38 protein-coding genes and 1 tRNA gene (1 of these 39 cut by a window edge) are annotated in these 43,344 nt (G+C 68.0%); 18 read left to right on the top strand and 21 right to left on the bottom strand.

Features of this window, described 5'->3' with window-relative positions:
* The 3 genes from B141_RS0115960 to B141_RS0115950 form a co-directional block, all read right to left on the bottom strand.
* On the bottom strand, positions 1-416 hold a 416-nt coding region (locus B141_RS0115960; RefSeq protein ID WP_026257268.1), incomplete at its 3' end, for a GTP-binding protein.
* A 165-nt stretch (positions 417-581) separates the two neighbouring features.
* Entirely contained in the window at positions 582-1,493 is a 912-nt protein-coding gene (locus tag B141_RS0115955) for an aminoglycoside phosphotransferase family protein (protein ID WP_020576177.1), read from the bottom strand.
* Positions 1,494-1,614: 121 nt separating this feature from the next.
* A complete protein-coding gene (locus B141_RS0115950; protein ID WP_020576176.1) occupies positions 1,615-2,142 on the bottom strand; it encodes a DinB family protein in 528 nt (175 codons plus the stop codon).
* A gap of 119 nt (positions 2,143-2,261) precedes the next feature.
* Between B141_RS0115950 and B141_RS0115945 the strand changes: the two genes are divergently transcribed.
* Complete coding sequence (locus tag B141_RS0115945; protein ID WP_020576175.1) at positions 2,262-3,128, top strand: phosphotransferase family protein; 867 nt, start codon at positions 2,262-2,264, stop codon at positions 3,126-3,128.
* A gap of 19 nt (positions 3,129-3,147) precedes the next feature.
* Here the strand turns inward: B141_RS0115945 and B141_RS40905 are convergent, their stop codons facing one another.
* Positions 3,148-4,167, bottom strand: coding sequence for an MASE1 domain-containing protein (locus B141_RS40905; protein WP_237742709.1), 1,020 nt, complete (start codon positions 4,165-4,167; stop codon positions 3,148-3,150).
* A 223-nt stretch (positions 4,168-4,390) separates the two neighbouring features.
* On the opposite strand from B141_RS40905, the gene B141_RS0115935 reads away from it, so the two are divergent.
* Positions 4,391-5,728 carry an ammonium transporter gene (locus B141_RS0115935; protein WP_020576173.1) on the top strand — a complete coding sequence of 446 codons (1,338 nt, stop codon included), beginning with the start codon at positions 4,391-4,393 and terminating at the stop codon, positions 5,726-5,728.
* Between the two features lie 653 nt (positions 5,729-6,381).
* Here the strand turns inward: B141_RS0115935 and B141_RS0115930 are convergent.
* From B141_RS0115930 to B141_RS0115915, 4 genes are all read right to left on the bottom strand, one after another.
* Positions 6,382-6,714, bottom strand: a complete 333-nt coding sequence (locus B141_RS0115930) for a YnfA family protein (RefSeq protein ID WP_020576172.1) — start codon at positions 6,712-6,714, stop codon at positions 6,382-6,384.
* A 55-nt stretch (positions 6,715-6,769) separates the two neighbouring features.
* The gene (locus tag B141_RS0115925) at positions 6,770-7,729 is read right to left on the bottom strand and encodes a sugar ABC transporter substrate-binding protein (protein WP_020576171.1); all 960 of its coding nucleotides are present in this window, start codon (positions 7,727-7,729) and stop codon (positions 6,770-6,772) included.
* A 63-nt stretch (positions 7,730-7,792) separates the two neighbouring features.
* On the bottom strand, positions 7,793-8,788 hold the full coding sequence (locus B141_RS0115920; protein ID WP_020576170.1) for an ABC transporter permease: 996 nt from the start codon (positions 8,786-8,788) through the stop codon (positions 7,793-7,795).
* A complete protein-coding gene (locus B141_RS0115915; RefSeq protein ID WP_020576169.1) occupies positions 8,785-9,564 on the bottom strand; it encodes an ATP-binding cassette domain-containing protein in 780 nt (259 codons plus the stop codon). Before B141_RS0115915 ends, B141_RS0115920 begins: the two co-directional genes overlap by 4 nt.
* 473 nt (positions 9,565-10,037) lie before the next feature.
* Here B141_RS0115915 and B141_RS0115910 point away from each other — a divergent pair, with 473 nt between their 5' ends.
* Positions 10,038-10,730: a nucleoside/nucleotide kinase family protein gene (locus tag B141_RS0115910; RefSeq protein WP_020576168.1), complete on the top strand. Its 693-nt coding sequence runs from the start codon at positions 10,038-10,040 to the stop codon at positions 10,728-10,730.
* Between the two features lie 50 nt (positions 10,731-10,780).
* On the opposite strand, the gene B141_RS0115905 is transcribed toward B141_RS0115910, so the two are convergent.
* The 7 genes from B141_RS0115905 to B141_RS40900 all read right to left on the bottom strand — a co-directional run bounded on the left by B141_RS0115905 (position 10,781) and on the right by B141_RS40900 (position 21,494).
* On the bottom strand, positions 10,781-11,908 hold the full coding sequence (locus tag B141_RS0115905; protein ID WP_020576167.1) for a uroporphyrinogen-III synthase: 1,128 nt from the start codon (positions 11,906-11,908) through the stop codon (positions 10,781-10,783).
* 35 nt (positions 11,909-11,943) lie between these two features.
* Complete coding sequence (gene nirD, locus B141_RS0115900; RefSeq protein WP_020576166.1) at positions 11,944-12,294, bottom strand: nitrite reductase small subunit NirD; 351 nt, start codon at positions 12,292-12,294, stop codon at positions 11,944-11,946.
* Positions 12,291-14,834, bottom strand: coding sequence for a nitrite reductase large subunit NirB (gene nirB, locus B141_RS0115895; RefSeq protein WP_020576165.1), 2,544 nt, complete (start codon positions 14,832-14,834; stop codon positions 12,291-12,293). The genes nirD and nirB overlap by 4 nt, the downstream gene beginning before the upstream one ends.
* On the bottom strand, positions 14,831-16,279 hold the full coding sequence (locus B141_RS0115890; RefSeq protein WP_026257264.1) for an FAD-dependent oxidoreductase: 1,449 nt from the start codon (positions 16,277-16,279) through the stop codon (positions 14,831-14,833). The genes nirB and B141_RS0115890 overlap by 4 nt, the downstream gene beginning before the upstream one ends.
* Positions 16,276-18,420: a molybdopterin-dependent oxidoreductase gene (locus tag B141_RS0115885; protein ID WP_020576163.1), complete on the bottom strand. Its 2,145-nt coding sequence runs from the start codon at positions 18,418-18,420 to the stop codon at positions 16,276-16,278. The genes B141_RS0115890 and B141_RS0115885 overlap by 4 nt, the downstream gene beginning before the upstream one ends.
* 183 nt (positions 18,421-18,603) lie before the next feature.
* Positions 18,604-19,983, bottom strand: a complete 1,380-nt coding sequence (locus tag B141_RS0115880) for a NarK family nitrate/nitrite MFS transporter (protein ID WP_020576162.1) — start codon at positions 19,981-19,983, stop codon at positions 18,604-18,606.
* Positions 19,984-20,210: 227 nt separating this feature from the next.
* Positions 20,211-21,494 carry an FAD-dependent monooxygenase gene (locus B141_RS40900; RefSeq protein ID WP_020576161.1) on the bottom strand — a complete coding sequence of 428 codons (1,284 nt, stop codon included), beginning with the start codon at positions 21,492-21,494 and terminating at the stop codon, positions 20,211-20,213.
* A gap of 95 nt (positions 21,495-21,589) precedes the next feature.
* Here B141_RS40900 and B141_RS40895 point away from each other — a divergent pair, with 95 nt between their 5' ends.
* From B141_RS40895 to fumC, 5 genes are all read left to right on the top strand, one after another.
* Positions 21,590-22,240, top strand: a complete 651-nt coding sequence (locus tag B141_RS40895) for a TetR/AcrR family transcriptional regulator (protein ID WP_020576160.1) — start codon at positions 21,590-21,592, stop codon at positions 22,238-22,240.
* Positions 22,241-22,248: 8 nt separating this feature from the next.
* Positions 22,249-22,578 (top strand): SSI family serine proteinase inhibitor, encoded by a 330-nt coding sequence (locus B141_RS0115865; protein ID WP_020576159.1) that lies wholly within the window; start codon positions 22,249-22,251, stop codon positions 22,576-22,578.
* A 303-nt stretch (positions 22,579-22,881) separates the two neighbouring features.
* Positions 22,882-24,177, top strand: a complete 1,296-nt coding sequence (locus tag B141_RS0115860; RefSeq protein WP_020576158.1) for an HNH endonuclease signature motif containing protein — start codon at positions 22,882-22,884, stop codon at positions 24,175-24,177.
* A gap of 254 nt (positions 24,178-24,431) precedes the next feature.
* Entirely contained in the window at positions 24,432-26,168 is a 1,737-nt protein-coding gene (locus tag B141_RS0115855) for an NAD-dependent malic enzyme (RefSeq protein ID WP_020576157.1), read from the top strand.
* A 2-nt stretch (positions 26,169-26,170) separates the two neighbouring features.
* Positions 26,171-27,643, top strand: a complete 1,473-nt coding sequence (fumC, locus tag B141_RS0115850; RefSeq protein ID WP_020576156.1) for a class II fumarate hydratase — start codon at positions 26,171-26,173, stop codon at positions 27,641-27,643.
* Positions 27,644-27,676: 33 nt separating this feature from the next.
* Here fumC and B141_RS0115845 read toward each other — a convergent pair whose 3' ends face one another.
* Entirely contained in the window at positions 27,677-29,047 is a 1,371-nt protein-coding gene (locus B141_RS0115845) for a cystathionine beta-synthase (protein ID WP_020576155.1), read from the bottom strand.
* A gap of 218 nt (positions 29,048-29,265) precedes the next feature.
* Here B141_RS0115845 and B141_RS0115840 point away from each other — a divergent pair, with 218 nt between their 5' ends.
* From B141_RS0115840 to B141_RS0115795, 9 genes are all read left to right on the top strand, one after another.
* A complete protein-coding gene (locus tag B141_RS0115840; protein WP_020576154.1) occupies positions 29,266-30,276 on the top strand; it encodes an SGNH/GDSL hydrolase family protein in 1,011 nt (336 codons plus the stop codon).
* A gap of 151 nt (positions 30,277-30,427) precedes the next feature.
* Positions 30,428-30,886, top strand: coding sequence for a nitroreductase family deazaflavin-dependent oxidoreductase (locus B141_RS0115835; protein WP_202805794.1), 459 nt, complete (start codon positions 30,428-30,430; stop codon positions 30,884-30,886).
* A 1,267-nt stretch (positions 30,887-32,153) separates the two neighbouring features.
* A complete protein-coding gene (locus B141_RS0115825) occupies positions 32,154-33,920 on the top strand; it encodes an ABC transporter transmembrane domain-containing protein (RefSeq protein ID WP_051114091.1) in 1,767 nt (588 codons plus the stop codon).
* On the top strand, positions 33,917-35,698 hold the full coding sequence (locus B141_RS0115820) for an ABC transporter ATP-binding protein (protein ID WP_020576150.1): 1,782 nt from the start codon (positions 33,917-33,919) through the stop codon (positions 35,696-35,698). The genes B141_RS0115825 and B141_RS0115820 overlap by 4 nt, the downstream gene beginning before the upstream one ends.
* Before the next feature lie 255 nt (positions 35,699-35,953).
* On the top strand, positions 35,954-37,033 hold the full coding sequence (locus B141_RS0115815; protein WP_040421421.1) for a radical SAM protein: 1,080 nt from the start codon (positions 35,954-35,956) through the stop codon (positions 37,031-37,033).
* Between the two features lie 213 nt (positions 37,034-37,246).
* A complete protein-coding gene (locus B141_RS0115810; protein ID WP_020576148.1) occupies positions 37,247-38,470 on the top strand; it encodes an acetyl-CoA C-acetyltransferase in 1,224 nt (407 codons plus the stop codon).
* A 32-nt stretch (positions 38,471-38,502) separates the two neighbouring features.
* Positions 38,503-38,979, top strand: coding sequence for a PPOX class F420-dependent oxidoreductase (locus B141_RS0115805; RefSeq protein WP_020576147.1), 477 nt, complete (start codon positions 38,503-38,505; stop codon positions 38,977-38,979).
* A 148-nt stretch (positions 38,980-39,127) separates the two neighbouring features.
* Positions 39,128-39,358 (top strand): DUF4287 domain-containing protein, encoded by a 231-nt coding sequence (locus B141_RS0115800; protein WP_020576146.1) that lies wholly within the window; start codon positions 39,128-39,130, stop codon positions 39,356-39,358.
* Positions 39,359-39,405: 47 nt separating this feature from the next.
* Positions 39,406-39,816: a PPOX class F420-dependent oxidoreductase gene (locus tag B141_RS0115795; protein ID WP_020576145.1), complete on the top strand. Its 411-nt coding sequence runs from the start codon at positions 39,406-39,408 to the stop codon at positions 39,814-39,816.
* A gap of 154 nt (positions 39,817-39,970) precedes the next feature.
* Here the strand turns inward: B141_RS0115795 and B141_RS0115790 are convergent, their stop codons facing one another.
* Positions 39,971-40,780 (bottom strand): Bax inhibitor-1/YccA family protein, encoded by an 810-nt coding sequence (locus tag B141_RS0115790; RefSeq protein ID WP_020576144.1) that lies wholly within the window; start codon positions 40,778-40,780, stop codon positions 39,971-39,973.
* Between the two features lie 425 nt (positions 40,781-41,205).
* Here B141_RS0115790 and B141_RS0115785 point away from each other — a divergent pair, with 425 nt between their 5' ends.
* Positions 41,206-41,712, top strand: coding sequence for a GNAT family N-acetyltransferase (locus B141_RS0115785; RefSeq protein WP_026257262.1), 507 nt, complete (start codon positions 41,206-41,208; stop codon positions 41,710-41,712).
* Positions 41,713-41,843: 131 nt separating this feature from the next.
* Here the strand turns inward: B141_RS0115785 and B141_RS0115780 are convergent, their stop codons facing one another.
* The 4 genes from B141_RS0115780 to B141_RS0115765 all read right to left on the bottom strand — a co-directional run.
* On the bottom strand, positions 41,844-42,260 hold the full coding sequence (locus tag B141_RS0115780; protein ID WP_020576142.1) for a type II toxin-antitoxin system VapC family toxin: 417 nt from the start codon (positions 42,258-42,260) through the stop codon (positions 41,844-41,846).
* Positions 42,250-42,519, bottom strand: coding sequence for a type II toxin-antitoxin system Phd/YefM family antitoxin (locus B141_RS0115775; protein WP_020576141.1), 270 nt, complete (start codon positions 42,517-42,519; stop codon positions 42,250-42,252). Before B141_RS0115775 ends, B141_RS0115780 begins: the two co-directional genes overlap by 11 nt.
* Before the next feature lie 95 nt (positions 42,520-42,614).
* A tRNA-Leu gene (locus tag B141_RS0115770) sits at positions 42,615-42,696 on the bottom strand.
* Between the two features lie 58 nt (positions 42,697-42,754).
* Positions 42,755-43,344 carry the 3' portion of an SAM-dependent methyltransferase gene (locus B141_RS0115765; RefSeq protein ID WP_237742708.1) on the bottom strand. Its footprint extends 688 nt past the window's final position, so only the last 590 of its 1,278 coding nucleotides appear in the window; its start codon lies beyond the right edge, outside the window — the gene reads right to left on this strand; it ends in the stop codon at positions 42,755-42,757.

Genomic DNA, 43,344 nt, shown 5'->3' with positions numbered 1-43,344 from the left:
CGCTCATCATCCGCGCCGCCGCGGTCGATCTTGTTCACGAAGATCAGTGTGGGGATGTTGAGCCGCTGGAGCGTGCGCATCAGGACGCGGGTCTGCGCCTGTACGCCTTCTACGGCGGAAATGACGAGGACGGCGCCGTCGAGCACGCTCAACACCCGCTCCACCTCGGCGATGAAGTCGGGGTGGCCGGGCGTGTCGATCAGGTTGACCGTGACGTCGTTGATGACGAACGACACCACGGCGGACTTGATCGTGATGCCGCGCTGGCGTTCCAGAGCGAGCGAATCGGTCTGGGTGCTGCCGTCGTCGACGCTGCCGATCTCGTCGATGACACCGGCCCCGAAGAGCAGCCGCTCGGTCAGGCTGGTCTTACCGGCGTCGACATGTGCCAAAATTCCAAGGTTCAAGCTCTGCACGAAGCGTCATGTCCTCATGGTGAGTGGTTCGGTAGGTGGACATGAACGCTTGGCGCATTTCCTTCTCCCTTGGTCGATGAGACTGCCGTCGCGAGTGAAGCAGAGAGCCAGGACGGGCCGCAATCGATTTAGACCGCTGTGGCCCGCCCTGGCTCGAGGTGTGAGTCAGCTGATGCGGTCGTGGTCAGACAGGACCTCGTCGATCACCCGGCGATGGCCGACAGTCTGCTCGTCGTTGGCGTCGGGGTCGCGGGACATGACGAGCATGGCCTTCCACAAAGCCCAACCGCGGGCCCGGGCCCAGGTGCCCGCGTCCTGGTCGACGGTCTTGCGGAACGCCTCTCGGCTCTCGCCGGAGAACATCGTCCACGCGATGACCAGGTCGCACGAAGGATCGCCGACACCCGAGGTGCCGAAGTCGATGACGGCGGCCAGCCTGCCATCCCCGACCAGAAGGTTCCCGATCGCGAGGTCGCCGTGGAACCACACCGGCGTGCCCTGCCAGTTGGCGCTGAGTGCGGCCTCCCATACAGCGGATGCCCGCTCGGTATCAATGTGACCATCCAGCAGCGCAAGGCAGTGCCGCGTCTCGTCGTCGTAGTGCTCCAGGGACGCGCCTCGGTAGGCGCTGTGCTTCCCCGCCAGCGGGCCGCCCGTTGGGTCAATGCCCTGCAGTGCAACGACGAACTCGCCCACCGAGGTCGCGAACTCGCGCAGGTCGTCGATGAGGTCCAGCCTCGCGGTGTCACCGTCCAGCCAGCGACGGACCGCCCAGCCGAACGGGTATCCCTCGCCGGGCACACCAATCGCCAAAGGCTCCGGAATGGGCACGGGCAACGAGGGCGCAAGCACCGGCAGCCACTCGTGTTCCTTGCCGACCGCAGGCGTGTAGCCCTCGGCGGTCGGAAGCCGTACGGACATCTCCTCACCGAGGCGGTACGTACGGTTGTCGTTCCCGTCCACCTCGACCGGCGTCACGGGCAGATCGGTCCACTGTGGGAACTGCGCTGCTATCAGGCGCCGCACGAGCGCCGCATGGATTCCGGCACGACCATCCGCATGCTGACTCTCGACCACGCCGAAACTATGGCGGCTGGTCCTCTCACCGCGCAAACCCATATCGAGGCAGGCGCGGGCCGCCCGCAGTCGCCTGGACTCCACGGACGCGGCGTCGCGATCTCACCGGACCGAGCCGTGATCAGCCTCCGGAAGCGGCGCGCAGCAGGCGGAGTTGGCCGATCTCGGCGGCATTCTTCATCAGCTCGGCATTCACCCAGCCGACCATGTGGGCCACCGTGTGCTCGGGGTCTTTCGGCCACGGGAACGGCGCGGTGGCATCCAGATCGGCCTCGGTGAGGCGAGCCAGCACTGCCAACCAGGACTCCCGAAGTCCACGTAGCCACTCGATCGCCGCTTCGCTGTCTCCTGGCCAGGTGATCTCGGTCCGTTCCCGCGGCGTACGGTCTTCGACATGGTCGATGGTCACGCTCCACCACCAGCCGATGTGCCAACTGAGCCAGCCGATCGTGGGAACAGGAATGGGGTCGGGCTCGGTCTCAGCCCAGTCCGGCACCCACTGACCTTCGGCGTCCGGTCGCAGCGTCCAGCAATGCGCCGCCGGCTCCCAGAGGAGGTCCTCGGGCACCAGGCGCTCCAGGTGGTAGTCGAACAACGCCCAGGTCAGCTCGAACTGCCAGCGCAGCAGGTCGCATCGGGATACGTGCACCGGCCGACCCTACACTCCGCGACATACGTCAGCGACGGACAGGAGTTGACGTACGTCGCGCCCCAGGAACCAACGCAAATCCGTGGAGATTGCGCACCGCGACCACATACGTTGCCCGCATGAGCCTGGATCTCAACGCACTTCTCGAGGCGGTCGCCGCGGAGGACCAGAAGGTTGACCTCTCCGGCGTCGTACTCCACTCCGGTTGGGAAAGCGTCGTGCTGGAAACCCGGGACGGTTGGATTCTGCGATTCCCCCGAGCGCACGTCGACTTCGAGCGGGAGGTCGCTGTCCTGCGCCGGCTCGCGGGCCGCCTGCCGGTGCCCATTCCCACCATCGAATGGACCGGGCGGCACCGGCCGTTCGCGGCGTACCGCAAGATCGACGGGTGGGAGTTCGATCGGGATGCCTACGCGCGAGCGCCCGAGCCCCAGCGTGATGCCCTCGCCGGCTCCCTCGCCGCCTTCCTGGCGGCCATGCACACGATCCTTACGCCCGCGGAGATCACCGAGTTGGCCATTCCGGTGCCAGACGACCTCGGGTCAGCGATCGCCCGACTCGCGGGAACCCTGGACGTCCTCCCACCAAACATCCGGGATGCGCTGGCGGACGTTCTGGATGAGGCGCGTGCGTTGTCGGCTGGGTACGACGGAGCCGAGGATCCGGTGTTGCTCCACAACGACTTCCACTTCGGAAACCTGGTGCTCGACGGGCCGGTCGGCGAACTCGCCGGTATCTGGGACTTCTCCTGCGTCCAGCTCGGCGACCCGAGTTCAGACCTGCGCTACCTCGCCACTGTGTCCGCCGATCTGCTCCGGCGGGTCGCCGGCGAGTACGAACGGCTGACCGGGCGCCGGGTCGATGCGCGGGCCGCGATCGTGGCCGCCCGGCTCGAGATCGCCTCGGACGCGATGGATCTCAACGAACCCGAGACGCTGGAGAAAGCCGTCAGAAAGTGGCGACACCGGGACGCCATGTCCAGTTAGTTGTGGTGATCCGGACCGGTTAGCTGTGGTGATGCGGCCCGTGCTTCGCAGAGTGCGTCGGATCGAGGAGCGAGGACGGCAGTCGGTCCCGGATTGACCGGGACTGTTCCAGCTTGGACACCGTGTCGGCAAGCCGCTTACATGCCTCCTCGATCTCGCGTTCGGCGTTGTTGCGTTCGGCCGTGATGACCGCAAGCACCAGGGCTGTGAGCGCTGTGGTCGCGTTGAACGCCTGCAGGGTCACCATGTCAGCGAACAGATTGTGGCCACTGAACGGCCCGGTCGCATGGGCGGCCGCGTAGATCGCGACGGACGACACGATCATCGCGCAGGGTGCGGCACCACCGAGCTGGAATCGCAGCGCCGCCCAGATAAGAAACGGAAAGACCAGGAACAAAAGGTCGAACGGTCCCCGGATCGCCAACTGCGCCGCGAAGAAGGTACCCACCACCAGGACTGTGGCCTCGGCCCACCGCCAGAACGGAACCCCGCGAGGCAACCGCACCTTGCGCAGGACGAGGAGCAACGGAGCGACCAGGAAGATCCCCATCGCGTCGCCCGTCCACCAGACGGACCAGGTGGGCCAGAATCCGATTCTCGGGATCGCCCCGGACACCAGCAACACTCCGCTGCCCACGGTCGCGCTGATCAACATCGCGGCAAAGCCACCGAGGAAGATCAGGGCGAGGGCATCGCGCAGCCGTACCAGGTCGACACGGAACCCGACCTTGCGGAGAAGCAGGTAGGCGCAAACCGGGGCAAGGGTGTTCCCAACGGAGATGACCAGCGCCGCCCACACTGTCGGGCCTGTCACGACGTTGACAAGGAACGCCGCGATCGTGATAGCGGGCCAGCTCCACAGCCCCAGCAGTAGAAGGCCGACCAGGGCGATACCCGTCGGTGGCCACAACGGGGTGACCTGACCGCGCACGATCTCTTGCAGCAGGCCTATTCGCGCGGTCACGTAATAGGCGGCGGCGAACACCACCATCCACGAGGTGGCACGAAGGTATCGCCGGATCCGGTGGTTGTGCACCACAGAAGTCGATGCTACGACGATTCCAGCGCATCGAGGACCCCCCAACTCGCGCCAGTAATATGTCACGACATCTGTCACGACAGCCTTCAGATGCGAATTACCGCGGCCGGGTCGGAAAGCTTTCCGTAGTGTGAGTGTCGTTGGGTTCACCCCGATTGCGAGGTAACGACCCCCAGCCCCGTGGCCGGAGATCAGATCATCATCCCGCACGAAGGTCGACGGCATGCTTCCCTATCCGCAGTGGCTGAGTCCCGGCGACAACGCATGGCAGCTGATCGCCGCGACCCTGGTCGGATTGATGAGCATCCCTGGCATCGCCCTCTTGTACGGCGGCCTTATCCAGCGTAAATGGGCTGTCAATACGATGCTGATGGCCTTCAGCGGCTTCTCGATCGTGCTCGTCGTCTGGGTGCTCTGGGTGTTCCGGATGGGTTTTGGCGAACCCCTCCGGTTAGGCCCCGGAATCCTCTCGTCTTTCGTCGGAACGCCGGGGCCGATTCTGAATCACGCCACCGAGCAGGCGGCCGCGCGGATACCGCTTCTCGAAAGCGTCCTCCCGGCGTTCCGGTTTCCGCAGTCGACCCTGATCTACTTCCAGTTCGTCTTCGCCGCGATCACACCGCTGCTGTTCCTCGGGAGCGTCCTCGGCCGGATGAGCTTCCGGGCGTGGCTGATCTTCGTTCCGTTGTGGTCGACCCTGGTGTACTCCGTCAACGCCTTCCTGCTCTGGGGTGGAGGCTGGTGGGCACAGCAAGGTGCCCTTGACTACAGCGGCGGCTACGTCATCCACCTGGCGGCCGGAACGACCGGATTCGTCGCCGCCGCGGTGATCGGACCACGACTCGCTCACGACCGTACGCACGGCGTACCCAACAACCTGCTGATGGTCGCGGCTGGTGCCGGGATCCTGTGGCTTGGCTGGAACGGCTTCAACGGCGGCGACCCATACGCTGCTGGCGCCAACGCCTCGACCGCGGTCCTCAACACCAACCTGGCAACGGCCACCGCGCTGCTCACCTGGCTGGTCTTGGACATGCTGGCCGGAGCGCACCGTAAACCGACGTTCCTTGGCGCGGTCAACGGGATGATCACTGGTCTGGTGTCGATCACGCCCGCCGCGGGGTACGTCAACGGAGTCGGTGCCCTGCTCATTGGGCTGATCGCCTCGGTCGTCGTGTGGCTGTCCTGGAACAAGCTGGCCAGACTCACGGTATTCCGCCGGGTCGACGACGTGATGGGTGTCTTCCACACCCACGGTGTCGCCGGACTGACCGGCGGCCTACTCGTCGGATTCTTCGCCGATCCCAGCATCGTGGTCTATCCCAGCGACGGCCATGGCCCCGGTTTCTCGGCCGTGGGTCTCTTCTACGGGCATCCCATGCAGCTCCTCATCCAGGCCGGCGCGGCGCTGACCGTCATCGCCTGGGACGCCCTCCTCACGCTCCTCATCCTGACGGTGCTCGGGCGAGTCATGCGGCTCCGGCTGCCCGAAGAGGCCCTACTGACCGGCGATCTCGCGGTCCACGACGAGGAGGGCTATCCGACCGAGCCACGCCCCTGATGGCAAGGGCATGTCCCCCTCACCGCGGCGGGCCAGTTTGGTCCTACCTACGGGGCTTCTTGCGGCCAAGCCAGCTCGGTGGTGGGTTCGCCGGGGGTAGAAGCCTGGTGAACCCTCCGGGAGCCTCGTGATGGCCAGGCCATTTCAGATTGTGAAGACTTTGGGTGCTATGACCCCCTTAAGTTTTCACGATCTTGCTGAGGTGCTTCGGGTGCGGGGCCAGTTCGGGCTCTCGTTGCCGCGAGTCGTCGCCAAGCAAGGCAAACTGAGGGTGCTTCCTGGGGGGATGCCGCGTGAGGTGGCGGGCGTCTCGAATGGCGTACACCCGGTTGTATCGGATAGTGAGAAGCCAGGCTTTTGTCTCACATTGTGTACACCCGTTGGCGGACCTCACGCGGCAATTCCCCACCTCACTAGGCGAATTTGCCTTGCCTGGTGGGCATATGCCGCGCCTCGTACCGGAGAAGGTGTACACAATGTGAGACACGGCCCGCGCCATCTCACATCGCGGGCGGACCTGAAGGTGTCGCGGCGCGAAACCTTGAGTAGATGCCCAGTTCCCGCGCAAAAGTGGGCGTCTACTCAAGGTTCGGCGAGCACGGGTGCCGTGCCTGGGCCACCACATCGTCGCCAGGTCCCACGTCGACCTCCACTCAGCCTCGCGGCGCGTACATGATCAGCGCGACCCCCACGAGGCAGACCAGCGCGCCAGCCACATCCCAGCGGTCGGGACGGAACCCGTCCACGAGGACGCCCCACAGCAGGGAACCGGCGACGAAGATCCCGCCGTATGCCGCGAGAATCCGCCCGAAGCTCGGATCAGGTTGGAAAGTCGCGACAAAACCGTAGGCACCGAGCGCGAGGACGCCACCGACGATCCACAGCACACCTCGGTGTTCCCGAATGCCCTGCCACACCAGCCAGGCGCCGCCGATCTCGGCGAGCGCGGCGACGACGAAGAGCAGGATGGAACGCGTGATGGTCATGACCACGCACGCTATCCCGCGTCGCCGCGCGCCAGCTAAGAGCCTGTTTCAGGCTCTAGGTGACGGCGTTGACGTTCTGACGGGTGATCAACCTGAACGGGATGTCAACCGTGGACGGCACCTTCTGGCCGTCAAGTATCTTCGCGACCGTGTCCACCAGCGCCCGCCCCTGCGCGCCGGCATCCTGGAAGACCGTCGCCGTCAGGTCGCCCCGACGTACGGCTGCCAGTCCCTGTGGTGAGCCGTCAACCCCCATGACCACCTTGAACTCCCCACGCCGGTTGGCCGCGTCGATGGCAGACAGAGCGCCGAGGGCCATTTCGTCGTTCTGGGCAACCAGAGCCTGGATCTGCCCGGTCTGATAACGGTGTAGCAGATTTTCGGTGATCGTCCGGCCCTCGGCTCGGGATCCATGCGCCTGCACCTCGGCCACCACGTGAATGTTCGGATGGCGCTTGAGGACAGCGTCAAAGCCGGCCTTACGGCGGTCGGTCGAGGCGCCGCCGTACTGCCCCACCAGGTAGATGACGTTGCCCCCGTCAGGGAGTTGCTTCGCGAGGTATTCGCCCTGGATCCGGCCGGCCGTGACATCGTTGGCGCCGACATAGGTGACGTAATGGCCACCGGTGCGGGTGAAGCCGCTGCTCAACCTGGTGTTGAGCAGGACCAGTGGGATCCCAGCCGCGTCGACCTTCCTGGCCGCGGTCTGGCTGGACTGCTCGTCCACCGGGATCATCGTGATCAGGTCAACCCCGCGGGTGATGAGGTTCTGCACCTGATCGAGTTCGGTGGCGACATCGTGGCGCGGATCAAGCAGGACAAGGTTGACGTGCTTGCGAGCCGCCTCGGCGTTCATCGCGCCTGCCAGCCGTACCAGGAACGGATACTGCAGGCTCAACATCGTGACGCCCACCGTCCGTGAACTCGCCCTCGCATGGGTGGCCGGACCGGGTTGGGCGGTATGGGCGGGCAGCGTGCAACTCCCGACCATGACCAGGGCCACGAGAAACGCCACGACGAGCGAGATCCACGAGCGCCGGCGTTTCAGGCAAGAGGTCGTCAACCTGGCTCGTTCCCCCTACCCCGACTTCCAGCGGTTGAGCAGGACGGCGAGGACGAGCACCAGCCCCTGCACCACCTGCTGGTAGTACGACGTGACGTCAAGCAGGTTCAAACCGTTCATGACCACGCCGAGGAGCATGACGCCGAGGACAGTTCCGCGCACGGATCCTGATCCTCCGAAGAAGCTGGTCCCGCCGATGACAACCGCGGAGATCGCTTCGAGCTCATAGCCGTTGCCCGCCATCGGATCCGCGCCGTTCACCCGCGCGGCCAGGACGACACCGGCAAGCCCTGCCAGTAGGCCACAGATCAGGTAGACGCCAAGCAACACCCGGTTGACAGAGACACCGACGGTACGCGCGGACTCGACGTTGCCACCCACGGCATAGACGTGCCGACCGAATGCGGTACGCCGAAGGACGAACTCCGCGACCAGCACGACGGCGACGAACATCACCACAAGAACGGGCACCGGACCGATCATCCCGGCACCCAGGACCTGGAACGGATTCGAAAGACCGGTGGTCGGCCCGCCGTCGCTGTAGATGAGCGCCAGCCCGCGCGCGATGGTGAGAACCGCCAGCGTGGCAAGGAACGGCAGCACACCGCCACGGATGATGAGTCCGGAGTTGACGAGCCCGACCAGCAGACCGACCGTGAGGCCGAGCGCGAGTGGTAAGAGTCCGCCCGCGCCAGCCGACTGCGCGAAGCTCGCCGACACGACGCCCGCGAGTCCGACGACCGCACCCACCGACAGGTCGATTCCGCCGGTCAGCATGACGAAGGTGAGGCCGATTGCCAGGAATCCTATGATCGAGGACTGCTCGATCACGTTGATCAGGTTGTCGACCGTGAGGAATCCGCTGGTCGTAGCCGAAAGAACGACAAAGCACACGACGAAGATCGCGACCAGGCCATAGTCACCGATGAGATTCTTGACCCGGCGCGATCGGCCGACCTCCTGGCCGATGTCACGTCCTTCGAGGAACGTACGCAGTGCGGCGTGTGTCATAGGTCACCACGCCGGACCATCGGATCCGGCAGACCACGGGCGATCAGGTTGCTGATCCTCGACTCCGAAAGCTCGCCTGAGCGGAACCTCCCGACCACCTGGCCCTGGCGCAACACGGTCAAACGATCCGCGACCGAAAAGACCTCGTCCATCCGATGACTGATGAGGATGACGGCGATCCCAAGATCACGCAGGCGCTCGGTCAACTCGAGCAGCTTCTCGACCTTGCCGATCGCCAGGTTCGCGGTGGGCTCATCCATGATCACGAGCTTCGCGTCGAACGCCAACGCGCGGCCGATGGCCACTGCCTGGCGCTGCCCGGCGGACAGCCGGCGTACCTTGAGTCCCGGATCGATGTCCACGTCGAGAGAGGCGAGGACCCGCCGCGTCTCGGTGTCCATGTAACGGTTGTCCAGGACGCGCAGAAGACCTCCCATTGTCTTCCTACGACGCTCGCGCCCCAAGAAGATGTTCGAACGGATATCGAGGTTCTCTGCCAGTGCGAAATCCTGATAAATCATCTCGATGCCGAGGTCCCGCGAATCTCGAGGACGAGAAAAGCTCACCTTTTCTCCGGCGACGGTAATTTCGCCGCGATCTGGTCGATAGACACCGGAGAGGATCTTCATCAACGTCGTCTTTCCGGCGCCGTTGTCGCCTACCAGGGCATGAGTTTCGCCCGGTCGCACGTCGAAGCTGACACCACGCAGCGCCCGGACTGCGCCGAAGCTCTTCCAAATATTGGAGAGCTCGACGAGCGTCGGGCGTGCGTACATCACAATCCTCCTGGGGCCATCACGCCATATGTCATCGTCAGCCCGGCCGGGCGTACATTCTGGTGACCACGCAGCCCCGAAGGCCAGCACAAGGGCGGCCCTGCGCACTCCACCTGCCGAGCACTCCGCCATGCACGAAGGCGAGGGAGTACGACGGCCAGTAGTCAGCCGTAATTCGCGAGGTTAACTCCGCTGCTACCCAACGGCAAGCGGCACAGTGTGGTTCCGGCCCCGCTCGGGCTTCGCCCGCGGGCCCACCCCACCCCAGCAGGGTGCACAGCATGCGCCCCTTTCTCACCGTCAATTCCAGCTTGCGGTGGCTTTGGGGGTCCCCCGTGCCCGGCGCCGGGCGGCGTCGGGCGGCGTCGGGCGGCGTCGGGCGGCGTCGGCCGGCGTCGGCGTGGATGGAACGATGGGGCACCCACACGTTTGCGACGAAACGATCCACCCGCCACTCCACCGGGAGGCAGCCGATGCACCTCGACCAACTGGTGGAACGTGCGGAAGCGCTGGTGAAGAACTCCCAACGCCGGATCCTCGGCATCACCGGCGCCCCCGCCGCGGGCAAGTCCACGCTGGCGGCGGCAGTCGCCAGCCGGCTCGGACCCCGCGCCCGCTATGTGCCGATGGACGGCTTCCATCTGGCCAACGTCGAACTCGAACGTCTCGGCCGGCGGGACCGTAAGGGCGCCGCGGACACTTTCGACGCCGCTGGATTTGTCGCCCTCCTCAGGCGTCTACGCGACCAGGGCGACGACGTCGTGTACGCGCCGTCATTCCAGCGGGAGATCGAGGAAGCGATCGCGGGCGCCATCCCGATCCCGCGCGAGGTGCCGCTCATCGTGACGGAGGGAAACTACCTTCTCGTCGACGCCGGTCCGTGGGCAGAAGTACGTGGTCTGCTCGACGAGGTGTGGTACGTCGATCCGCTGGAGCACCTCCGTCACGCCCGGCTGATCAGGCGGCACATGGAGTACGGCAAGTCGCCGGACGCCGCGCGGGCCTGGGCGCTGGGCACGGACCAGCGCAACGCCGACCTCATCGCCGCCACCCGCCCGCTCGCCGACCTGGTCATCTTGGAGGACGTCCAGCTTGACCGCGAAGCCGTGGCCGCCGCGCCTCCCGACGTACCCGCGCTCGACACCAGCGATGACCTGACGCCGTAGGACCTGGGCGCAACCGGGTCGACGCCGCCGCGGGCGTCGTACGAACGAGATCAGCCGGCGCCGGCCGTCTCGATGGCCAAGCGGTAGCCGCGCTTGGTGACCGTGCGGATGATCCGCGAGTCACCGAGCCCGGCTCGCAGCCGGGCGATCGCCATCTCGACGGCGTGCCCGTCGGCGCTGCGCGGCAGGGACCGCAACAGGTCGGCCCGCGAGATCACCCGGCCCGGGCGTTCGGCAAGCGTGCGCAGCAAGGTCATCGGCGCCGGGGCGAGGGTCCGCATGTCGCCGTCGACAACCACCGCGTGGCCACGGATCTCCAGGGTGTGCCCGGCCACCTCGACCATCCGGGTCCGGTGTTCGGGCAGCCGGTCCGCCAGCGCCCTGACGAGTCCGCCGAGCCGTGCGCGGGTGGGCTGCAGGCTGGCGACGCCGTACCTCTCCAGCGGACCCGCGGCGATCGGCCCGACGCACGCCGCGAGGACGTCCGCCCGGAACGCCGACAGCACCGCCTCCCGCTCGGCACCCGCGACCTCGAGCAGCGCCGCCGTCGCCGGGGCGCTGGTGAAGGTCACCGCGTCGACGTACCTCAGCTTGATCAGCTCGACCAGGCGGATGAGGGGACTGATGTCCTCAGGAAGCACCCAGCGATACACCGGCACCTCGATGACGTGCGCGCCCGCGGCCCGCAGTGCCGCCACGAAGTCGGGCAACGGCTCGCCGTGGAGCTGGACCGCCACCCGCTTCCCGCGTACGCCGGCCGCGAGGAGGTACTCCAGCACCTCGCTCGAGCACTCGGACGCGGGCGCCCACACCTCGGTGAGCCCGGCGGCCCGGATCGCGCCCTGAGCCTTGGGGCCGCGGGCGAGGAGCCGGGCGCTGGCCAGCGTCGACAGCAGCCGGTCAGCCAGGCCCGCGCTCTCCGCCGCCTCCAGCCAGCCGCGGAACCCGATGCCCGTCGTCGCGACGGCGATGTCGATCCCGCTGAGGCACGCCCTGGTCGCCTGCTGGAGGGCGTGGTCGTCGGACAGCGGGACGATCCGGATCGCCGGCGCCTCCACGACCCGGGCGCCGCGGCGTTCGAGGAGGGCGACCAACTCCTCCCGGCGGCGGGCCGCGGTCACGCCGACGGTGAAGCCGGTGAGCGAGCGGAGTTCCGTCGGGATTGTCTGCGGTCCCATGCTTCTTCGCACACCTTCAACCGGGTTCGGCGCCGTCACGACCGGTCCTCGACACCGACGCGGACGACACCGTCCACGCACGAGACCGGGTACGTCGGAACCGAAACACCAGGATCGGTCACGCACTGGCCGGTCCGCAGATCGAAGACCTGCTTGAACATCGGCGAAGCGACGGTCGGCGTCACACCCGAGCTACCGACGATGCCGCGCGAGAGCACGTACGCATCGGAGAACGGGTCGTGGTTGCCGACGGCATACACCTGCCCGTCATGGGTCCGGAACACCGCGACCTGGACCTCGCCGATCAGGGCCGCGACCCCGCGTTCGGGTAGCAGGTCGTCGTACCCGCAGACGGTCACCCATTCCTGGGTAAGGACAGCGGTCATCTGTCAACCTCCTGTTGCGTCCGAGTCGAAAGGGTCGGCCCGGAAACGAGAACCGGCGCGCCAGCGGGGATCTGCTGGCCGCGATTCGTGACGAACTGGATCGAGGGATCGGGAGTGCCCGGCGCGTTGACGAACGACACGAAGCGCCGAAGTTTGTCGGGGTCTTCGAGGGTGGCCCGCCATTCGTCGGCGTACGTGGCCACGTGGCGTTCCATGGCGGCGTCGAGATCCGCGCAGATTCCGAGCGAGTCATCGACGATCACCGAACGCAGGTAGTCCAGGCCGCCGTCCATGCCCTCGATCCACGCCGCGGTCCGCTGGAGCCGGTCAGCGGTACGGATGTAGAACATCAGGAACCGGTCGATGTAGCGCAGCAACGTGTCGGTGTCGATGTCGGTGGCGAACAGATCCGCGTGCCGCGGCCGGAAGCCACCGTTGCCGCCGACGAAGAGGTTCCAGCCATTCTCAGTGGCGATCACACCAACGTCCTTGCTGCGGGCCTCCGCGCACTCGCGGGCGCATCCCGACACCGCCGCCTTGATCTTGTGCGGGGACCGCAGGCCGCGGTAACGCAACTCCAGGGCGATGGCGAGCCCGACGGAGTCCTGGACGCCGTACCTACACCAGGTCGTGCCGACGCAGGACTTCACCGTCCGCAGGGCCTTGCCGTACGCGTGCCCCGACTCGAAGCCCGCGTCGACCAGCCGGCGCCAGATCAATGGAAGCTGCTCCACCCGCGCACCGAACAGGTCGATCCGCTGCCCGCCGGTGATCTTGGTGTAGAGGTTGAAGTCGCGGGCGACCTCGCCGATCACGATCAGTTTCTCGGGGGTGATCTCCCCGCCCGGAATCCGCGGCACCACGGAATACGTGCCGTTGCGCTGCAGGTTGGCCAGGAAGTGGTCGTTGGTGTCCTGCAGGGTGGCCTGCTCGCCCTCGAGGACGTGGCCGTTGCCGAGGCTTGCCAGGATGGACGCGATCGCCGGCTTGCACAGGTCACAGCCACGTCCGGTGCCGAGTTCGGTCACGATCTGGGAGAAGGTCCGCAGCTCGCGTACCCGGATGAGGTCGAACAACTCCTGCCGTGAATTGGCGAAGTGCTCACACACCGCCTTGGATTGTTCGACTCCCGCCTCGGCGAGCAGGGTCTTCAGCAGGGGTACGCAGGAGCCGCAACCCGTACCCGCCTTCGTACACGTCTTGATCGTGGGTACGTCGGCGCAGCCCTCACCAATGGCGGTGAGGATGTCGTCCTTGGTGACCGCATGGCAGGAGCACACCTGGGCGGTGCCGGGCAGGGTGCCCTGGATCTCACCCGAGCCGAGGAAGTCGGCCAGCTTGCCGGGCAAGGGGCCGTTGACACTGGCCCGCAGCGTGGCGTAGGCCGACGCGTCACCGACGAGGATGCCGCCGAGCAGGGTCTGGGCGTCGTCGGTGAGGGCGAGCTTGGCGTAGATGCCGTGCACCGGGTCGGAGTAGACGACGTCGAGCTCACCACTCGGATTGCCGAAGCTTGCCACGTCGACTCCGAGCAGCTTCAGCTTCGTCGAGGTGTCGGCACCGGTGAACGCCGCCGGGCTGTCAAGGAGACGTTGCGCCACCACCTCGGCCATTGAGTATCCCGGCGCGACGAGCCCATAGACCCGGCCGTCGATGCACGCGCACTCCCCGATCGCGTAGATCGCCTCATCAGACGTACGGCAGGACTCGTCGACCACCACGCCGCCGCGCTCGCCCACCTCCAGGCCGCAGTCCCGCGCCAGCTCGTCCCGCGCGCGGACCCCGGCCGCGAACACCACCACGTCCACGTCGATGGAGCTGCCGTCGGCGAACGCCATCGACCCGACGGAACCATCGGGACGGGGTTGGATCCGCTCGGTCCTGGCGTCGGTGTGGACGGTCAGGTCGAGCGCCTCGACGTGCCGGCGCAGCATCGCCCCGCCGGCCTCGTCCAACTGCACCGCCATCAGCCGCGGCGCGAACTCCACCACATGCGTCCGCAAACCCAACAGGCAAAGGGCGTTCGCGGCTTCCAGGCCAAGCAGACCGCCGCCGACGACGGCACCGACCTGCCGGCCGGCGCAGTGTTCCCGCAGGGCCACGAGGTCGTCGATCGTGCGGTAGACGAAGGTGCCGGGGAGGTCGTGTCCAGGCACCGGAGGGACGAACGCGTACGACCCCGTGGCCAGCACAAGCGCGTCGTACGGATGCTCCTCCGTCGCCGTGCGGACGACGCGGCGCTCCCGGTCGATGGAGACGGCAGGGGCTCCCAGCCGCAGGGTGATCGCCGGGTCGTGGTCGTAGAAACCCTCCGGGACAAGGGAAAGCTCCTCGGGAGTGGCGCCGGAGAAGAACGCCGAAAGCCCCACCCGGTCATAGGCCGGGCGCTGCTCCTCGGCGAGAACGGTGACCTGCCACTGACCCGCTTCGTCGCGAGCGCGGAGAGCCTCCACGAACCGTTGCCCGACCATGCCGTTGCCGATGACAACCAGCTTCCTTCGGGCGTTCCACGGGGTCGTGCCCCCGGACAAGCGAGTCATGCGACCACTTCCTCCGGCCTTGAGGTTGTGTCCAGGTCAGCGTCGGTCGCGAGGGTCGCCACGAAGCCTTCGATCGTGTCCCTGCAACCTCCGCAACCGGTGCCTGCCCGCGTCATTGCGGATACTTCGGTCACGGTTCGTGCGCCGCCGAGCCAGGCCCGGACGATCGCACCCGCGGTGACGCCGTTACACCGGCACACGGTGCTTTCGGCGGCGAGCGCGCCCGCGGATTCGGTCGGCGTTCCACCCGCCCGCCCGAACAACAACGAGCGCGGGTCGGCCGGCACGGCGGCGTCCCGGTCGAAGAGTTGGGTGACGGTTCCGACCGTCGGGTTGTCGCCCAGCAGGATCGCGCCCACCAGACGCTGGTCCCGGATGACGACCTTCTGGTACGTACGCCGGGCCGGGTCGGCGAAGACGACCACCTCCGCCGACTCGTCGTCCACGTGCGGATCACCCATCGCGGCCAGGTCGACGCCCGACGCCTTGAGCCGGGTGACCAGGCGCGAGCCGGCATAGGCGGCCCCGCCGCCGCAGATCACCTCCGCGGCCACCCGGGCCTGTTCCCACGCGGGCGCGACCAGGCCGTAGACCCGGCCCCGATGCTCCGCGCAGTCCCCGATCGCGTAGATCGACGGATCGGACGTCCGCATGCTGTCGTCCACGACGATGCCGCGGTTGACCTGCAAGCCGGCCTTGACAGCAAGGTCGATCTTCGGCCGGACCCCGCAGGCGATCACCAGCAGGTCGGCGGGAATCCGCGAGCCGTCCTCGAGGACCACCCCGCGTACCCGGTCTTCGCCGATCACGGCAGTCGTCACCGCGTCCAGCCGGACCCGTACACCGAACTCGGCCAGCGTCTGGATCAGGATCCGGCTCGCCTCGCCGTCGAGTTGGCGTTCCATCAGCTGCCCACGGGCGTGGACGACCTGGACCGACAGCCCGCGGGTGGCCAGGCCACGTGCGGCCTCCAGGCCCAGCAGGCCGCCACCCAGGACGACCACCTCGCGGGCGTCGCGGGCGTGGGCGAGGATCTGCCGGCAGTCAGCCAGCGTCCTGAAGGTCGCGGCCCCGTCGAGCAGCGTCTCCTCGTCCTGCCACAGACCGTCGATCGGGGGTACGACGCCCCGGCTTCCGTTGGCGAGGACGAGCGCGTCGTACCGCGTCCGGCTCCCGTCGCTGGCCTCGACCGTCCGGCTCACCGGATCGATCGACACGACCTCCACGTCGGTACGCAGATCCAGGGCGCCAGGTGGCTCGGCCAGCGCGAGATCGTCCTCGGCGATCTTCCCGGCGAGCAGGTCCGACAGGAGGATCCGGTTGTACGCGCGCCCCGGCTCGGCGCCGAACACCACGATCGGCCGGCGGGGCTCGCGAGCCCGCAGCTCCGCGGCGAACCGCGCCCCCGCCATGCCGTTCCCGACCACAACAACAGCAGCAGTCATGCGGCCCCCACCTCGGTCTCGGCTCCGGGCACCGCGGCCTTCTCCAGCCGGACCGCGCAGACCTTGAACTCCGGCATCCGCGACGTCGGATCCAACGCCGGATTGGTGAGGCTGTTGGCGCGCCCGGCGCCCGCCCAGTGGAACGGCATGAACACCGTGTCCACCCGGATCGTGTCGGTCACCCGGGCCGGCGCGGTCGCCGAACCCCGCCGGCTCGTCACGCGTACGTCGTCACCGTCGGCGATGCCGTGCCGCTCGGCCAGGTCGGGGTGCAGCTCGACGAACGGGTTGGGAGCCGCCTTGCGGAGCGCCGCGACCCGCCGGGTCTGCGCGCCGCTCTGGTACTGCGCGAGCACCCGGCCGGTGGTCAGGTAGACGGGGTACGCCGCGTCGATGTCCTCCACCGCGGGGCGGTAGTCGACGGGGACGAACCTCGCCTTCCCGTCAGGCGTGGCGAAGCGGTCGAGGAACATCCGCGGAGTGCCCGGATGGTCAGGGGTCGGGCAGGGCCAGAAGATCCCGTCCTCCGCCTCGATGCGGGCGTAGCTGATGCCGGCGTAGTCGGCGATCCCGCCGGCACTGGCCCGCCGTAGCTCGTTGAAGGTGGTCTCCGGGTCGGCGTCGATCAGGGTGCCGCGCCCGAGTCGCTCGGCGAGACCGGCAAGGATCTCCAGATCGGTCCGCACCTCACCTGGTGGCGGGCTGAGCCGCTGGCGGCGGATCACCCGCCCTTCGAGGTTGGTCATGGTGCCGTCCTCCTCCGCCCACTGCGCGGTGGGGAACACCACGTCGGCGAGTTCGGCGGTCTCCGACCGCACGAGGTCGGCCACGACGAGCAGGTCGAGGTCGCGCAGGCGCTGCTCGACGTGCGCGGCGGCTGGTGCGGAGACGACGGGGTTGGTCCCGAAGACCAGGAGCCCACGCGTACCACCGTCGCGGCCAAGCGAATCGAGGAGTTCGTACGCACTCGGCCCCGGGCCCGGGATGGTGTCGGGATCCACGCCCCACACCGCGGCCACGTGCGCCCGGGCGGCCGGATCGTCGATCTTGCGGTATCCCGGGAGCTGGTCGGCCTTCTGTCCGTGCTCGCGCCCACCCTGACCGTTGCCCTGCCCGGTCAGGCAGCCGTAGCCCGCGCCGGGCGTGCCGGGCAGACCGAGCGCCAGCGCCAGGTTGATGAACGCGCTCACGGTGTCGACGCCCTTCGCGTGCTGCTCGGCACCGCGGGCGGTGAGCACCATCGCCCGGTCCGCCTCGGCGAGCAACCGCACCGCCGCACGTTGCTGGCTGACGGGCACGCCGGTGAGCCGTTCGACGCGTTCGGGCCAGTACGCCATCACGAAGGGGCGTACGCCGTCGAACCCGGTGGTGCGTTCGGCGACGTAGTCGCGGTCGACGTACCCCTCCACGATCGCGATGTGCAGCAATCCCAGGGCGAGCGCGAGGTCCGTGCCGGGAGTGATCTGGAGGTGGAGGCTCGCCTGCCGGGCGGTGGCGGTGGCCCGCGGGTCGACGACGATCAGCGCGCCGCCCGCCTTCTGGGCGGTGAGGTACTGCAGGAACGGCGGCATTGTTTCGGCCACGTTGCTGCCGATGAGGAGCACCGCGTCGGCCTCGGCGATGTCGCTCGCCGGGAACGGCAGACCCCGGTCGAGGCCGAACGCCCTGATCCCGCCGGCCGCGGCCGACGACATACAGAACCGCCCGTTGTAGTCGATGGTGCGGGTACGCAGGACCACCCGGGCGAACTTCCCCAGTGCGTACGCCTTCTCGTTGGTGAGTCCGCCGCCGCCGAGGATCCCGACGGCATCCGCCCCGGACTCGGCCTGGAGCCGCCGGATCCTCGTGGCGACGAAGGAGAGTGCCTCGTCCCAGGACGCGGGTTCGAGTTCGTCGTCGCGGGACCAACGGATCAGGGGGGTCGTGAGGCGCTCACCAGAGGTCAGGAGGTCCGCTGAGGTCCAGCCTTTCTGGCACAGGCCTCCCCGGTTGCCACCACTGGCTCGGGGCGTCACTTCGACCCGAGCTGGCTCAGCTGGTCCTGGCTGGAGGCGCAGCCGCATTCCGCACTGCAAGGCGCAGTACGGGCAGTGCGTCTCCACCCCGGACATGTCGTCGAGCGTGCTGTCCAGCCGTTTCACTCCTGCTTCTCCTTCGTTTCCGAACTGCTAACGACCTCTCACTTCGTGACCCGATACGTGCTGCGGGTAGCGGCCCGTCGCAGCCGTCCGGCGCCGTCCGACGGGGGTCCGTCGGGCGGCGCCGTGGAGGGAGGCGAAGTCGCGGTCGGGGCCAGCCGAGTTTCTGGATCCGGGAAACCCGCCCTAGATCGTGGCGTTGGCCATGCTCGGCATCCGAGCCACCAGCAGCTGGCGGCGCAGATAGAACCACCAGGTCACAGCCACACACACCGCGTAGAACACGGCGTACGCGATGACCGCGGTGGCAACCGATCCGGTGGCGGCGAGGGAGCTGCCGTACGCCCGCGGGATGAGGAACCCGCCGAAGGCGCCGATCGCGGAGATGATGCCGATCGCTGCGCCCGCTTCGGTGAGGCTGATCGCCAGGGCGTTCTTGACGCCGGCCCGCTCCTCGCGCTCCCCCTGCGTACGGAAGATCGCGGGGATCATGCGGTACGTCGACCCGTTGCCCACACCGCTCGCGCCGAACAGCACCGCGAACGCCGCCATGAACAACGCCAGCGACTGCGAGGTGACCGCGACCAGCATCGTCATCATCCCGGCCACCATCACGACGAACACCCAGAGCGTCACCTTGGCGCCGCCGACCCGGTCGGCGAGCCAGCCGCCCACCGGACGGATCAGCGAGCCGAGCATCGCTCCGAGGAAGGCGTACTTCGTCGCCGAGGAGTCGGGGAACACCGTCTTGGCCAGCAGCGGGTAGGCCGCCGTGTAGCCGACGAATGACCCGAACGTACCGATGTACAGGAACGACATCACCCAGGTGTGCGACCGCTTCGCCGCGCCCAGCTGACCCTTGATGGGTGCCTTGGAGACCGTCAGGTTGTCCATGAACAACCAGGCGCAGATGGCCGCGGCCGCGATCAGCGGCAGCCACATCAGTCCGGCGTTCGCGAGGCTGAGCCCGCCACCCACCGCGATCGCCATCGGAACGCCGAACTGCACCACGCTCGTGCCGAGGTTGCCGCCCGCGGCGTTCAGACCGAGCCCGAGTCCCTTGCTGCGCTCGGGGAAGAAGAACGAGATGTTGGTCATCGACGACGCGAAGTTGCCGCCGCCGAACCCCGCCGCCGCGGCGACGAGGAGGAACACCCAGAACGGCGTGCTCGGGTTGCTGACCGCGATCGCGAGCAGCGTCGTCGGGATGGCCAGCAGCAGGGCGCTGACGACCGTCCAGTTACGACCGCCGAAGCGTGGCACCGCGAAGGTGTACGGCAGCCGGAGGGTCGAGCCCACCAGGTTCGGTACGGCCACCAGCCAGAACAGCTGGTCGACCGAGAACTCGAAGCCGGCGGCCGGCAGGCTCACCACCACGACGCTCCACAGCAGCCACACCGAGAAGCCGAGGTGTTCGGCGAAGATGGAGAAGATGAGGTTACGGGTCGCGACTCTGCGACCGGTGGTGTTCCAGAACGTCTCGTCCTCAGGATTCCAGTCGTCGATCCATCGACCCTTGGTCTTTCCTGCCGACGGTGGTGCAGAGGTAGTATCAACGCTCGTCACGGTGTCCTCCCGGCCCGTGGGCTCCTTCAGCCATAGCCCTGGTCGGGAGGCTAGAAATCGGCTGTTTCACCTCCGTGACCGATGACACAGGACCGGCGTAAAAGAGCTCGCACATCCGGCTGTCGCACCGGTGAGAATCCTGGTTGTGCGGATCCGCCCGCTTGGTGGCGGGGTTCAGGTAGTTGCGGCGGTTCGGCTTAATGCGGGGCTCAGCTTTGATGCAGGCTTCATGATTCCGAGGGTCGCCATGCCGTCGCGGCGGCGAATCCCTTCGCGGCGGAACTCGCGGGCACGAGCGAGATGAGCTTGTCGCGCACCGCCACCGCCCACGGGTGCCGCAACTGGGAGAACTGCCCCAGCCGGCGCGCCTGCCTCGCCAACCCGGTCGCACGCGCGTGGCGCAGCCGGTCGTAGGTGGGCAGGGCCGCTGGTACGCCCGCGGGCTCGGCGGACCGGACGGAGGTGGCCAACTCGACCGCGTCCTCGAGCGCCTGACAGGCGCCCTGCCCGAGATCCGGCGTCATCGCGTGTGCCGCGTCCCCGAGCAGGGCGAGCCGGCCCTCGACGAACGTACGCGGCAACGGCCAGAGAAACACCACGTCATTACGGAGCACCTGGTCGGGTGGGGTCGCCGCGATCAGCGCCGGCACGGGGTCGTGCCAGCCGGCGAACAACCCGGCGAGCCGGTCACGCTGGTGCTCGGCGTCTGGCCCGGCGCCTGGCTCGGCGTCCTCGCTCCAGGCCCGCGGATCGGCGTGGGAGAGGGTGGCGTACCAATACGTGCCGCCACTCGAGAGCGGCGTACATCCGAACCGCTGGCCACGGCCCCACGTCTCGCTGCCCACCTCCAGCGCGGGCGACTTCTCCGGCGGAACGATCCCCCGCCAGGTGACGTACCCGGCCGATCGGATGCTCGGGCGCGGGTCGACGGTGGCACGGAGCCGGCTGCCGATGCCGTCGGCCGCAACCACCAGGTCAGCGGCGTACTCCTCGTTCCCTTCCTGACCGTCGGGGCCGATGGCGTGCACTACCGCCTCGCGGCCGACCAGGTCGACCCTGGTCGCCGTCCGCCCGAGGCGTACGGACTGCGCTGGCACCAGGCTCGCCAGCGCGGCGTGGAGCGTGGTCCGGGTGACGATGATGGGTGCGCCGCTGGACTGCTCCTCCAAGAGGGTGGCATCGATGCGGGTGAGCCAGCGACCGTCGGGCGTACGCAGCCCACCCTGCGCCAGCATGAACGCCGGCCCGGACCCGGCCTGCACTGCGTCAGGCGCGCCCTGCTGCGACTCCTGTGTCCATGGGTGTCCTCGACCCAAGGCTCCGATCGCCGGGTCGAGCGCGTCCATCGCACGAACGGCGTTCGGCCAGAGCCCCAGACCGGCGCCCGTGCCACGCACGTGGTGGCCGCTTTCGAGAAGCTCGACCGACCAACCATCCTTGACGAGGGCGCCCGCCGCCGCGAGCCCTCCGATCCCCGCACCGACGACGACCGCTCTCCGCTGCTTGGGCATGGCAGTCCACTTCCGTTCCTCTACAGGTGTAGAGCCCTTTACAGATGTAGAGCACTCTACAGTTGTAGAGGGCGCGAAAGGTAGCCTTGTCAGTTGTGACCCGCAGCTCGCCCGCACCCGGCCCCGGCGCCGCCGAGTCCCGTCGACGCGGACCGGTCCCCGCTGGTCCCACCCGCACTCCACGCGCCACCACGCTTCTCGACGCGGCGATCTCCGTCATCGCCGACGACGGCCTGCGCGGGCTCACCCACCGCTCCGTCGACGCCCGCGCGGACCTTCCAGCCGGGTCGGCGAGTTACTACTTCCGCAGCCGATCCGCCTTACTGCAGGGGGTTCTGGGCCGTCTACTCGAACTCGACGCCGCCGACTACGCCACCCTCGGGGCGTCGGCGCCGCCGCCTTCGGCCGACCCCAGGGCGCTCATCCGTACCTGGACGAAACTCTTCGCGCACTGGTTGGGTCCTGGACGCGAACGCCTGCGGGCCAGGTACACGCTCTACCTCGAAGGCCGCCACCATCCCGAACTCCAGCAGATGCTCGACGCCGCGAGCGCCCAGGTCATAGCCGGGGCCCACGACCTGCTGCGGGCCGCGGGCAGCCCGTCACCGCAACGCGACGCCCGCCTCCTCGTCGCCTTCCTCGACGGGCTGCTCTACGACCAGCTGATCCGGCCCCACCCACCTGTCTCAACCGCCGAGCTACGCCGCCGGATCGGCGTGGTCGTGAATGCCGTCTGGCCGGGTTGAATGGGGTCATGACGACTGCGAGCACGCATCTCACGATCACCGTGTGGGAGGACCCGGACTCCGCGCCCCGGACCTGGGAGCTCACCGCCGACCCACCCGGCGGCACTCACCCCGACCCCGGCGCCGCGGTCACCGCGATCGAAACCGCCCGGAACCCCTTCGCTCCGGTACCCAAGGACGCGATCTGTACGCAGATCTGGGGCGGGCCGCAGCGGGCCGTGATCGAGGGAGTCTGGCGGGGTCAGCCGGTTTCCGCGACGTACGACAAGAGGAACGGCTGCGAGATAGCCCGCTGGAACGCCCTCAGAGCTGTCCTCGACGCCGGGACGGGTACGTAGCGAACGACTCGACGCCCGTCGGCCCCCCCGACCTTCCGTGATCATGATCGTGATCATGAAGGGTTTCGGGACGTATAGCCCTTTCTGGCTTCATGATCATGGAACGCGGGGTCTGAGAGCAGGCCCTGCGGTAGGTCCGGGACCCCGTAATGCTTGCCGTTTTGGGTCGGGGGCACCCTTGTACGGCTCTATTGGCCAAGGGGACCCCTGACCCAAAACGATGGCCCTGCCGGCCGCCGGATGCCCTTGTTTTGTTGGGCTTTCGGGGCCGGGGTTGTCGGTGGTCGCCACTAGTGTTCGGGTATGGATTCGACCTCGGCGGACACGGGACGGCACCGGTTCTCGGTGTTGGTGGAGCGGGCGCGTGCCCGGTTCGCTGAGGAGTCCGGTGCGCTCTTGTGGTCGGTTCCCGGTGACGAACTCATCGACCTGCTCATGAGCCTGGAAGCTCTCTCGGCACAGATCGATGCGGTCCAGCTCCAGGTGATCCGCGAGGTCGACCGGCAGGACCTGGGCCGAACGGTCGGTGCGACCAGTACAGCCGCCTTGTTGTCGTCCCTGCTGCGGATGCGCCCCGAACACGCCCGGGCGGCGGTGCGCCTGGCCAACGATCTCGACACAGCGTTGCCGTTGGTTCAGCTTGCGTTGAACGCCGGTGAGATCAGCGCCGACCACGCGAGGGTGATCGCGAAAGCGATCCGCGATCTACCGAAGGAAGCCGGACAGGAGACCAGGGCCGAAGCCGAACAGGTGCTCGTCGAACACGCTCGCGTGTTCGACCCCAAAGACCTTGCCGGTCTGGGCAAAGCCGTCTTGAACGCCGAGGACCCGGACCTGGCCGACAAAGTGCTTGCGAAGAAACTCGCCGAAGAAGAAGCCAAGGCCGCCCGGCGGTGCGAACTGTCGCTGTACGACGCCCCGGACGGCTCCGGCACCCACATCCGCGGGAAGCTCGACCCGATCGCGGCCGACCGATTCCGCACCGCCATCGAGCCCCTCTCCAAACCCCTCCCCACCACCGCCGACGGGCTGGACCCCCGAAGCGCCGCGCAACGCAGAGGCGACGCGTTGGACGAGCTCGTCCGCCGCTACCTCGACTCCGGGGAGTCCCCCACCCAGGGTGGGGAGAAACCGCACATCGTCGTGACGATCACAGATGAGGATCTGGTCAACGGCACCGGACTCGGCCGACTGCTCCGCACCGGCACCTACGTCTCCGCTCGCACCGTCCAGGAATGGGCCTGCGACGCCAAAGTCAGCTGGTTCGGCAACCGCGACGGCGAAGTCGCCCTCTCCGACGGCACCCGATTCTTCACCGGACGCCTCCGCAAACTCCTCGAACTACGAGACCGAGGCTGCGCGTTCCCTGGCTGTGATCGGCCACCCGCCTGGTGCCACGGCCATCATGTCCAGTCGTGGCTGAACGGCGGACCGACGACGTTGGCCAACGGGGCGCTGCTGTGCGGCTACCACCACAGGCTCATCCACCAAGGAACCTGGCAGATACGGATAGCGGCCGACGGCGTACCCGAATTCATCCCACCCGAATGGATCGACCACCAACGCAACCCCATCCGCAACAACAGACTCCGAACCTGACAGGCCAGGAGCAAGAGAGATCCACCCCGACCACCCGAGACGTCGTGGGCAGCTGTCTGGCTCGAGTCGGATCGCGATGCTGACCGGTGATCACGCGCGAAGCAAGGGAACTCGATGCGTTGGGACCTTCGACCCGTTCCGCACCTGCGCTTCTCCCTCTCCCTTCGTACGGCGCGGAAGCTAGTAAGGAGGCGTCAGGGCGGCTCGTCGTGGAAGTTCTCCAGAGCTCTCGTTGCGTTTGCGAGGAGGTCATCATGTCCGGCGAAAGCACCGGTAAGCAGCCGATCGGTGAAGAGCGGGGTTTTCGCGAAACACCGGAAGGCGATTACGTCACGTCGGCCCGAGGCCTGGACGTTCTGCGTACTCCCCTGCTCAACAAGGGAACGGCCTTCACTCAGGAAGAACGCACGGAGCTGCGACTCGACGGGCTGTTGCCGCCCGCGGTGCTGACGATCGAGGAGCAGAAGCAGAGGACCTATGCGCAATACCGAGCGCAGCCGACCGACCTGCTCAAGAATGTTTACCTTACGGCCCTTCACGACCGTAATGAGGTGTTGTTTTATCGCCTGCTGGGTGACCATCTTCGGGAAATGCTCCCGATCGTGTACGACCCGACCGTCGGTGAAGCCATCAGGCGGTACAGCCATCAGTACCGCCGGCCGCGGGGTGTCTTCCTTTCGATCGATGAAGCGGACCGTGTCAGGCAGGCGTTCGAGAATTTCGGGTTGGGCGCGGACGACGTCGACCTGATTGTCGCCTCCGATGCCGAGGAGATTCTCGGCATCGGCGACTGGGGTGTCGGCGGCGGCATCGACATCGCGGTCGGCAAACTGGCCGTCTACACCGCGGCGGCGGGAGTCGATCCCGCGCGGGTCATTCCCGTCGCGCTGGACGTCGGCACCGACAACGACGAACTCCTCAATGATCCCGGCTACCTCGGCAACCGGCACCCACGAGTGCGCGGCCAACGCTACGACGACTTCATCGAGACCTACGTCTCAACTGCCGCCGCGATGTTCCCGAACGCGGTGTTGCACTGGGAGGATTTCGGGCCGGGAAACGGCCGGCGCATCCTCGAGAGGTACTCCGACCGGGTCTGCACGTTCAACGACGACATGCAGGGCACCGGAGCGATCGTGCTCGCGGCCGCACTGAGCGCCACCCGGGTCTCCGGAACGCCGTTGCATGAGCAGCGGATCGTCATCTTCGGCGCCGGCACGGCGGGCATCGGGATCGCGGACCAGCTACGGGACGCGATGGTCCGCGACGGCGCTGACCGGGAGGCCGCAACCCGCCAGGTGTGGGCGGTCGACCGGCCGGGCCTGCTCACCGACGCCATGTCCGACCTGCGCGACTTCCAGGTGCCGTACGCGCGACCGGCCTCTGAGGTCAGCGGCTGGCGCGGCGGGCCAGGCGGGATCGGGCTCCGCGAGGTGATCGCCCAGGTCAAGCCGACGATGCTGGTGGGTACGTCCACCGTGCACGGCGCGTTCACCGAAGAGATCGTCCGCGAGCTGGCCAGCCATGTCGACCGTCCGATCATCTTCCCGCTGTCGAACCCGACGGAGCGGATCGAGGCGATGCCCACCGACCTCATCCACTGGACGGACGGACGGGCGCTGGTCGCCACCGGCATCCCAGTGCACCCGATCACCTACCACGGTGTCACCTACGCCATCGGCCAAGCGAACAACGCCCTGCTCTATCCCGGACTCGGGCTGGGGACCATCGTTTCGCGAGCGCGGCTGATCAGTGACGGGATGTTCGCGGCTGCCGCCGAGGCCGTCGCCAGCCTGGTAGACGTACGCACGCCCGGTGCGTCGCTGCTTCCCCAGGTGGACAGTCTGCGGGACGTCTCCGCCACCGTTGCCGCCGCTGTCGCCGACCGCGCGGAGAAGGAAGGGCTCGCCAGAACCCACCTGGTGGACACGGACCGGCAGGTTCGCAACGCGATGTGGCAGCCGATCTACCGCCGCGTCAGGGCAGCCTGAGAATGGCGGGCGAACGAACGACCCCGCGGATTCTCGACCTGCCGATCGGGCTGGACGCGACGGGCACGCGTACCGAAACCGACTCCCTCGGCGAGGTCGAGGTCCCGGCCGACCATTACTGGGGCGCTCAAACCCAGCGCTCGCTGACCCACTTCAACATCGGCGACGACCGGATGCCCAAGCCGGTCTACCACGCGTACGGCTATGTCAAGAAGGCAGCGGCGATCGTGAATGCCCGCGCGGGCCGGCTCGCACGCTGGAAGGCCGACCTGATCACCCGGGTCGCCGACGACGTGATCGCGGGGAACCTCGACTCAGAATTCCCCTTGTACGTGTGGCAGACCGGGTCGGGTACCCAGTCGAACATGAACGTCAACGAGGTGATCTCCAACCGGGCGATCCAACTCGCCGGCGGCCGGCTCGGTAGCAAAGACCCCGTGCACCCGAACGACGACGTCAACCTGGGCCAGTCATCCAACGACACGTTCCCGACGGCCATGCACATCGCGGCGGTGCGGTCGATCGACACCCAACTGCTTCCGTCCCTGAAGCGGCTGCGCGACGCGGCCGCGGCCAAGAGCGAGGAATGGGCGCATGTCGTAAAGGTCGGCCGCACCCATCTGGAAGACGCCACACCGCTCACGGTCGGCCAGGAATGGTCGGGATACGTCGCGCAACTCGACGGCGCCATCGAATTCCTCGAGGTCGCTTTCAGCGGGTTGTACCAACTCGCGATCGGGGGTACGGCGGTGGGCACCGGATTGAACGCACCGCCCAGGTTCGGAGACGAGGTGGCCGCCCAGATCGCCAAGCTGACCGGCTACCCGTTCGTCAGCGCGCCCAACAAGTTCGCCGCCCAGGGCGCGCTCGACCCGTTGGTTCGAACCTCGGCGGCGCTGCGTACCCTCGCCACCTCGTTGTTCAAGTTCGCCAACGACCTGCGGTGGCTCGGCTCCGGTCCCCGCACCGGCCTGCACGAACTCACCCTGCCGTCCAATGAGCCCGGCTCCTCGATCATGCCGGGCAAAGTCAATCCAACCCAGGCCGAGGCAATGCTGATGGTCTGCATCCAGGTCATCGGAAATGACACGGCCGTCACCATGGCCGGCGCCGAAGGAAACTTCGAGCTCAATGCGTTTCGCCCGGTCATCATCAACAATGTGCTGCACTCGGTCCGCCTCCTGTCGGACATGTGTGACCACTTCCGCGAATTCCTCGTCGAGGGCGCCGAAGTCGACGAAGAACAGCTGACGGCGAATATCGACCGCTCGATCATGATGGTCACCGCATTGAGTCCGGTCATCGGCTACGATCGGGCCGCGAAAATTGCCCACCTCGCACTCGACGAAAACCTCACCCTCAAAGCCGCCGCGCGGAGGTCAGGGGTCAGCGAGGAGCTTTACGACAGGGTTGTCGTTCCCGAACAACTAACCCACCCCGGAACAGCGGACGGGAAGAGCCAGCGACCTGGATGACCGAGAGCCAAGAGCCACCGCAGCGCCGACCGTTCAGACGCTGCCGGCGAGGTACTCCAGCAGGTCCTGGCGGGTTAACACACCGACCGGCTTGCCGTCATCGAGGACGAGCAGTGCGTCCTCGGACTCGAGGAGCCGGACCGCGGCCGCGACGGGTTCGCCGGCGCCCAGCGAGGGCAACGGCGGCGACATGTGCTGCTCCACCCGATCGGCGAGCCGCGCCCGCCCGGAGAACAACGCCTCCAGCAGGGTCCGCTCATGGACTGACCCGGCCACTTCCGCCGCCATCACCGGGGGTTCGGCGCGTACGACCGGCATCTGCGAGACGGCGTACTCCCGCAGGATGTCGATCGCCTCGGCGATCGTCTCGTTGGGGTGGGTGTGAACCAGAGACGGGATGGCGCCGGTCTTGCGACGCAGGATCTCGCCGACGGTCTCGCTGCTTTCCGAACGAAGGAAGCCGTAGTGGGTGAGCCAGTCGTCGTCGAAGACCTTCGAGAGGTAGCCGCGGCCACCGTCGGGCAGGAGGACGACCACGACCGCGTCAGGACCAGCCTCGCGCGCGACCCGCACCGCCGCGACCACCGCCATCCCCGACGAACCCCCAACCAGCAGCGCCTCCTCGCGCGCCAGCCGGCGGGTCATCGCGAACGACTCGTGGTCTGACACCGCGACCACCCGGTCGCAGACGTCAGTGTCGTACGTCGTCGGCCAGAAGTCCTCGCCCACGCCTTCGACGAGGTAGGGGCGCCCGGTGCCGCCGGAGTAGACCGATCCCTCCGGGTCCGCGCCGATGATCTGGACCCGGCCGCCGGAGACCTCCTTGAGGTAGCGGCCCGTCCCGCTGATCGTGCCTCCGGTGCCGATGCCCGCCACGAAGTGGGTGATGCGCCCCTCGGTCTGTGCCCAGATCTCGGGCCCGGTCTGCTCGTAGTGCGACAAGGGGTTGTTGACGTTGGAGTACTGGTCGGGCTTCCAGGCCCCCTGGATCTCCTTCACCAACCGGTCGGAAACGGAGTAATAGGAGTCAGGATGCTCAGGGGGTACGGCGGTGGGGCAGACCACCACCTCCGCGCCGTACGCCTTGAGGACGTTGCGCTTGTCCTCACTCACCTTGTCGGGGCACACGAAGACGCAGTGGTACCCCTTGGACTGCGCGACGATCGCCAGGCCCACACCGGTGTTGCCGCTCGTCGGCTCCACGATGGTGCCGCCCGGCCGCAGGGCCCCCTCGCGCTCGGCCGCCTCGACCATGCGCAGCGCGATGCGGTCCTTGACGCTGCCGCCGGGGTTGAAGTACTCGACCTTCGCGAGCACCAGACCCTGGACACCTTCGGCGGTTCGGGCCAAACGGACCAACGGGGTGTTGCCCACCAAGGACAGCAACGACTCGTGATACTCCACGCATGCACTCTAGGTCCTACCAGCCCGTCGCAGCCCGGACGCCTGCGCCTGAGATCGCCCGTGTCGGCGGTGCACCAACCCAGACGAGTCCGCGAACGATGGAATCCTGCCGCTGTCCTGGCGCGTTGACCCCCATTGAGGATGGAACGGAGGTCCCCCGGGTAACCGGGTTCGCCTGATCTCCGACCTGGTGAATAGGGGCATCGAAGGAGGTCCTGGTGGGCAAGGCTAGAGCCGCACGCAAACTGGCGGCCGCCGCAGCCTTCGGAGGCGGCGGCGCCGGGCTGTTGGGCGGCACATTGGTTGCCATCCTCATGGCTGAGGCAGTTCTGGCAAAACGCGCCATCGGTGAACCCGTGAACGATCCGCCCCACGCGGACGGGATCTACGGGGAAGGGCCGGGCAATCCGATCGAGTTCGTCGTACTCGGCGACTCGACCGCGTGCGGCCTCGGAGTCGCGACCGCCGACGAGACTCCCGGCGCCATGCTGGCGACCGGCCTGGCGGCGCTGTCTGGGCGATCGGTGCGGCTGACCGTGGTGGCTGTGTCCGGCGCCGAGACCCAGCACCTCGACGGCCAGGTCGACCGGGCGCTCGCCGTCGAGCCCGACCTCGCGCTCATCATCATCGGCGCCAACGACGTCACCCACCGCACCCTGCCGTCCGAGTCGGTCCGCCTGCTCGTCCAGGGTGTACGCCGCCTCCGCGACGCCGACTGCCAGGTCGTCGTCGGGACCTGCCCGGATCTGGGTACGGTCGAGCCGCTCGCGTTCCCGCTCCGCCAGCTTGCCCGCACCTGGAGCCAGCGCCTCGCCGCGGCCCAGACGATCGCGGCGGTCGAGGCTGGTGCGCGTACCGTCTCGCTGGGATCGCTGCTCGGCCCGGAGTTCGCCGCCGCACCGCGGGAGCTCTTCGGACCCGACCGCTTCCACCCGTCGGCGACGGGATACGCCAGCGCGGCCGTGGCCTTGCTGCCCTCCCTCGCCGCGGCACTCGGCTACTGGCCCGATGACGAGGATCTCGACGTCCCACTCGGAGACGGCGAGATCCTGCCGATCTCTTTCGCCGCGGTACGCGCCGCCAAGAACTCCGGCACCGAGGTGGCCGCGACCGACGTGGCCGGCCGCGACCGCGGACCGCGCGGGCGCTGGGCACAGCTCCGCAAGCGCGATCAGCAGAACGTCCCGCCGATCGACCGGCAGCTCCCGACCGAACACGAGACCGCCTGACCCCGCTCCCGTTCCGGGTCAGTCGACAGCGTGTTGCCTCCAAGCACGGTGGGATGAATCCCGCGCCAGCCGCTGTTGTCGTTCGACAGCAACGACCCGACATCGCAGCAGAACCTCTGAGGACGCGCGTTTACCGGCGCGAAGGAAGGTCATGGCAATGGCTTCGCACGACAACCAGTCGGCGGCTCCGACCGACAGTCCGACGGCCTGGGTGGCCGAGCACACCAAGCAGTACCTCGAGTCCGGCGGTCAGGAAGGCCACATCTGGGTCAACGACACGCCCACTCTCCTGCTCACGACGGTTGGCCGGCGGAGCGGCCAGCGCCGGCGTACGCCACTCATCTACGGGCGCGACGGTGACGCGTACCTGATCGTCCCGTCCAACGGCGGCTCAGACACCCCGCCGCTGTGGTACCTGAACCTCGAGGCCGACCCTGAGGCGGAGGTCCAGGTGGGAGGCGACGTCTTCAAGGTCCGGGCACGTGACGCCGGGCCTGAGGAGAAGCCGCGCCTGTGGGCGACCATGGCGCAGATCTGGCCGGACTACGACAACTACCAGACCCGGACCGAACGCTCCATCGCCGTGGTGATTCTCGAACCCACCAGCTGAGCCCGACCTTCGAACTCCACGGGCGGCTCCGACACCGACGCCCCATCCAGCCAACCGCGGATGGGGCGTCGCGCTGCCCGGCTCCGCGGAACTGCCTGAGTGAAAAGCCCCCGGCCGCCAATGAGGATGCCTCGAAATTCGTGGACGCTGCGCAAAGCGGATACCGGCCAGGCATGTACCCGCCAGGGTGTACACAACGTGAGATCGGCGGTCGACGTGGGACCCGGCGACCAGGTGGCGACAATGTGGAGGCCCAAAATCAAGGTTTCGCACCGCGACACCTTCAGGCCTGCCCACGATTTAAGCAGGCCTATTCAAAACCGCCGTGCCGCCGAAGTTGATCAACGGTCCCGAATTCCGGCACCCACGCGGGGAGTTCCCGACCTGTGGACCGTTGATCAACTTTGCCAAGCGGGGCAGCCATGGCTCGATGTCTCAGCCGCCGGATGGGTGAGGTGTACGCCATTCGAGACGGGCGGAGGCCATCTGAGATTGTGAAGACTTTGGGGTTCTTACACCCCAAAGTCTTCACGCTCTTGTCGAGGCGGCGTCGGACAGGCTGCTGGATCTGGGCACGGGAGTAGGGCCCGCCCACCAAGGTTGCGATGACTTGGCGGAGGAGTGTCGGCATAGAAGCCGAGACATCTCCGCCAAGTCGGCTCCCGCTACCTTCACGATGCCGCGACCTGTCCGACGCCGGGGGTTTTGAATAAGGCTCAAGACCAGGCGGGCGTTGTCTCACATTGCGTACGCCTTCTGTGGTGCGAGGAAGGGCATTTCCCTACCAGGCAAAGCGAATTTGCCTAGCGAGGTGGGAACTTGGCGCGCGAGGTCCATCAAAGGGTGTACAAAATGCGGGAGGCTTGAGTTGAAGACCTGGATTCTCACTATCTGATACAACCGGGTGTACACCATTCGAGACAGCGCCACCTCACGCGGCATTTCCCCGCGAAGCACGCGCAATTCGCCATGCATGGTGACCGCGTGGCGCAAAGAGAACCCGAACTGGCCTCACCTCCAGCACCTCAGCAAGATGGTGAAAACTCAAGGGGGTCTCCCCAAAATCTTCTCAGCCTGGTGAACCCACCAGCAGCCTGGCGATGGTCGGCTTTGTCTCACGGACCGACGTCTTGCGACTGGACTCCGCCTCCTAACGCCCGCCCGCGGGAATGCCAGGGCCCCGCAGGCCGCGACGTCCCCATCCGCGCGACCTCTAAACTTCAACGGCCAGGCGCACACCCCGCATCCCGGAAGGCGGGTCCACGGTTTGCCCGACGCCCCCGACGCCCCCGACACCCCTGACGCCCGTGGACCGGCCCGCTATCTGTGGTGGCTGGTCACGAGCCAGCCTCGGCGGGTGCTGCTCGGCGCGCTGTGGGGCACCCTGTGGCAGGTCGGGCTGACGGTCCCGCCGTACCTCCTCGCCCGCGCCATCGACGACGGTCTACGGGCCCAGGATCTGCCGGCACTCACCATCTGGACGCTGGCGATCCTCGCCGTTGGCCTGCTCAACGCCATCCTCGGACTCCTCCGGCACCGCACGATGACGTTCGTCCGGCTGGACGCGTCGTACCGCACGGTCCGAGCGGTCCTCCGCCAGGCGGTACGCCTGGGTGCGGCACTCCCGCGCACGGTGTCGGCCGGTGAGGTCGTAAGCGTCACCGCATCCGACATCCTGCGGATCAGCCAGACCCTCACGATGACCGGACCGGGTGTGGGAGGCCTCGTCGCGTACGCCGTGGTGGCGGCCCTGCTGGTGCCCGTTTCGCCGCTGCTGGCGGGCGTGGTGCTCCTTGGCGTACCCCTGCTGGCGGTGCTGCTCAGGCCGTTGTTCCGCCGGCTCGGGTACGCCGAGACGGAGTACCGCGAGCAGCAGGGCGCCCTCACGGCTCGGGTCGGCGACATCGTGGCCGGACTGCGGGTGCTCTGCGGGGTCGGCGGCAAGGAGATGTTCGCCGAGCGCTACCGGAACGCTTCGCGGTCAGTGCGGTTCGTCGGCTACCACGTCGGATCGGTCAACAGCTGGATCCAGGCGTTGGGGATCGGGCTGCCCGCGCTGTTCCTCGCCGCGGTGACCTGGCTCGCCGCGCGGCTGGCCGCGGAGGGGGCCATCACGGTCGGCGATCTGGTCGCCGTGTACGGCTACGTCGCGGTCCTCGTGATCCCGGTGTCGGCCATCATCGAGGGCGCCGGCGATCTGAGTCGCGGGCTGGTCGCGGCCCGCCGGGTGGTGCGCATCCTCAACCTCCGTCCGGACGTGGGGGACGCCGGCGACAGCGGCGGCGTGCCGGGTCCGGACACTCCGGCCGATCTGCGCGATCCCGCCTCCGGCCTGGTGGTGCCGGCCGGGCGGATGACCGCGATCGCCGCGGGGCGACCTGCCGAGGCGGCCGCGATCGTGGACCGGCTCGGCCGCTATGCCGACTCCGACGCCAGCTGGGGCGAGGTGCCGCTCCGCGCGATGCCGCTGGCGGAGGTACGCCGGCGCATCCTGGTCGCCGACAACGACGCCCACCTCTTCGCCGGCCCGCTCCGGGAGGCGATCGCGACGTACGAAGACCACCATGACGCCGCGATCGCCGCGGCCCTCCACACTGCGGCAGCCGACGACGTCGTGGCCGGCCTGTCCGACGGGCTGGCCGCCCGCATCGACTCGCAGGCCCGCAACCTCTCCGGTGGGCAGCGCCAACGCCTGCGTCTCGCCCGTGCCCTGCTCGCGGACCCCGACATTCTCCTCCTGGTAGAGCCGACCTCGGCGGTCGACGCCCACACCGAGGCGCTCATCGCCGGCCGGGTCCACGCCGCCCGGGAGGGGCGTACGACCGTGGTGGTCAGCACCTCGCCATTGCTGCTGGACCAGGCCGATCAGGTGGTCTACGTGGAGGACGGTCAGGTGGTCGGGACGGGTACGCACGCGGAGTTGGTGGGTACGCAGGCCGGATATCGGGCGCTCGTCCTCCGCGGTGACGCGGACGAAGACGACGAACCAGCACCCGCGACGCGGGCGCTGCCAGCGGGAACGGATGCTCGATGAGCGGATCGGTCGTGGACGACCCCGGGCGCCTCCCCGTCGCCGACCCGAAGGCGGTCCGCCGCGCCACGTGGACGCTGGTCCGGGCCGACACCCGCGCTCTCACCGGCGTACTCATCCTGACCTGCCTCGCCGCGGCGGCCGGACTCGCCGGCCCCTGGCTCCTCGGGCGGATCGTGAACCAAGTCCAGTCCGGCGGCGGCGTCACCACCATCGACGTCCTCGCCCTCGCCATCGTGGGCTTCGCGGTGGCCCAACTCCTGCTGACGCGGTTCGCGAGGTACGCCGCGCACCGCGCCGGCGAGCGCGCACTGGCCCGGATGCGCGAGAAGTTCGTGGACCACACCCTGGCACTGCCGACTCCCGTCGTCGAACGCGCGGGTACCGGTGACCTGATGACCCGCGGCTCGAGCGACGTGGCCACGGTCGGGGGCACTCTCCGCGACGCCGGACCCGACGTGTTCCTCGCCGCCGTCCAGGTGGCGTTCATCCTCGGCGCCTGCTTCGTGCTCAGCCCTCTGCTGGGGTTGTGCGGACTCCTCGCGGCTCCCGCCCTGTGGGCTGTCGCCCGGTGGTACCTCCGGCGCGCCCGGACCGCCTACCTCGCCGAAGGTCACGCGACCTCCGAGCTGGCCGAAACCCTCGCGGCGACCGTCGAAGGTGCCCGGACTGTGGAGGCGCTCCGCCTCGGCGAGCGCAGGATCGACGCGGGTGAGGCGCGGATAGCCACGGCGTACGCCACCCGGGTCCGCACGCTCTTTCTCCGCAGCGTGCTGTTTCCCGTCGCCGACTTCGCGCACGCCCTGCCCGTGGCGTTGATGCTGCTCATCGGTGGCGCGCTCTACAGCCAGGATGTGGTGAGCCTGGGTGCGGTGATCGCGGCCAGCCTGTACATGTGGCAGCTGGTGGATCCACTTGACCGGGTGCTGTTCTGGATGGAGCCCCTCCAGCGTGGCGGCGCGTCCTTCGCCCGGATCACGGGGGTCGGCCAGCTGCCACCGGCGCCGAGCGGGCGCGGTGCGCTGCCGGCCGACGACCGTATCGAGGTCGCCGGCGTCCGTTACGCCTACACCGGTGAGAACGACGTCCTCAACAGCGTCGACCTGGTGGTCCGGCCAGGTGAGCGGCTGGCGATCGTGGGCCCGTCAGGCGCGGGCAAGTCGACCCTCGGGCGGCTGCTCGCGGGGGTGGACGCGCCGCGAACCGGCCGCATCACTGTCGGAGGCGTGCCGATCACCGACCTGCCGGCCGAGGAGCTACGCCAGCGGGTGCTGCTCGTCACCCAGGAACACCACGTGTTCCTCGGCACCCTGCGGGACAACCTGGCGATCGCCGCGCCAGCCGCCGATGACGAAACGCTGCTCCGCGCTCTCGCGGCCGTCGGCGCGCACTGGGTCGCCGACCTGCCCGCCGGGCTCGACACCCAACTCGGCCCCGGCCACCGCCAGCTCGATGCGCCGCAGTCCCAGCAGGTGGCTCTCGCCCGGGTGGTGGTGGCCGATCCCCACACGGTGATCCTCGACGAGGCCACCGCCGCGCTGGCCCCGGACACGGCGCGCCAGGCCGAACGCTCGATGGCGGCGGTGCTTCACGGGCGTACCGTCATCGGCATCGCGCATCGCCTCCACACCGCCCACGATGCCGACCGCATCGCGGTCGTCGAAGGCGGCCGGATCACCGAACTCGGCAGCCACCATGAGCTCCTCGCCGCCGATGGCGCGTACGCGGCGCTGTGGCGGTCATGGCACGGAACGCCGTCGCTGCCCGCTCCACCGGCCTGACGTTGGTTGCGTTCACGTCCCACGGACAAAATGCGGTTGACCTGCCGGCGGCGGTGACACCACAATGGCCGGCATGTGATTACCCGACCGGCCTCGTTGACCGGTCTCGCCGCACGTCCGGATGCCGGCGTTCCTCGTCTTGAGGATGGCTCGCCGCCCGGATCCGCGCGCAACTCTCCTGTCAGCTGGGCTCTCCTCGACTTCTGTCCGTTCGCCTTCCTCTGCGTTGGGAGCCCGTCCCTTGTGTATGTTCACGTGTTTCCGAATCCGCCGCCCCGGACTCGGTACGCCGCCCTGCAAGAGTTCCTTGCCACCGCGGGACATCCCGCGTACCGCCTGAGACAGATCCTCCGCGCCGTTCACGAGCGCGGGAGTACGGAGTTCGCGGACCTGAGCGAACTCCCAAAGCCCTTACGCGAAGCGCTCCTTGAGGAGTTCGGTCCGTCCGTTTTGGCGCTACGGCCGATCGCCAGCGAGCACGGCGAACAGGTCGAGAAGGTCCTGTTCGAAAGTCGCCAGGGTGCCCGCATCGAAACCGTCTTCGCGCGCTACCGCACCGGTTGGACCTCGCTCTGCATCTCGACCCAGGTCGGTTGCGGGCTTGGATGTACGTTCTGCGCGACCGGAGCCGTGGGACTCCTCCGCAACCTCACCGCCGACGAGATCTGCGACCAGGTCCTCTATTTCCGGGGACCGCGACAAGAAGAGGTTGACAGCATCGCCTTCATGGGAATGGGGGAGGCGCTCGCCAATCCCCACACGTTCCCAGCACTGGAAATGCTCACCCACAAAGAGCTACACGGGCTCAGCCCGCGCCGGATCACGGTGTCAACGGTAGGTTTCGCGCCCGGAATGCGTCGCCTGGTTGACGAACACCCGCAAGTCAACGTCACCTTGTCAGTGCATTCGCCGTACGACGAGGAACGCCGGTCGCTCATCCCTCTCCAGCAACGTTTCCCGCTGGCGGACTGCCTGGAGATCCTCGACACCCATGTCGCGCGGGCCCGCCGCAAGGTCTACCTCGCCTACCTCCTGATCGACGAGCTCAACGACACCGAGGACCACGCGCGGGCACTCGCCGAGCTCGTCACCCAACTCCGCCGGCCCGGGTTGTTCCACGTCAGCGTGATCCCGTACAACGACGCGGTCGGTGTGAACCCCGCCTACCGGCGACCGCCACCAGCGCGGGTTCGCTCGTTCATCGCCGCCCTGCGCTCGTCCGGCGTCCATGCGACCCGGCGCCAGCAGTTCGGCGGCAACGTGGACGCGGCATGTGGCCAGCTCCACGCGCGCTACCTCTCGACCGCACCCTCGCCGCAGGCGGCGCCGCCGTAGAACCACCGGACGAGCCGGGTCCGGCACCCGGCCCGGCTCGTCCCGGCGGCCCGACTCGTGTGGTGGGCCAGGTCCTGTGGCCCGGGTCGTACGTCCTGTCCCGGATTGCGTGCGTCCTCCGGAACCAAGCATGGTCGTCCGGCTGGTTCGCTACCGTTGCGGCCGCCCGCGTACTAGCCTCGAGATTACTTACGGGTAACCGAAGGAGGGGTCATGTCCGAGGCAGTCATCGTCGCCGCCGCGCGGACGCCGATCGGCCGCGCTGTGAAGGGTTCCCTCAAGGATGCCCGCCCCGACGACCTCGCGGCGTTCGCCGTGGACGCGGCCCTCGCCAAGGTGCCACAACTCGACCGGTCCGAGATCGACGACCTCTACCTCGGCTGCGCCGAGCCGCGCGACGAACATGGCGGCAACATGGCCCGCCGGGTCGCCGTCCAACTCGGTCTCGACACGGTGCCCGCCGTCACCGTCAACCGGTTCTGCGCTTCGAGCGTCCAGACCGCACGGATGGCGTTCCACGCGATCAAGGCCGGCGAGGGCGACGTCTTCGTCTCCGCCGGTGTCGAGTGCGTCTCCCGGTACGCCGGCTTCAGCAGCGCGGGCGTCGATCCCGTCGACACGCACAACCCGTTGTTCGCCGAGGCCGAGGCGCGCACGACGAAGTACGCCGCGAGCAACGAGACCTGGCACGATCCTCGCGAGGATGGTCTGCTCCCCGACATCTACATCGCCATGGGACAGACCGCCGAGAACGTCGCGACCGCGAGAGGCGTGAGCCGCGCGATCCAGGACGAGTTCGGCGTACGTTCACAGAATCTCGCCGAGCAGGCCAGCAGGGCGGGCTTCTTCGCCCGGGAGATCGCACCGTATCCACTCCCCGACGGGCGGGTGGTCGAGGACGACGACGGCCCGAGGTTCGGCACCACGCTGGAGAAGGTCGCGTCGCTCGAGCCGGTCTTTCGGTCAACCGGCACCATCACGGCCGGAAACTGCTGTCCCCTCAACGACGGCGCGGCGGCGGTCGTCATCATGAGCGCCGAGCGGGCCAGGCAACTCCAGATCACGCCCCTCGCCCGGATCGTCGCGACGGCGGCCTCCGCGCTGTCGCCGGAGATCATGGGCCTCGGGCCGGTCGAAGCCAGCCGGCGCGCCCTCGCCCGGGCCGGCATGACCATCGCCGACGTGGACCTGGTGGAGATCAACGAGGCGTTCGCGGCCCAGGTCATCCCCTCCGCGGAGGATCTCGGCATTCCCTGGGACAAGCTCAACGTGCATGGCGGCGCCATCGCGCTCGGGCACCCCTTCGGGATGACCGGCGCCCGGATCATGACGACGCTGATCAACGGACTCGCCTGGCAGGACAAGCAGATCGGCCTGGAGACCATGTGCGTCGGCGGCGGTCAGGGCATGGCCATCCTCCTCGAACGCCTGTCCTGAGGCGTACGACGCGCGCCGTAGGGTGGAGGACCATGAGTCCATCGATCGCCACCGCCCGCACTCCGACCCGCACCGAACTCCTCGACTTCCTGCGTACCCGCCACAACGCCCTTCTCGCGACCACCCGCCGCAACGGCCGGCCGCAGCTGTCACCCGTCACCTGCGGTCTCAACAGCGATGGCCGGATCGTCATCTCCACCTACCCAGACCGGGCCAAGGCGGTGAACGCCCGCCGTGACCCACGCGTGAGCGTCTGCGTCATGTCGGAGGGCTGGAGCGATCCCTACGTCCAGGTTGACGGCATCGCCCGCGTGCTCGACCTGCCCGAGGCGCTGGAGCCTCTGGTGGAGTACTTCCGCTGCATCAGCGGCGAACACCCCGACTGGGACGAATACCGCGCGGCCATGAAACGCCAGGGTAAAAGCCTGATCGAGATCGAGATCGAAAGCTGGGGTCCCATCGCCACGGGCGGCTTCCCGGCCCGAGTGGTCGAGTCCACCGGATCGTGATCGTCAACGTACACAAGCGATCTCGCCGATGGACGGAGATTTTCCGCCCGATTCGCCCCGGTAGGGAATGGGGGGTTGTCTCCAGGGCGAACGTCAGGCAGGCTCGGTGACATGACCCGACTCTGACCCCGCACTCCGGGAGGCTGTCATGGCTCTGCACCACTCCGAAGAGACCCATCAGAATCTCGTCGCCCGCCTGTCCCACGCGACTGGCCGCGATCTCCCAGAGTGGCTCAGAGCTCTCGAAGACGGCCCTGCCTTCCTCAGGTTCGAGGATCGGGTCAAGTGGCTTCGCGCCGAGTACGGCATCGCCCACGGGCACGCCACTGCCATCGTGCACGAGCACGACCTCCAGCGGGCGCAGCGTTACTTCGGCTGAGTTCGTCCGCCCAGCCGGCATCTTCGAGCGGGAGTACGACCGCGCACATGAATCCTGACGAGGCGCGGGCTTTCCTGCGCGACCATCACCACGCCGTGTTGAGCACCTTCCGCGGCGACGGGCTACCGCAGCTCTCGCCCGTCACCGTCGGCGTCGACGCGGAAGGGTTCGCGACGATCAGTACGCGCGAACCCGCCTACAAGGTCCGTAACCTCCGCCGGGACCCCCGAGCGAGTCTCTGCGTCTTCACCGACAGGTTCTACGGCCCATGGGTCCAGGTCGAGGGAGAGGCCAGCATCCTCTCCCTCCCCGACGCGATGGAGCCGCTCGTCGACTACTACCGCGGGATCGCGGGCGAGCACCCGGACTGGGACGACTACCGCGCCGCGATGAGGCGGGAACGCCGGTGTCTCCTCCGGATCCGCATCGACCGGGCAGGTCCGTCCGTAAGCGGCTGACTGGGTCGGGGGCACCCTTGTCCAATAGAGCCGTACCAGGGTGCCCCCGACCCAATCGCTCACATACGACGCGGCGGGTCCCCGACCAAAGATCGGGGACCCGCCGCGTCGTGGAGAAGGCGTCCGCCTCAGGGCCGGCGCGCCTTCAGGAGCATCAGTCTCCGCCGCGCAGGATCGCGATGATCCGCAGAATTTCGATGTAGAGCCAGACGAGCGTCACGGTGAGCCCGAACGCCGCGAACCACGCGTCCTTGCTCGGAGCTCCCTGCGCGATGCCCTGCTCGACGTAGTCGAAGTCGAGCAGGAGGTTGAAGCAGGCGAGGGCGACACCGATCACCGCGAAGAGCAGGCCCATGGCACCGAACCCGCTGGTGCCGAGGGGCATACCGAACATACCCAGCACCAGGTTGGCCAGCACGATGAGGAAGAAGCCCATCGTGGCGGCCACGACGAACCGCTGGAACTTCGGCGTGACCCTGATGACGCGGAACTTGTAGACCGCGAGCATGCCCGCCGACGCGCACAGCGTGCCGAGCACGGCCTGCGCGACGATGCCGGAGTCTCCGGCGTACGCCGACAGCACCTTGCTCGCCAACCCGACAAACACGCCCTCGACGGCGGCGTACGACAGGATCACCACCGGGTTGGTGATGTGCTTGAGCCCAATGACGAAGCCGAGCCCGAGCCCGACCAGCGCGGCACCGAGCAGAAGGCCGAAGTGGGACGGCTGAAGGGGGCCCGCCAGCTGCCACGTCGCGGCGGCCACCACGATGAGGGTGCCGAGCGTCATGGCGGTCCGGGCCACCACGTCGTCGATCGTCATCCGGTCACGACGGGGCCCGTCGTACGCCGGCGCGTTGTACATCTCCTGGAGTTGTTCACTGTTCATGGTCGACGCCGCCGCGGCGTACCCGGTCGACTGGAACGCGTCGCGGCGCCGGAACACCGGGTTCTTGCTCTGCATGCTCTGTCCTCCTCCGCCGAGGCGGATCCGATGGCGTGCGGGGCAGTGGGGTGGCCCTACGGGCGAAGCCCGCGGGACCGGGACCCACAATGGCGGTGGGGGTGGGCCCTACGGGCGAAGCCCGTGGGGGCCGGAACCCACACAGTGACGGCAATGGTAATGAATCGGCAAAGCCGGTGTCGTCACTTCGGAGACGTTTCACCCGGGTCGTGGGTTCCCGGGGAAGTTACTACCGCTCGTCGGTCAGGTCCAGAAGGCGACGGATGCGATCGGCACGCATACCAGAGCCTTGCCCGCCGGATTGCCTCCCTGACCACTCCGGGTCGTCCATCCCTGTTGTGACCAGAGAGGTCCAGCGGCGGGCGGCAGTCCGGCGTGGCCGCCTATCTCGGTGCCCCGTCCGGCTGCCCCTGGACAATGCGTCCATGGATATTCGAGCCGTGCGTCTGGACGAGCTGCCTCGCCTGCAGGACATCGAGCGGGCCGCCGGTCGGTGCTTCCGCGACATCGGCATGCCGGAGATCGCCGACGACGAGCCGCTCCCGCTCGGCGAGCTCGCCCGTTACCACCGGGCCGGGCTGGCCTGGGTCGCGGTCAACGAGGCCGATACCCCGGTCGCCTACCTGATCGCCGACCGTGTCGACGGCAACCTCCATGTCGAACAGGTCTCGGTGCACCCGGGCAGTGCGCATCGCGGTATCGGCCGGGCTCTGCTGAACCATCTGGCGATTCACGCCACCAGCGAGGGGGCGCCCGCCTTGACCCTCACCACGTTCGTCGAGGTCCCGTGGAACGCCCCCTACTATGCGCGCTGCGGCTTCCAGCTCCTGGATGACAGCGAGCTCACCCCGGGCCTGCGGAAGATTCGCGAGCGCGAAGCGACACACGGCCTGGACCGGTGGCCTCGGGGCTGCATGCGCCGGGCGCTGTGACGTCGCAGTGCAGCCGTAAAGCGTCGGCCGCAGCTGAACGGTACCGACAAACGCGGTGCCGGGAAGTGAACCGCCGGCCATTTTGTCCTGAGTGGCGCGCGGCGGTCAGGCCGTGTCGGTGGCCAGGAACCTCAAGGCCGCTTGACCGAAACGACGGTGACAAGATCATTGAGTCCGGTGAAGTCATCCGGGTTGGTGGTATAGAGCGGCAGCCGATGCGCGATCGCGACGGAGGCGATCATGAGATCGGCGACCCGCCGGCGCGGCTTACGTCCAACCTCAAGCACAGCGGCTGAGACCAGCCCATAAGCACGGGCAGCCTCGGTATCGAAGGGCAACGGATCGAAGGTGGCCTCGACGTGTTGGAGGACCGACATTCGTCGTGCCCGTTCCGCGGCATCACCGGCATGGTGGGGCGCCGCGGACAGCTCGGCGAGAGTCACCGCGCTGATCACCATTTCGTCCGGTAGGTGTGACGGGTCGAGAGCCGGCAGGTGGACGACGATGTTCGTGTCGACCAGACCGCGGCTTACCTGGTCACCACTCACGGCGGAAGGGATCCTGGTCAGCGACGGTGTCGATGTCCCGGCGGAACCTTTCCGCGTCGAGAACCGGCGCGGTGGCGAAGGCAGCCAGCACTTCTTCACGAGGGACATACGTGCGCCGACGCAAGGGGATCAGACGTCCTACCGGAGTCCCATTACGAGTAATCGTGAACGATTCGCCCCGCTCAACCGCGCGCATGATCGCGCCCGAGTCGTTGCGGAGTTCCCGCTGGGTAATCTCGTGCGACGCGTGCTCGGTCATGCGGCCGAGGATATCTCGGGTGTGCTACGAAGCGCTACAACCCGATGTCCCGACTGTGGTCACCGTTCGATACGCGCGGAGCTTGGCGATGTGGGTGGTGCCCCCGGTGGGATTCGAACCCACAAAAACTGACACCCATTTTAAGTGGGCCGCCTCGACCAATTGGGCTACGGGGGCTTGCTACTCACGTCCACGTGCTCGGCGCCAGGCTAGAGCCTGCACTCACCAGATGACACTAGAGCGTCCACTCCAATCGGGTGCTCGGCATCCCGGATCGTCCGTCCGACTGGGGCCGGACGGCAAGGAGCTGGTGGACGCTGATCCTCGCCGCCTCGAAGGCCAGGGCAGACACCGCGAGATGCAGATGCCAGACCCGGGCCCGCCCCGGCGAGGTCTGGCGTACGCACGCGGTCCAGGCCTCCTCGAGGTTACTGACCCAGGCCCGCAGGCTCCGCGCGTAGTGCTCCCGGAACGACTCGAGGTCGCGTACCTCGAACCCCGCCCCCTCGAAGGTGCCGACGATCGTCCCCAGTGGCAGCAGCTCGGCGCCCGGGAAGACGTACGCGTCGATGAAGGACCGCTCCTGCACCACCGGGTCGCCGCGCCGGCTGACCTGGTGGACGAGCAACCGGCCGCCCGGGCGCAGGAGCTCGTGGAGGGTTCCGGCGTACTCCGCGAGCCGGGCCGACCCGACGTACTCCATCATCCCGCTGCCGACGATCGCGTCGTACGGACCGTCGATGACCTCCCGCCAGTCGGCCAGGCGAAACTCCACCCGGTCGGCGAGTCCGGCCTCGACCGCCCGCTTGGTCGCCACCTCCACCT

The organism is Actinopolymorpha alba DSM 45243, assembly GCF_000373925.1.
Taxonomy (GTDB): domain Bacteria; phylum Actinomycetota; class Actinomycetes; order Propionibacteriales; family Actinopolymorphaceae; genus Actinopolymorpha; species Actinopolymorpha alba.
This window is presented reverse-complemented; position numbering and strand designations above follow the sequence as displayed.

Coding starts and splice junctions, on each gene's coding strand:
- B141_RS0115945 (WP_020576175.1), top strand. CDS start 2,262: ATGAGCCTGGATCTCAACGCACTTCTCGAGGCGGTCGCCGCGGAGGAC.
- B141_RS0115935 (WP_020576173.1), top strand. CDS start 4,391: ATGCTTCCCTATCCGCAGTGGCTGAGTCCCGGCGACAACGCATGGCAG.
- B141_RS0115930 (WP_020576172.1), bottom strand. CDS start 6,714: ATGACCATCACGCGTTCCATCCTGCTCTTCGTCGTCGCCGCGCTCGCC.
- B141_RS0115920 (WP_020576170.1), bottom strand. CDS start 8,788: ATGACACACGCCGCACTGCGTACGTTCCTCGAAGGACGTGACATCGGC.
- B141_RS0115915 (WP_020576169.1), bottom strand. CDS start 9,564: ATGTACGCACGCCCGACGCTCGTCGAGCTCTCCAATATTTGGAAGAGC.
- B141_RS0115910 (WP_020576168.1), top strand. CDS start 10,038: ATGCACCTCGACCAACTGGTGGAACGTGCGGAAGCGCTGGTGAAGAAC.
- B141_RS0115905 (WP_020576167.1), bottom strand. CDS start 11,908: ATGGGACCGCAGACAATCCCGACGGAACTCCGCTCGCTCACCGGCTTC.
- nirD (WP_020576166.1), bottom strand. CDS start 12,294: ATGACCGCTGTCCTTACCCAGGAATGGGTGACCGTCTGCGGGTACGAC.
- nirB (WP_020576165.1), bottom strand. CDS start 14,834: ATGACTCGCTTGTCCGGGGGCACGACCCCGTGGAACGCCCGAAGGAAG.
- B141_RS0115890 (WP_026257264.1), bottom strand. CDS start 16,279: ATGACTGCTGCTGTTGTTGTGGTCGGGAACGGCATGGCGGGGGCGCGG.
- B141_RS40900 (WP_020576161.1), bottom strand. CDS start 21,494: ATGCCCAAGCAGCGGAGAGCGGTCGTCGTCGGTGCGGGGATCGGAGGG.
- B141_RS0115865 (WP_020576159.1), top strand. CDS start 22,249: ATGACGACTGCGAGCACGCATCTCACGATCACCGTGTGGGAGGACCCG.
- B141_RS0115860 (WP_020576158.1), top strand. CDS start 22,882: ATGGATTCGACCTCGGCGGACACGGGACGGCACCGGTTCTCGGTGTTG.
- B141_RS0115855 (WP_020576157.1), top strand. CDS start 24,432: ATGTCCGGCGAAAGCACCGGTAAGCAGCCGATCGGTGAAGAGCGGGGT.
- fumC (WP_020576156.1), top strand. CDS start 26,171: ATGGCGGGCGAACGAACGACCCCGCGGATTCTCGACCTGCCGATCGGG.
- B141_RS0115835 (WP_202805794.1), top strand. CDS start 30,428: ATGGCAATGGCTTCGCACGACAACCAGTCGGCGGCTCCGACCGACAGT.
- B141_RS0115820 (WP_020576150.1), top strand. CDS start 33,917: ATGAGCGGATCGGTCGTGGACGACCCCGGGCGCCTCCCCGTCGCCGAC.
- B141_RS0115810 (WP_020576148.1), top strand. CDS start 37,247: ATGTCCGAGGCAGTCATCGTCGCCGCCGCGCGGACGCCGATCGGCCGC.
- B141_RS0115805 (WP_020576147.1), top strand. CDS start 38,503: ATGAGTCCATCGATCGCCACCGCCCGCACTCCGACCCGCACCGAACTC.
- B141_RS0115800 (WP_020576146.1), top strand. CDS start 39,128: ATGGCTCTGCACCACTCCGAAGAGACCCATCAGAATCTCGTCGCCCGC.
- B141_RS0115795 (WP_020576145.1), top strand. CDS start 39,406: ATGAATCCTGACGAGGCGCGGGCTTTCCTGCGCGACCATCACCACGCC.
- B141_RS0115790 (WP_020576144.1), bottom strand. CDS start 40,780: ATGCAGAGCAAGAACCCGGTGTTCCGGCGCCGCGACGCGTTCCAGTCG.
- B141_RS0115785 (WP_026257262.1), top strand. CDS start 41,206: ATGGATATTCGAGCCGTGCGTCTGGACGAGCTGCCTCGCCTGCAGGAC.
- B141_RS0115775 (WP_020576141.1), bottom strand. CDS start 42,519: ATGACCGAGCACGCGTCGCACGAGATTACCCAGCGGGAACTCCGCAAC.